The organism is Shinella sp. WSC3-e (assembly GCF_945994535.1).
In the GTDB taxonomy this organism is placed as follows: domain Bacteria; phylum Pseudomonadota; class Alphaproteobacteria; order Rhizobiales; family Rhizobiaceae; genus Shinella; species Shinella yambaruensis.
Genome location: NZ_OZ000530.1, coordinates 2,129,358 through 2,185,219, shown reverse-complemented (window position 1 = coordinate 2,185,219; position 55,862 = coordinate 2,129,358). Strand labels below are relative to the sequence as shown.

Annotated in this window: 52 protein-coding genes and 1 riboswitch (2 of these 53 cut by a window edge); of the genes, 18 read left to right on the top strand and 34 right to left on the bottom strand. The window is 66.4% G+C overall.

Annotation, left to right across the window (positions count from 1 at the left end; genetic code table 11):
* Positions 1-569: the 3' end of a trimethylamine methyltransferase family protein gene (locus AABF56_RS10820; RefSeq protein WP_272805917.1), read on the top strand. The gene continues 970 nt to the left of window position 1, outside the view; 569 of the gene's 1,539 nt are visible here — the last part of the coding sequence; its start codon lies off the left edge, out of view; its stop codon occupies positions 567-569.
* Between the two features lie 17 nt (positions 570-586).
* On the opposite strand, the gene AABF56_RS10815 is transcribed toward AABF56_RS10820, so the two are convergent.
* Entirely contained in the window at positions 587-1,030 is a 444-nt protein-coding gene (locus tag AABF56_RS10815) for an Lrp/AsnC family transcriptional regulator (protein ID WP_272805916.1), read from the bottom strand.
* 109 nt (positions 1,031-1,139) lie between these two features.
* Here AABF56_RS10815 and AABF56_RS10810 point away from each other — a divergent pair, with 109 nt between their 5' ends.
* The gene (locus tag AABF56_RS10810) at positions 1,140-1,724 is read left to right on the top strand and encodes an isochorismatase family protein (RefSeq protein ID WP_272805915.1); all 585 of its coding nucleotides are present in this window, start codon (positions 1,140-1,142) and stop codon (positions 1,722-1,724) included.
* 72 nt (positions 1,725-1,796) lie between these two features.
* Here the strand turns inward: AABF56_RS10810 and AABF56_RS10805 are convergent, their stop codons facing one another.
* From AABF56_RS10805 to AABF56_RS10755, 11 genes are all read right to left on the bottom strand, one after another.
* Positions 1,797-2,312, bottom strand: coding sequence for a hypothetical protein (locus tag AABF56_RS10805; RefSeq protein WP_272805914.1), 516 nt, complete (start codon positions 2,310-2,312; stop codon positions 1,797-1,799).
* A gap of 58 nt (positions 2,313-2,370) precedes the next feature.
* Positions 2,371-3,480 carry an ABC transporter substrate-binding protein gene (locus AABF56_RS10800; RefSeq protein WP_272805913.1) on the bottom strand — a complete coding sequence of 370 codons (1,110 nt, stop codon included), beginning with the start codon at positions 3,478-3,480 and terminating at the stop codon, positions 2,371-2,373.
* Positions 3,477-4,139, bottom strand: a complete 663-nt coding sequence (gene fhuF, locus AABF56_RS10795) for a siderophore-iron reductase FhuF (RefSeq protein WP_272807488.1) — start codon at positions 4,137-4,139, stop codon at positions 3,477-3,479. The genes AABF56_RS10800 and fhuF overlap by 4 nt, the downstream gene beginning before the upstream one ends.
* Positions 4,140-4,239: 100 nt before the next feature.
* Entirely contained in the window at positions 4,240-6,414 is a 2,175-nt protein-coding gene (locus tag AABF56_RS10790; protein WP_244766862.1) for a TonB-dependent siderophore receptor, read from the bottom strand.
* 142 nt (positions 6,415-6,556) lie between these two features.
* Positions 6,557-6,730 (bottom strand): DUF1328 domain-containing protein, encoded by a 174-nt coding sequence (locus AABF56_RS10785; protein WP_244766861.1) that lies wholly within the window; start codon positions 6,728-6,730, stop codon positions 6,557-6,559.
* A 376-nt stretch (positions 6,731-7,106) separates the two neighbouring features.
* Positions 7,107-8,534, bottom strand: a complete 1,428-nt coding sequence (locus tag AABF56_RS10780) for a gamma-aminobutyraldehyde dehydrogenase (protein WP_272805912.1) — start codon at positions 8,532-8,534, stop codon at positions 7,107-7,109.
* A 114-nt stretch (positions 8,535-8,648) separates the two neighbouring features.
* Entirely contained in the window at positions 8,649-9,464 is an 816-nt protein-coding gene (locus AABF56_RS10775; protein ID WP_272805911.1) for an ABC transporter permease, read from the bottom strand.
* Positions 9,454-10,404 (bottom strand): ABC transporter permease, encoded by a 951-nt coding sequence (locus AABF56_RS10770; protein ID WP_272805910.1) that lies wholly within the window; start codon positions 10,402-10,404, stop codon positions 9,454-9,456. The genes AABF56_RS10775 and AABF56_RS10770 overlap by 11 nt, the downstream gene beginning before the upstream one ends.
* Positions 10,401-11,396 (bottom strand): ABC transporter ATP-binding protein, encoded by a 996-nt coding sequence (locus AABF56_RS10765; protein ID WP_272805909.1) that lies wholly within the window; start codon positions 11,394-11,396, stop codon positions 10,401-10,403. The genes AABF56_RS10770 and AABF56_RS10765 overlap by 4 nt, the downstream gene beginning before the upstream one ends.
* Before the next feature lie 250 nt (positions 11,397-11,646).
* Positions 11,647-12,807 (bottom strand): ABC transporter substrate-binding protein, encoded by a 1,161-nt coding sequence (locus tag AABF56_RS10760; RefSeq protein ID WP_272805908.1) that lies wholly within the window; start codon positions 12,805-12,807, stop codon positions 11,647-11,649.
* An 885-nt stretch (positions 12,808-13,692) separates the two neighbouring features.
* Positions 13,693-14,601, bottom strand: coding sequence for a LysR family transcriptional regulator (locus AABF56_RS10755; protein ID WP_133032813.1), 909 nt, complete (start codon positions 14,599-14,601; stop codon positions 13,693-13,695).
* 210 nt (positions 14,602-14,811) lie between these two features.
* On the opposite strand from AABF56_RS10755, the gene AABF56_RS10750 reads away from it, so the two are divergent.
* Genes AABF56_RS10750 through AABF56_RS10740 form a run of 3 tightly spaced genes read left to right on the top strand, consistent with a single transcriptional unit; the run spans position 14,812 to position 16,486 of the window.
* Positions 14,812-15,723 carry an alpha/beta hydrolase gene (locus AABF56_RS10750; protein ID WP_272805907.1) on the top strand — a complete coding sequence of 304 codons (912 nt, stop codon included), beginning with the start codon at positions 14,812-14,814 and terminating at the stop codon, positions 15,721-15,723.
* Positions 15,720-16,136, top strand: a complete 417-nt coding sequence (locus tag AABF56_RS10745; protein WP_272805906.1) for an ACT domain-containing protein — start codon at positions 15,720-15,722, stop codon at positions 16,134-16,136. The genes AABF56_RS10750 and AABF56_RS10745 overlap by 4 nt, the downstream gene beginning before the upstream one ends.
* A complete protein-coding gene (locus AABF56_RS10740) occupies positions 16,136-16,486 on the top strand; it encodes a PAAR domain-containing protein (RefSeq protein WP_272805905.1) in 351 nt (116 codons plus the stop codon). Before AABF56_RS10745 ends, AABF56_RS10740 begins: the two co-directional genes overlap by 1 nt.
* 148 nt (positions 16,487-16,634) lie before the next feature.
* On the opposite strand, the gene AABF56_RS10735 is transcribed toward AABF56_RS10740, so the two are convergent.
* The 9 genes from AABF56_RS10735 to AABF56_RS10695 form a co-directional block, all read right to left on the bottom strand.
* A complete protein-coding gene (locus tag AABF56_RS10735) occupies positions 16,635-18,266 on the bottom strand; it encodes an ABC transporter ATP-binding protein (RefSeq protein ID WP_272805904.1) in 1,632 nt (543 codons plus the stop codon).
* Entirely contained in the window at positions 18,259-19,086 is an 828-nt protein-coding gene (locus AABF56_RS10730) for an ABC transporter permease (protein WP_244766852.1), read from the bottom strand. The genes AABF56_RS10735 and AABF56_RS10730 overlap by 8 nt, the downstream gene beginning before the upstream one ends.
* On the bottom strand, positions 19,083-20,192 hold the full coding sequence (locus tag AABF56_RS10725; RefSeq protein WP_432343735.1) for an ABC transporter permease: 1,110 nt from the start codon (positions 20,190-20,192) through the stop codon (positions 19,083-19,085). Before AABF56_RS10725 ends, AABF56_RS10730 begins: the two co-directional genes overlap by 4 nt.
* Complete coding sequence (locus AABF56_RS10720; RefSeq protein ID WP_272805902.1) at positions 20,192-21,781, bottom strand: ABC transporter substrate-binding protein; 1,590 nt, start codon at positions 21,779-21,781, stop codon at positions 20,192-20,194. Before AABF56_RS10720 ends, AABF56_RS10725 begins: the two co-directional genes overlap by 1 nt.
* 277 nt (positions 21,782-22,058) lie before the next feature.
* Positions 22,059-22,841: a carnitinyl-CoA dehydratase gene (locus AABF56_RS10715; RefSeq protein WP_244766849.1), complete on the bottom strand. Its 783-nt coding sequence runs from the start codon at positions 22,839-22,841 to the stop codon at positions 22,059-22,061.
* Positions 22,838-24,901: an acetate--CoA ligase family protein gene (locus AABF56_RS10710; protein WP_272805901.1), complete on the bottom strand. Its 2,064-nt coding sequence runs from the start codon at positions 24,899-24,901 to the stop codon at positions 22,838-22,840. The genes AABF56_RS10715 and AABF56_RS10710 overlap by 4 nt, the downstream gene beginning before the upstream one ends.
* Positions 24,902-25,088: 187 nt before the next feature.
* Positions 25,089-26,249 carry an acyl-CoA dehydrogenase family protein gene (locus AABF56_RS10705; RefSeq protein ID WP_272805900.1) on the bottom strand — a complete coding sequence of 387 codons (1,161 nt, stop codon included), beginning with the start codon at positions 26,247-26,249 and terminating at the stop codon, positions 25,089-25,091.
* A gap of 181 nt (positions 26,250-26,430) precedes the next feature.
* Positions 26,431-27,924, bottom strand: a complete 1,494-nt coding sequence (locus tag AABF56_RS10700) for a carnitine 3-dehydrogenase (protein WP_272805899.1) — start codon at positions 27,922-27,924, stop codon at positions 26,431-26,433.
* Positions 27,925-28,115: 191 nt separating this feature from the next.
* Positions 28,116-29,030: a 3-keto-5-aminohexanoate cleavage protein gene (locus AABF56_RS10695; RefSeq protein WP_244766845.1), complete on the bottom strand. Its 915-nt coding sequence runs from the start codon at positions 29,028-29,030 to the stop codon at positions 28,116-28,118.
* 114 nt (positions 29,031-29,144) lie between these two features.
* Here AABF56_RS10695 and AABF56_RS10690 point away from each other — a divergent pair, with 114 nt between their 5' ends.
* Complete coding sequence (locus AABF56_RS10690; protein WP_064330625.1) at positions 29,145-30,119, top strand: GlxA family transcriptional regulator; 975 nt, start codon at positions 29,145-29,147, stop codon at positions 30,117-30,119.
* Here the strand turns inward: AABF56_RS10690 and AABF56_RS10685 are convergent.
* Positions 30,116-31,279: a LysR family transcriptional regulator gene (locus AABF56_RS10685; RefSeq protein WP_272805898.1), complete on the bottom strand. Its 1,164-nt coding sequence runs from the start codon at positions 31,277-31,279 to the stop codon at positions 30,116-30,118. The two genes, AABF56_RS10690 and AABF56_RS10685, sit on opposite strands and share 4 nt — an antisense overlap.
* Before the next feature lie 163 nt (positions 31,280-31,442).
* On the opposite strand from AABF56_RS10685, the gene AABF56_RS10680 reads away from it, so the two are divergent.
* The 7 genes from AABF56_RS10680 (at position 31,443) to AABF56_RS10650 (ending at position 40,369) form a co-directional block, all read left to right on the top strand.
* Positions 31,443-32,981, top strand: coding sequence for an aromatic amino acid lyase (locus AABF56_RS10680; protein WP_272805897.1), 1,539 nt, complete (start codon positions 31,443-31,445; stop codon positions 32,979-32,981).
* 12 nt (positions 32,982-32,993) lie between these two features.
* Entirely contained in the window at positions 32,994-34,373 is a 1,380-nt protein-coding gene (locus AABF56_RS10675) for a dihydroorotase (protein WP_272805896.1), read from the top strand.
* Positions 34,373-35,659, top strand: coding sequence for a Zn-dependent hydrolase (locus AABF56_RS10670; protein ID WP_272805895.1), 1,287 nt, complete (start codon positions 34,373-34,375; stop codon positions 35,657-35,659). Before AABF56_RS10675 ends, AABF56_RS10670 begins: the two co-directional genes overlap by 1 nt.
* On the top strand, positions 35,644-36,741 hold the full coding sequence (locus AABF56_RS10665; protein WP_272805894.1) for a DUF917 domain-containing protein: 1,098 nt from the start codon (positions 35,644-35,646) through the stop codon (positions 36,739-36,741). The genes AABF56_RS10670 and AABF56_RS10665 overlap by 16 nt, the downstream gene beginning before the upstream one ends.
* Positions 36,742-36,944: 203 nt before the next feature.
* The gene (locus AABF56_RS10660) at positions 36,945-38,606 is read left to right on the top strand and encodes a urocanate hydratase (protein ID WP_272805893.1); all 1,662 of its coding nucleotides are present in this window, start codon (positions 36,945-36,947) and stop codon (positions 38,604-38,606) included.
* 15 nt (positions 38,607-38,621) lie between these two features.
* Positions 38,622-39,194: a hypothetical protein gene (locus tag AABF56_RS10655; protein WP_272805892.1), complete on the top strand. Its 573-nt coding sequence runs from the start codon at positions 38,622-38,624 to the stop codon at positions 39,192-39,194.
* A 137-nt stretch (positions 39,195-39,331) separates the two neighbouring features.
* A complete protein-coding gene (locus AABF56_RS10650) occupies positions 39,332-40,369 on the top strand; it encodes a glycoside hydrolase family 25 protein (protein ID WP_272805891.1) in 1,038 nt (345 codons plus the stop codon).
* A gap of 34 nt (positions 40,370-40,403) precedes the next feature.
* On the opposite strand, the gene AABF56_RS10645 is transcribed toward AABF56_RS10650, so the two are convergent.
* Entirely contained in the window at positions 40,404-41,003 is a 600-nt protein-coding gene (locus AABF56_RS10645; RefSeq protein WP_272805890.1) for a YdeI/OmpD-associated family protein, read from the bottom strand.
* A 167-nt stretch (positions 41,004-41,170) separates the two neighbouring features.
* Here AABF56_RS10645 and AABF56_RS10640 point away from each other — a divergent pair, with 167 nt between their 5' ends.
* On the top strand, positions 41,171-41,893 hold the full coding sequence (locus AABF56_RS10640; protein ID WP_244766835.1) for a L,D-transpeptidase: 723 nt from the start codon (positions 41,171-41,173) through the stop codon (positions 41,891-41,893).
* A gap of 99 nt (positions 41,894-41,992) precedes the next feature.
* Here AABF56_RS10640 and AABF56_RS10635 read toward each other — a convergent pair whose 3' ends face one another.
* From AABF56_RS10635 to AABF56_RS10615, 5 genes are all read right to left on the bottom strand, one after another.
* The gene (locus AABF56_RS10635) at positions 41,993-42,754 is read right to left on the bottom strand and encodes an SDR family NAD(P)-dependent oxidoreductase (RefSeq protein WP_272805889.1); all 762 of its coding nucleotides are present in this window, start codon (positions 42,752-42,754) and stop codon (positions 41,993-41,995) included.
* A gap of 5 nt (positions 42,755-42,759) precedes the next feature.
* A complete protein-coding gene (locus tag AABF56_RS10630; RefSeq protein ID WP_272805888.1) occupies positions 42,760-43,584 on the bottom strand; it encodes an ABC transporter permease in 825 nt (274 codons plus the stop codon).
* On the bottom strand, positions 43,584-44,450 hold the full coding sequence (locus tag AABF56_RS10625) for an ABC transporter permease (protein ID WP_272805887.1): 867 nt from the start codon (positions 44,448-44,450) through the stop codon (positions 43,584-43,586). The genes AABF56_RS10630 and AABF56_RS10625 overlap by 1 nt, the downstream gene beginning before the upstream one ends.
* 192 nt (positions 44,451-44,642) lie before the next feature.
* Positions 44,643-45,806 (bottom strand): polyamine ABC transporter substrate-binding protein, encoded by a 1,164-nt coding sequence (locus AABF56_RS10620; protein ID WP_272805886.1) that lies wholly within the window; start codon positions 45,804-45,806, stop codon positions 44,643-44,645.
* Positions 45,807-45,836: 30 nt separating this feature from the next.
* Entirely contained in the window at positions 45,837-46,916 is a 1,080-nt protein-coding gene (locus tag AABF56_RS10615) for an ABC transporter ATP-binding protein (RefSeq protein WP_272805885.1), read from the bottom strand.
* A gap of 196 nt (positions 46,917-47,112) precedes the next feature.
* Here AABF56_RS10615 and AABF56_RS10610 point away from each other — a divergent pair, with 196 nt between their 5' ends.
* Complete coding sequence (locus AABF56_RS10610; RefSeq protein WP_244766830.1) at positions 47,113-47,910, top strand: helix-turn-helix transcriptional regulator; 798 nt, start codon at positions 47,113-47,115, stop codon at positions 47,908-47,910.
* A gap of 198 nt (positions 47,911-48,108) precedes the next feature.
* On the opposite strand, the gene AABF56_RS10605 is transcribed toward AABF56_RS10610, so the two are convergent.
* The 6 genes from AABF56_RS10605 to AABF56_RS10580 form a co-directional block, all read right to left on the bottom strand.
* A complete protein-coding gene (locus AABF56_RS10605; protein WP_443021101.1) occupies positions 48,109-48,612 on the bottom strand; it encodes a 6,7-dimethyl-8-ribityllumazine synthase in 504 nt (167 codons plus the stop codon).
* A 65-nt stretch (positions 48,613-48,677) separates the two neighbouring features.
* Positions 48,678-48,827: riboswitch (FMN riboswitch) on the bottom strand.
* Between the two features lie 124 nt (positions 48,828-48,951).
* The gene (locus AABF56_RS10600; protein ID WP_272805884.1) at positions 48,952-50,013 is read right to left on the bottom strand and encodes an ABC transporter ATP-binding protein; all 1,062 of its coding nucleotides are present in this window, start codon (positions 50,011-50,013) and stop codon (positions 48,952-48,954) included.
* A 9-nt stretch (positions 50,014-50,022) separates the two neighbouring features.
* Positions 50,023-50,805, bottom strand: coding sequence for an ABC transporter permease (locus AABF56_RS10595; protein ID WP_244766828.1), 783 nt, complete (start codon positions 50,803-50,805; stop codon positions 50,023-50,025).
* Positions 50,802-51,692: an ABC transporter permease gene (locus AABF56_RS10590; protein WP_272805883.1), complete on the bottom strand. Its 891-nt coding sequence runs from the start codon at positions 51,690-51,692 to the stop codon at positions 50,802-50,804. The genes AABF56_RS10595 and AABF56_RS10590 overlap by 4 nt, the downstream gene beginning before the upstream one ends.
* An 83-nt stretch (positions 51,693-51,775) precedes the next feature.
* The gene (locus AABF56_RS10585) at positions 51,776-52,882 is read right to left on the bottom strand and encodes an ABC transporter substrate-binding protein (protein WP_244766826.1); all 1,107 of its coding nucleotides are present in this window, start codon (positions 52,880-52,882) and stop codon (positions 51,776-51,778) included.
* Between the two features lie 100 nt (positions 52,883-52,982).
* On the bottom strand, positions 52,983-53,861 hold the full coding sequence (locus tag AABF56_RS10580) for a MurR/RpiR family transcriptional regulator (RefSeq protein ID WP_398431877.1): 879 nt from the start codon (positions 53,859-53,861) through the stop codon (positions 52,983-52,985).
* A 189-nt stretch (positions 53,862-54,050) separates the two neighbouring features.
* Between AABF56_RS10580 and AABF56_RS10575 the strand changes: the two genes are divergently transcribed.
* The 3 genes from AABF56_RS10575 to AABF56_RS10565 form a co-directional block, all read left to right on the top strand.
* Complete coding sequence (locus AABF56_RS10575; RefSeq protein WP_272807486.1) at positions 54,051-54,815, top strand: N-formylglutamate amidohydrolase; 765 nt, start codon at positions 54,051-54,053, stop codon at positions 54,813-54,815.
* A gap of 133 nt (positions 54,816-54,948) precedes the next feature.
* Entirely contained in the window at positions 54,949-55,458 is a 510-nt protein-coding gene (locus tag AABF56_RS10570) for a TRAP transporter small permease subunit (protein WP_244766824.1), read from the top strand.
* Positions 55,455-55,862, top strand: partial view of a TRAP transporter large permease gene (locus tag AABF56_RS10565; RefSeq protein ID WP_272805882.1) — the beginning only. 915 nt of this gene lie beyond the right edge of the window; only the first 408 of its 1,323 coding nucleotides appear in the window; the start codon lies at positions 55,455-55,457; its stop codon lies beyond the right edge, outside the window. The genes AABF56_RS10570 and AABF56_RS10565 overlap by 4 nt, the downstream gene beginning before the upstream one ends.

Here is a 55,862-nt window from a genome sequence, read left to right as displayed (position 1 = left end):
GCGGTTCGGGCGAGCAGGCGCTGCTGACGGCGGGCTGCGCGCAGATGCACCAGTTCTACCGGCTTCCAGGCGGCGCGGCCGCGGGCATCGCCGATTCCAAGCTGCCGGACATGCAGGCCGGCTGGGAGCAGGCGATCTCCAACGTCATGGCGGGTCTGTCCGGCCTCAACATGGTCTATGAGGCGGTCGGCATGCATGCCTCGCTGCTCGGCTTCTGCCTGGAAAGCCTCGTTCTCGGCGATGATCTTCTCGGCCAGGTGCAGCGCTGCGTGCGCGGCATCGACGTCACGGAGGATTCCGTCTCGCTGGAGACCATGCGTTCCGTCTGCCTCGATGGGCCGGGCCACTATCTCGGCGACCCGCAGACCCTGTCGCTGATGCAGACGGAGTATGTCTATCCCGCCGTCGCCGACCGCACGAGCCCGAAGGAATGGGCCGAGATCGGCCGGCCGGACCTCGTGCAGAAGGCGATCGAGCGCAAGAACCGCATTCTTTCCGAAGCCGGCGGCCCGCTCTTCGATTTTACGACGGACCGGGCGGTGCGGGAGAAGTTCAAGATCTACTTCTGACGCCTTTCGGCTGAAAGTCAGCTCCGTCGATCGAAATGGGTGCGCAGCGACACATGCGTCTGCACGCTCGCGATGCCCGGCGTCGTGGCGATCTGGCGGCGCACGGTGTCGAGCTCGCCGTTCGAGGCGCATTCGACGAGCAGCATCAGGTCCGTCGGCCCGGCGAGCGACCAGCAGGTCACGACGTTCGGAATGCCGGTGAGATGCGGCACGATGTGATCGCAGTTGCGGCCCTGCTGGAAGCTGACGGCGATCAGCGCCTCGACGCCCGGCCGTTCCCGGTCGATGCCGAGCTTGACCGTATAACCCGCGATCACGCCTCTCGCCTCCAGCCGCCGGATGCGCTCGTGCACGGCGCTCCGCGACAGCCCCGCATGGCGCGCAAGCTCCACCAGGCTCTGCCGGGCATCGGCGCGGAGCGCGGCGAGCAGCAGCCTGTCCTTGTCGTCCAGTTCGTTCATCCGGAAAATCTCCCCGTTGCCGGATGAACGTCCGGCGCGCTGCCTTCTTGCTGCGCGAAACCGGACGGAAAAGCAACTATTCGTCGGCCATCGCTTCAAGGAGAGACCGATGCCGACCCTGCCGGAAAACGCCGTCCTGATCCCGATCGACATGCAGCAGGCCTTCGACGCCGCGCCCTGGCCGCGGCGCTGGAACGAAAGGCTGGACGAGAACGGCCTTGCGCTCCTTGCCGCCTGGCGGGCCGCGCGGCGGCCGATCATCCATGTGCGGCACGACAGCGTCGAGCCCGGCTCCACCCTGCGGCCGGAGGTGCCGGGCAACGCGTTCCGCCCGGGCTTTGCGCCGCGGGAAGGCGAGCCGCTGGTGACGAAGAGCGTCAACGCCGCCTTCATCGGCACGGATCTCGACCTGCGCCTGCGCCGTCTTGGGGCCGATACGGTCGTGCTGTTCGGCGTGTCCACGGATATGTGCGTGTCGACCAGCGTGCGCGTCGGGGCGAACCTCGGCTACAGGGTGGTCCTCATCGAGGACGCCTGCGACTGCTTCGACCTGCCGGACGGGGAGGGCGGGACGATCGCCGCCCGCGACGTGCACCGCGCCCATGTCGCGACGCTGCGCCACGAATTCGCGACGGTGCTGCGAACGGCAGAGATCGTGGCTGGCCTCTGGAGCAATTCCAGCAAAAGTGCGTAGCGGTTTTGCGTCCGGAATTGCGTAAACAAACAGATAGAGCGTTTTCGCGATTCGAAGAAAAGCGGAAATGCTTTAGCGGGTCGCGGCCCTCACCTCGCGCACGCCGAAATCCCATTCGGGGGCGGTGACGGGGTTGAGGTCTATGCCGGGGAAGACGGCGAAGGTGGAGAAGGGCTGGCTTTCACCCGGCAGCACGCGCAGCACGATCAGCGCGCTGTCGCGGCCGACCTCGCGGCAGGTGCCGCTGGGGCAATCGGACAGCACGACATCGAGGCGGAAGGACTGCATCGGCTGGCTGCCCTTGTTGGCGATGCGGCCGGTCACGCGAAAGCTCGTCTTCGTCTGGCCGGCGCCGGCCTGCATCTCGGATAGTTCCACCCCGTCCGCGGAGAGCGCCTGGACGGTGGCGTTCGGTGTGGCGGCGGTGCCGGAGGGCGTGCGATCCTCGACGAACCAGATGAGAAGCGCGCTTGCAAGGCCGATGGCCACCACGATGGTGAGGACGGGTTCGACCCAGCTTTGGAAGCGCCGGAAGCGCAGTGCGAGATAGAGTATGGCCGCTGCCGCGACTGCGAATGCCCAGATCATTCAGGTCCTCCTGGGCATGGTATAGCCTGCGGAAGAAGGGACCGGAAGGCCGGTCCCCTCACTTTGCCTTGAGACTGATCCAATAGGCGCCGTCGAAGGGCACGGCGGCGAAGCGCGTGTTGATTTCCTTCAGCGTCGCGTCCGGGTCGATGTCGGCGAAAATGTCGGGGCGCAGCCATTGGGCGAAGGCTTCGGCGGCGAGGATGTTCAGCGGCACGGCGTTGAAGAAATTCCACAGGCCGTGCACGCGCTCCTCCTTCACCGCCTTGAGGTTCTTGAGGAACGGGCCGGAAACGGCGCGCGCCAATGTCTCGCGTGCCTCCTCCGGCGCAACGCCGGGGCCGACCGAGAAGGTGCTGTAGGTGCCGCCCGGCGAGGCGGTTGCGATATAGACGTCGGGATCGGCCGCGACGATGAATTCCGAGCTGACGATGCCGCCCTGCGCCGGCAGGCTTTCGGCGATGTTGCGGCTGCCGGTGATGGCGATGAAGGCGCCGAGCCCGCCGGTGCCGTAGGCGTAGCAGCACTTTTCCGGGTTCGGGAAGGCATCCATCAGCACGGTCGGGCCGGGCTCCTTGTGCGCGGCCACCCGGTCGCGGATGCGCTTGACCCGTTCCTCGTAGAAATCGGCGAAGGCGTTCGCCTGCTCCTCCCGGTTCAGCACCTTGCCGAGGAGGCGCATGTTGTCCGCGGTGTTGTTCAGCGCGTCGCTGTTGAAATCGACCACGACGACGGGGACGCCGCTTCTCTCCAGATAGTCGATCGCCTGCTTGCCGAGGTCCGTGTCGGCCTGCCAGTTGGCGAGGATGGCCAGATCCGCCTGCAGCGAGAGCGCGGCCTCGAACGAGACGGTGATGCCGTCGCCGATGATCGGCACGTCCTCGATCTTCGGGAACCTGTCCTTGAAGCGGGCATAGATCTCCGGATTGTCGCCCTTCATGTCGCTCGCCCAGCCGGCCAGGATGCCGACCGGGTCGGGATGAACCAGCGAGAGCGCGACCAGGTTGAAGCCGCTGCCGAGCAGCACCGCCTTCGGTTCGGCGGGAATGGTGATCTCGCGGCCCAAGGCGTCCTTGACGGTCAGCGGATAGGCCACCTCGGCGCGGGCGGCGAGCGCGCCCAGGAGCAGGAAGGCGGCGGCGATGAAGGCGGAAAGGCGCAGGGTCATTGTTTTCTCAGCTCCGGCAGGGCGCACAGCTCGCCGCAGCCCGGAATGCCGGGCAGCATGTAGCGCAGGCAGCAGACCTTGCGGCGACAGTGGACGGCGCCCGCTTCCAGCTCGTGGCGCAGGCATCCATGGAAGGGATTGCGGCTGCCATCGGCCAGCCGCGGGCAATCGAAGAGGGGGCGGGACGGCCAGTGGTCGTCGCCCGCGGGCGGCGAACGGTCCGTCGCGTTGAAGGCATAGTCGATATAGACGGCGGCGTTGTTCCAGGCGAGTTTCGGCGCGATACCGGTCTTCTCCCTGAACAGGGCGACGACGCGGGAGAGGTGGCAGTCCACCAGCGGCGTGACGAAGTCGACGAGGTCGTCGCCCTCGCTCCAGTCGCCCTCGTGCGGCAGGCCGAAGGCGCGCGGCAGGCCGTCCTCGCCGATGGCGATGGTCATCTCCTCGACGGCGACGGGCAGCGTCATCTCGGCCCGGCGGGCCACGACATAGGGGATGGTCAGCGCGGAGAAATAGTAGAGCGACCAGAAGGAGGCGGCGGCGCGGCGATCGACGTCGCCATGGCCTGCCGCATAGCGGTCGAGCGTCTCGGCAAAACCGTTCCCGGCGAGGAAGTCGGCGAGCGGCACGGCGCCGTCGAGATCCGAAGACAGCATCATCTTCTCGCCGCACCAGGCGTGCTCACCGGTAAAGACCGCCTTCAGGCCGTCCGGCCTGAAAGCGGTCTCGCCATCGTGGGTGGACGGCGCCGTCAAGCGCTTACCAGGAATATTTCAGGCTGCCGATGACCGTGCGGCCCTGGTCTCGGTAGCAGAAGCCGGCCGAGCAGACGGCATCCTGGCGGTCGAAGAGGTTCGTCGCGTTGACCTGCAGCTTCAGGCCGGCGAAGTCCTTGTCGATGGCGGCGAAGTCGTAGTCGATCGACGCATCGACGAAGGCGCGCGCCTTGTTCTTCATGCTGTTGGCGTCGTCGCCGTAGCTTTCGCCGGTGAAGCGGACGCCCGCGCCGAAGCCGAGGCCGGCCAGCGCGCCGTCTTCCGGCATGGTGTAGTGCGCCCAGAGCGAGGCCATGTGGCGCGGCACGGAGGAGACGTCGTTGTTGACGGTGCCGGCCGGGCCGTCGATGATCTTCGCCTGGGTATAGGTATAGGAGGCGATCAGCGACAGGCCGTTGTCGAGGCTGGTGGAGGCTTCAAGCTCGACGCCGCGCGAGCGCAGCTTGCCGCGCTGGACCTGAATGTTGGCCGGGCCGGTCGGCAGGTCGACGACCTCGTAGTAGAGGCCGTTGGTCTGGTCGATGTTGAAGAGCGCGGCGGTCAGCAGCGTGTTGCTGTCGGGCAGCAGGTACTTCACGCCCACTTCCTGCTGTTCGCTCTCGGTCGGCTTGAACGGGTTGCCGGTGGCAAGGTTCACGCCGGCATTCGGCGAGAATGCCGTCGAGTAGCTGGCATAGGGGGTGATGCCCCATTCGGTTTCGTAGGTCACGCCGGCGCGCCAGGTGAAGGCGCGGTCGCTCTGGTTGATCGTGTCGAGCGCGCCGGAGGCGAGGTCCGTGTTGTCGGTGTCGGTCGAGACCCAGTCGTAGCGGCCGCCGAGCGTGAAGGTCAGCGCGTCGTAGCGGATCTGGTCCTGCAGGTAGATGCCGGTGATGAACTGGTCCTGCACGCTCTTGGTCTGGAAGCCGATCGGGTCCGTCGGGCGGCCGCGCGTCGGGTCGGTGGTGTCGAGCGGCGGCGTCACGCCGTAGCCGTTCAGCGACTTCCAGTAGATCTTGGTGAAGTCGATGCCGGTCAGGAGCGTGTGTTCCAGCGCGCCGGTCTCGAACTTCGCTTCGAGCTGGTTGTCGATCGTATAGGTGTTCATCCACTCTTCGAACGAGCCGGCGCTGCTGTCGAGCAGCGTCGGGTCGGCGGCGTTCGGCTGGTAGGCGAAGGCCCAGTCGGCGTCGATGTTGAGCCAGGAGGCGCGGGCGTTCTGGCGGAAGGTAAAGACCTCGTTCAGGCGATGCTCGAACTCGTAGCCGATGCGGCCCTGGTTCTGCACGGAATCGTTGAAGGCCGGGTTGCCGGCGAAGAAGTCGCTGACCTTGCCGGTGATCGGATCGTAGTAATAGGCCGCCGTGCCGCCCGTCTTGGTGCGGGAATATTCGCCGAGGATGGTCAGCTTGGTGTCCTCGTCCGGCTTCCAGGTGAAGGCCGGCGCGATGTAGGCGCGGTCGTCGGGAACGCCGACCTGCTCGGTATCGGCGCTGCGCAGCAGGCCGGTCAGGCGATAGTAGACCGGATCTTCCTCGTTGATCGGGCCGGAAAGGTCGAACTGGCCCTGGTAGCGGTCGTGGCTGCCATATTGCAGCTGGATCTCGCGCAGCGCCTCTTCCGTCGGGCGCTTGCTGATGAGGTTGTAGAGGCCGCCGGCGCCGGAGGCACCGTAGAGCGCGGAAGACGGGCCGCGCAGGATCGAGACGCCTTCCAGGCCATAGGGTTCCGTCTTGAACAGCGAGGAGCCGGCGCCCGGCTGGCGCAGGTTGTCGCGGAAGACGCCCGTATAGGTCACGTCGAAGCCGCGCACGGTAAACGAGTCGAAGCGCGGGTCGAAGCCGTAGCCGCCGATACGGGTGCCGGGCGTATAGGCGAGCGTGTCGAGCAGGGTCTGCGGGTTGCGGTCTTCCAGCTGCTGCTGCGTGACCGAGGAGATCGACTGCGGCGTCTGGATGAAGGGCGTGTCGACCTTGGCGCCCGTCGCGCTGCTCTTGCCGACATAGCCGTCCGCCGTGATGACGCCGCCGCTGCCGCCGTCGACGACGATGTCCTCGAGCACGGTCGCGCCGCCCGCCGTCGTCGTCCCCTGGTCCTGCGCAAGGGCGACCGAGGCGAGCGTGAGGAGGGACGTGCCGGCGAGCGCCAGGCGGAACATCGTGCGGGAGGACGTGTGCATGCAGGTGACTTTCTGAGGAAGCGGATCGATAACGTGACCGTTTTTATCAGGATTTCATCTGCTGCAACGAATTATATGACTAGAAACATCAGGATTTAGCCTGTGTTGCCGGGAAGCAACACAGGCTGTGGACGGTCTGCACTCAGAAGGCGAGACTACCGGCCATCAGTGCAAGCACAAGGAAAATCAGGAAGATGACGAGGGCGATGGCGAAGAGCACCTTGGCGATCGTCGCTGTTGCGGCGGAGACGCCGGAGAAGCCGAGAAAGCCGGCGATCAGCGAGATGACGAGAAAGATGAGTGCCCATTTCAGCATGGCGATGCCTCCGATTGTGTCGGAGTAAAGACGCGTTAGGGCTGAAAATGTTCCCGGAAGGAGCCGGCACCCGTCCGTACCCAAAAGGCGGGCACTCCTCTGCCTGCCAGGCATCTCCCCCAGAGGGCCGGGCAATCGCCTATGGGGCAGGACGATGCCGCATCCCCTTCTCCCCTGCGGGGAGAAGGTGGCCCGAAGGGTCGGATGAGGGGGTGGCTCTGACGGATCGTTTACGCCTCCGATCCTCCCCCTCATCCGCCTGCCGGCACCTTCTCCCCGCGGGGGAGAAGGGAGTCGCGGCGACGATTGCAGTCCATCTGCGATTGCCCGCCCTCGTGGGGAGCTGCCCGGCACGGTAGAGGGGGCAGCCCCATGGTCAGCCGTGGCTGACCATCACATGGCGCACGGCGGTATAATCCTCCAGCGCGTAGATCGACATGTCCTTGCCGTAGCCCGACTGCTTGACGCCGCCATGCGGCATTTCCGTCGTCAGCATGAAGTGCGTGTTGATCCAGGTGCAGCCATATTGCAGGCGGGCGGCGGCCTTCATCGCCTTGCCGATGTCCTTCGTCCAGACGGAGGAGGCGAGGCCGTAGTCGCTGTCGTTGGCCCAGGCGATGGCCTGGTCCGCCTCGGAGAAGCGGGTGACGGAGACGACGGGGCCGAACACTTCGCGGCGCACGATCTCGTCGTCCTGCGTGGCGCCGGCCACCACCGTCGGCTGGAAGAAGTAGCCGTCGTCGCTGCCGGCGCGGCCGCCCGTGGTGATCTCGATGTGCTTCACCTCGGCGGCGCGCTCGACGAAGCTTGCCACCCGGTCGCGCTGGCGCTTGGAGATCAGCGGGCCGATCTCGTTCAGCGTGTCGTCGGGGTCGTTGTACTTGATGGTGGAGACGGCGGCCGAGAGGTCGGCGACCAGCTTCTCGTAGATGCCGTCCTCGGCGTAGATGCGGCAGGCGGCCGTGCAGTCCTGGCCGGCATTGTAGTAGCCGAAGGCGCGGATGCCCGAGACGACGGCGTCCAGATCCGCATCGTCGAAGACGACGACCGGGGCCTTGCCGCCGAGTTCCAGATGGGTGCGCTTGACGGTCTTCGCCGCCGCCGCCAGCACCTTCTTGCCGGTCGCCACATCGCCGGTGATCGAGACCATGTTGATCTTCGGATGGTTGATCAGCGCATTGCCGACCGTCTCGCCGCGCCCGAGCACGATGTTGACCACGCCTTCCGGCAGGATGTCGGCCAAAAGCTTCGCCATCTTCAGCGCCGTCAGCGGCGTCTGCTCGGAAGGCTTGAAGACGACGGTGTTGCCCCCGGCAATCGCCGGCGCCAGCTTCCAGGCCATCATCATCAGCGGATAGTTCCACGGCGCGATCGAGCCGACGATGCCGATGGGATCGCGGCGCACCATCGAGGTGAAGCCGGGCAGGTATTCGGCGGCGACCGGGGCGCTCAGCGAGCGGATGGCGCCGGCGAAGAAGCGCCAGCAGTCGACGATGGCCGGCAGCTCGTCATTGCGGGCGGCGTTGATCGGCTTGCCGCAATTGAGCGCTTCGAGAGCCGCGAAGGCATCGGCGTCCTTCTCGATCGCGTCGGCGATCTTCAGGAGATAGCCGGAGCGTTCCGCGGGCGTGGTGGTCGCCCAGGAGACGAAGGCCTTTTCGGCGGCGTCGACCGCCGCGTCGATCTGCGCATGGGAGGCCTCCGGCAGGTCGACGATCTTCGCGCCGGTCTTCGGGTTCAGGATGTGCTCCTCGACCTCGGTTCCGGCTTCGAAGCGCGAGCCGATCAGCATCTGGGTGTCCATGGCGTGTTCTCCGTTGTTGAGGAGCGAATGGCGAATAGCGAGTAGCGAACAGGGGTGGCAACTTCACCGTCAGGGAACCCTATTCGCTATTCGCTACTCCCTGTTCGCTCATGTTCATTTTCCGGCGCCTGCGACCTGGTCGCCATCGCGGGTGAGGTAGTAGGCGCCGAGGATCGGCAGGAAGGTGACGAGCACCACGACCATGGCGACGACATTGGTCACCGGGCGCTGGCGCGGGCGCACCAGTTCCTCCAGCATCCAGATCGGCAGGGTCGATTGCTGGCCGGCGGTGAAGGTGGTCACGATCACCTCGTCGAAGGACAGCGCGAAGGCGAGCATGCCGCCGGCAAGCAGGGCCGTGCCGATGTTCGGCAGGATGACATAGCGGAAGGTCTGGAAGCTGTCGGCGCCGAGGTCCATCGAGGCCTCGATCAGCGAGCCCGAGACGCGGCGGAAGCGGGCGACGGCATTGTTGTAGACGACCACGACGCAGAAGGTGGCGTGGCCGAGCACGATCGTCCAGAAGGAGAAGGGGATCTCCGCGAACGAGAAGGCCGAGCGCAGCGCGATGCCGGTGATGATGCCGGGAAGGGCGATCGGCAGGATGACGAGCAGCGAGATCGTCTCCCGGCCGAAGAATTTCGTACGGGAAACGGCGGCGGCGCACAGTGTGCCGAGCACGAGGGCGACGGCGGTGGAGATGGACGCGACGCGCACGGAAAGCCCCATCGCCTCCCAGACGTCCGGCCGGTTCCAGGTGACCGCGAACCATTTGAGCGTATAGCCCGGCGGCGGGAACTGGTAGCTCTTCTCCTCCGTCGTGAAGGCGTAGAGGAAGATGAGCAGGATCGGCAGGTGCAGGAAGGCGAGGCCGAGGCCTGCGGCGATCTTGAGGCCGAGGGGAGCGGTGGTGTTTCTGTCAGAGCGCATCGAAGGCCCCCTGTCGCTTGGCCATCCACAAATAGAGGCCCATGATGACGATCGGCACGACGGAGAAGGCGGCGGCGAGCGGGATGTTGCCGGCCGTGCCCTGCTGGGCATAGACCGCCTGGCCGATGAAGAGCCGCGACGAGCCGATGATCTGCGGGATGATGTAGTCGCCCAGCGTCAGCGAGAAGGTGAAGATCGAGCCGGCGATGATGCCGGGCAGGGCGAGCGGGAAGAGCACGTGGCGGAAGGTCTGCGCCGGGTGGCCGCCGAGATCGGCGGAGGCCTCGATCAGGTTGCCGGGCACGCGCTCCAGCGCCGCCTGGATCGGCAGGATCATGAAGGGCATCCAGACATAGATGAAGACGATGAAGGTGCCGGTATAGCTGATCGACAGCGACGAGCCGCCGACCACGGGCAGCGAAAGCCACGCATCGAGCAGCCAGGAAAGGCGGAGCTTGGCGAAGGCCCAGGTGACGATGCCTTCCTTGGCGAGGATCAGCTTCCAGGCATAGACCTTGACGAGATAGCTCGACCACAGCGGCAGCATGACGCCGAGATAGAAGACGACCTTCCATTTTCCCTTGGCATAGCGCGCCGCGTAATAGGCGATCGGGAAGGCGATGGCGGCGGAGGCGAGCGTCACCAGCGCGGCCATCAGCATGGTGCGCAGGATGATGTCGAAATTCGACGGGATGAGCAGCTGCCGGTAGGTGGCGAGCGTGAACTCGTAGTTGATCAGCCCGGAAAAGTCGTCGATCGAGAAGAAGCTCTGCAGGAGAAGCGCAAAGAGCGAGCCGAGATAGATGATGCCGAGCCAGAGCAGCGGCGGCGTCAGCATCAGGAGCAGCAGGATCTTCGGGTTGCGCCAGAAGAAATCGGAAAGCCGCCCGGAGGTGCCTTCGCGGCGCGCGAGGATGGAGGTGTCGGCGACGATGCTCATCGGGCACCGTCCATCGGGTGCAGGTCCTGCGGCAGGAAGGAGAGGGTGACCGTTTCGCCGAGCGCCGGCGGGGCGATGGAGGCCGGTGTCATGGCCGCGACGCGCGCGCCCGCGGCCTCGACCGTCACGCGGTTCGCCGCGCCGAGGAAACTGGTCGCGACGACGCGGCCGGCGAAATTCTTGCGGCCCGGGCCATCCCCGAGCGTGATCGCCTCCGGCCTCAGGCTGGCATAGCTGTCGCCGAAGCCGAGGGTACGGACGAAATCCGGCGGCAGCACGTTGGACGAGCCGACGAAATCGGCGACGAAGCGCGTTTTCGGCCGCTTGTAGACCTCTTCCGGCGTGCCGAGCTGCTGGATCCTGCCATCGCTGAACACGGCGATGCGGTCGGCCATCGACAGCGCCTCGCCCTGGTCGTGGGTGACGAAGACGAAGGTGATGCCGAGCGATTTCTGCAGGGATTTCAGTTCCTCCTGCATCTGCTCGCGCAGCTTGAGGTCGAGCGCGCCGAGGGGTTCATCAAGGAGGAGCACGCGGGGCCGGTTGACCAGCGCCCGGGCGAGCGCCACGCGCTGGCGCTGGCCGCCGGAGAGCTGGCCGGGCCGGCGCGCGCCGTAGCCGGGCAGCTTCACCATGGCAAGCGCCTCCTCGGCCGCCTTCAGCCGCTCGGCCTTGCCGACGCCCTTGACCATCAGCCCGTAGGCGACGTTCTCGAGGATCGAGAGATGCGGGAAGAGGGCGTAGTCCTGGAACACCGTGTTGACGTTGCGCCGGTAGGGCGGCACGCCCTCCGCCGTCTCGCCGAAGATCTCGATATGGCCCGACGTCGGCTGCTCGAAGCCGGCCATCAGGCGCAGGCACGTCGTCTTGCCGGAGCCGGACGGTCCCAGCATCGCGAAGAATTCGCCCTCGGCGATGGCGAGATCCACGCTGTCGACGGCACGCACGGCGCCGAAATGGCGGGAGACTTGCTGGAACAGGACGGCGGTCATGGGGGACTCCGGTTTGTCTTGGGCGATGGGCGCTGTACTGCGCCGATCGCAGAAAGTGGCGTGGGAGGAAGACGGCGCGTCTATCCGATCTCCCCCCTTGACGGGGAGATGCCCGGCAGGGCAGAGGGGGGTAGTCCCGCCCGCTTCGTAACATTTGCCGCTTCGCGGCCACCCCCCTCTGTCGCCTTCGGCGACAGAGGGATCTCCCCCTCAAGGGGGGAGATCGGGGAGTATGCCGCGCCGTTTTACCTCAACGCCCGCCGATCACGCCGATATAGTCGGAGACCCAGCGGTGATACGGCACGCACTCTCCCTGGCTTTCGCACTTGGTCACCGGCGTGCGCCAGAAGCGGATCTTCTCGAAATTGTCGAAACCGTTGGTCGAGCACCCCTCGTCGGTCAGGAGCGCATTGCCCTTGCAGGCCGCCGGGACCGAGGGAACCGCGCCGAACCAGGCGGCGGCATCGCCCTGCACCTTGGCGGAAAGCGAATGTTCCATCCACATATAGGCGCAGTTCGGATGCTGGCTTTCGGCATGCAGCATGGTCGTGTCCGACCAGCCCGTCACGCCCTCTTCCGGGAAGGTCGAGGCGATCGGCTGCTTTTCCGCCTGCATCAGGTTCACCTGGAAAGGCCAGGAGCCGGAGGCGACGACGCCCTCGTTCTTGAAGTCGTCGATCTGGATCATCGCGTCGTGCCAGTAGCGGCCGACCAGCGTGCGCTGGACGCGAAGCAGGTCGAGCGCGGCCTTGTACTGGTCCTCGTTGAGTTCGTAGGGGTCCTTGATGCCGAGGTCCGGCTTGTGCGCCATCAGGTAGGTCGCGGCGTCGGCGATGTGGATCGGGCCGTCATAGGCCTGCACGCGGCCCTTGTTCGACTTGCCGTCCGGCAGCGTCATCTCCTCGAAGACGACCTTCCAGCTCGTCGGCGCCGCGTCCTTGAAGGCCTCGGTGTTGTACATCAGGACGTTGGGGCCCCACAGATAAGGCGTGCCGTAGTGCACGCCGTTCACCGTGTGCCAGGGCGCGTTCTGCAGGCGCTCGTCGACGGTCTTCCAGCTCGGGATGAGGTCGATGTTGATCGGCTGCACGCGCTTGCCCGCGACGAGGCGGAGCGAAGCGTCGCCCGAGGCGGTGACGAGGTCGAAGCCGCCCTCGTTCATCAGCGCCACCATTTCATCGGAGGTGGCGGCGGTCTTCACCGTCACCTTGCAGCTCGTCTTTTTCTCGAATTCGGTGACCCAGTCATAGTTCTTGTCCGTCTCGCCGCGCTCGATATAGCCGGCCCAGGCGACGATGGAGACTTCGCCCTCGCCGGGCCCGAGCTCCTTCAGCGGCTCCTGGGCGATGGCGGCGGTGGCGAAGGCGAGCGAAAGGGTAAGCGCGGTGCAGGAATGCAGAAGTCGCTTCATGACAGTCTCCCGGTTTGGTCCGCTTGTCTGCGGTATTGTTCCCGGATGAGAAGGTGCCGCGCTTTCGCCGCTTTCGCAAATTCATTAATCAGAATGTCGGTATCGGAAATTCCGAAAGCGGCGAGGGCGTGCCGCGTCTTGTGGATCCTCGGGTCAAGCCCGAGGATGACGAAAGAAGAGAGGATTAGGGCTGAAGCAAGGGAGCCGGATGCCGCACCGGCAAAGGGGCTGGCAACCTCTCCTCCTCTCCGTCATCCTCGGGCTTGACCCGAGGATCCACGCCCCACCGCACGTCCTCGCCGCCAAAAAACACGCCCCGCATTTTCCCCACCCCTCAACCCCGTGCCTACAATCCTCCCATCCCGCCGCGGATACACCGCAAGGCGTTGCGGCGAGGCGGGGTCGGCGCGGGGCGTGAGGGGGCGACGCACACCTTGACGCACCGGGCGCGCGGAAAATGGTCTCCCTCCGGCGAAACGGGGGAAATGGCGGGGCGTCGGACCGGACCGCCGTTTTGCCCCGATCACGTCGCCGGGCGTGCCTGTGTGGCACACAACATGGCGGCTGCACCATGCGGCGTCCGGGGGCTTCCCCGCTCGCATGGCGCAGTGGAAGACGGTGCCGACCGGCAGTCGTGGCTGCGGCACCGTGATCCTGAGGGCGTGCATGACCCCTTCTCCGGAAGGGCGCGCCACCGTTCCCACGCACCCCGCCATCGCAGAGAGGCCGAAGTCGCGGGCAAAAACCGCCGAACGGGGCGCTGGACGGTGCCGCATACAAACATTCAGTCGAGGCAGCCTCCAGCGCCACGTCCGAATGCTCCCGCAAAACCCCGGCGCGCTGGCGTGCGGGGATGAAGCCGCAGGAAGAGGTTCGATGCCGCCGCTACCGTCCCCGACCGCTCCGCAGCGCCTCCGCCAGCCCGACGAAATCTCTTGCCGCTTGCGGCAGGCTGGAGCCCTTGCGCCAGACCATGCCGACCTGGACGACGGGAAGCGCGCCCGAGACGTCGCGGCTTTCGATGCGGTCGCCTTCCAGCGACCAGGGGCGATAGACGAGGTCGGGCAGGAGCGCGATGCCGGCGCCTGTCGCGACGAGGCTGCGCACCGCCTCCACCGAGCGGGTGCGGAAGGCGACATGCGGGCGGGCGCCGAGCGCGGTCAGCAGCTTGCCGGTGTTCTCCTCGATTTCGTCGACCGTGAGCATGATCAGCGGCTCCTTGGCGATGTCGCTGACGGAGATGATGTCGGCCGAGACGAGCGGATGGCCGATCGGCAGCCAGAGGCGGTAGGGCGAGGTTTCGAGGATCTCCGCCTGCAGCGCCATGCGGTCGCGCAGGTTCGAGATGACCATGACGGCGACGTCCAGCTCGCCGCCGACCAGGAGATGTTCCAGATAGGAGCCGTTGTCCTCGATGGCGCTCACCTCGATGCCGGGAAAGGCGCGGCGATAGCGCGAGAGCAGGTCCGACAGCACGTAGCCGGCGACGAGGGAGGTGACGCCGAGATTGAGCTGGCCCTTTTCCGCCGTGCGGTTGTCGGAGAAGGAGCGGCGGGCATCCGAGACGTTCGCGAGGATCTTCGTGGCGTGGCGCAGGAACTGGTGGCCGTTGTGCGTCGTCGTGAGGCCGCGCGGATGGCGCTCGAACAGCTCGACGCCGAGGTCGGATTCGAGCTCCTTGATCGCCTCGGTGATCGAGGATTGCGAGATCGAGAGGTTTTGCGCCGCGCGCGTCACGGAACCCTGCTCCGCGACGGCGACGAAATATTGCAGTTGCCGGAAGGTGAACGCCATGGCGGCAGTTAATATGCCCGGCGCGGGCGAGGCAAGCGCCGAAAATTCCTTGGGAAAGCCGCGGACGGGACAGGCGCGCGGGGTGCGCGCTGCTATGATCCCCGCCATTTCCAGCCGGGGCAGCGTCGCTCCGGCACCGGACAATGCGACAGGACACGCCCCGGCGCCCATTCCGTCACGCCGGAACGGCGCCGGCAACGAGGAGCCGCCATGACCGAACGCCCCATGCCGACCGAGGAGGGCATCCTGGCCTTCCACAAGCGCTGCGAGGATTTTTATCCCGCCGATGCCGTCGACGCGGATATCGGGCGGCAGCGCGGCTGGTACGATGCGCTCTGCGCCGCCTTCGACGCGCCGCCGCCGGCGGGCATGATCAAGCAGGACGGTGTCATCGCGGGGCGCATCCCGGTGCGCCGTTATCGCCCGGCGGCGGTGACGAGCGCGACGCGGCTTTTCTACATCCACGGCGGCGGCTTCGTCGTCGGCTCGCTCGACAGCCATGATGCGATCTGTGCCGAGCTTTCCGAGGCCGCGGGCGCCGAACTCGTGTCCGTCGATTACCGCCTGTCGCCGGAGCATGTCTGGCCCGCCGCTTTCGACGATTGCTGGGCCGTGCTGATCGAGCTTCTCCTGGAAAGCCACCCGGTCGTGGTGGTCGGCGACAGCGCGGGCGGCAACCTTGCCGCCGGCATCGTGCTGAAGGCGCGCGACGAGGGGCTGACGGGCATTGCCGGGCAGGCGCTGGTCTATCCGGGCCTCGGCGGCGACCTTGCCTCCGGCTCCTATCTGGAGATGGCCGAGGCGCCGGGTCTTTCGACCGCCGACGTCGCCTATTACCGCGAGGTCTACAAGGCGCCGGAGGAGGCCGTGCATGCCTTCCCGTTGCGGGCGGAAAACCTTGCCGGCCTGCCGCCCGCCTTCATCACCGGCGCCCATTTCGATCCGCTGCGCGACGATGCGCGGGCCTATGCGGCGCGGCTGGCGCTTGCCGGTGTTGCGGTGGAGTTTCGCGAGGAGAAGCAGATGATCCACGCCTGGCTGCGCGCGCGATTCATGAGCGCGGGCGCGAAGGCCGGTTTTGCGGCGCTGTGCGATGCCGTGCGCCGGATGGCGCATCCATGAGCGGGATCACCGATCTCGACGCATTGCTGGCGACGATGGAGCCGGCGCTGGCGGACGGGGCCTTCGTCTATGCCTGCGTGCCGGCCGGGGATCTGGAAGGCCATCTTTCTCGCGGGCCGGTCGGTCTCTTCCGGGAGGCGGAGGGCGTGACGCTGATCCTGCCGGCCGAGGCGGCGGAAGGGCTGGCGGCAAGCCCGCCGATGCGGATGATCACGCTCACCGTGCACTCCTCGCTGGAGGCGGTGGGGCTGACGGCGGCCTTCGCGACGGCGCTGACGGGGCAGGGGATCAGCGCCAACGTGGTTGCCGGCTACCATCACGACCATATATTCGTGCCGGAGCGGGATGGCGAACGGGCATTGGAAACGTTGCGTGCGCTGTCGCGTGCGGTGCGTGAAAAGGGAGACAGATGATGAAATCTTTGCGGTTTGCGGTTGCCTTTCTGGGCTTCGCTCTCGGGGCGGCGGGGCCGTCCGTTTCCGTGGCCGAGGATGCGCCCCAGCCCATTCCATCCTGCGCCATGTCCGGTTCGAAGAGCGTCTTCATCGGCGGTGCGCCGGCGCTGCGCCTCTCCGACGTGGTGAACTGCCCGCCGGAACTCTACGAGATCGTGCCGAGCATCATGATCGAGGGCCAGCCCATGGTGAAATTCCGCACGGGCGTCGGCGAGAAGGGCAATTGCACCGCGCGTGGCGAGGAGACGGTGATGGCCGAAGGCGAATCGGCCAGCCGGCTGGGGGATGTGGCCTGCACGCAGAATTGAGTGGAGCTATGCAGTTCATGGAGCTGTCTTGTTTTGCTAAACCTCGCTCCATTCTCCATCGTCATCCTCGGGTCAAGCCCGAGGATGACGATGGAGAATGGAGCGAGCTCTCAAAAGTCAGACGGGCGGCCTTGGCCGCCCGCTTCCGTCAGTTGCCGGCGCTTTCCATGCGGCGTGTCGTCAGCACCTTCTCCAGCCAGCCGATCTCCATTTCGGGGACCGATTTCAAAAGCAGGTCGGTGTAGTCGTCGAAGGGCGGCGAGAGCACCTTCGATTTCGGGCCGAAGCGCACGAGGCGGCCGCGGTGCATCACGGCCACCGAATCGGCAATCGCGCGGACGATGGCGATGTCGTGGGTGATGAACATGTAGGAGACGTGGGTCTCGTCCTGGAGTTTCAGGAGAAGCTTCAGGATGCCTTCGGCCACCAGCGGGTCGAGCGCGGAGGTCGGCTCGTCGCAGAGGATGAGCTCCGGCTGGGCCGCCAGCGCCCGTGCGATGGCGACGCGCTGCTTCTGGCCGCCGGAGAGCTCCGCCGGATAACGGTCGGCGAAGCGGCCGCCCATCTCGATCTGCTCCAGCAGTTCCTTCACCCGCTCGGTCTTCCTCGCCCCGCGAAGGCCGTAGTAGAAGGTGAGCGGCCGGCCGATGATGTCGCGCACCGTCTGGCGCGGGTTCATCGCGGTGTCGGCCATCTGGTAGATCATCTGGATGCGGCGGAGCTGGTCGTTCGTCCGGCCCTTCAGCGCCCGCGGCAGAGGCGTGCCGTCGAAGCTGATCGTGCCCTCCTGCGGCGGCAGCAGGCCGGTGATGACGCGGGCGAGGGTGGACTTGCCGGAACCGGATTCGCCGACGACCGCCAGCGTCTGGCCCTTCGGCAGGTGCAGCGAGACGTTCTGCAGCACCTTGAAGCCGTTGGAATAGCCGGCGGTGATGTTGTCGACCTTGAGGAGCGTGTCCGACTGGTCGGGCGCCTCCTCGCGCTTGGTGCCGCGCACGTTGACCAGCGCCCGGGTATAGTCCTGCGTCGGCGTCTCGATGATCTGCTTCACCGAGCCGTATTCCACCATCTTGCCGTGCCGGAGCACGAGGATGTCGTCCGTGATCTGCGCGACGACGGCAAGGTCGTGGGTGATGTAGAGCGCGGCGGTGTGGGTCTCCTCGATGGCGTGCTTGATAGCGGCGAGCACGTCGATCTGCGTCGTCACGTCGAGCGCGGTGGTCGGCTCGTCGAAGACGATGAGTTCAGGGTTCGGGCAGAGCGCCATGGCGGTCATGGCGCGCTGGAGCTGGCCGCCCGAGACCTGGTGCGGATAGCGCTGGCCGAAGGTTTCCGGGTTCGGCAGGCCGAGCACCTTGAAGAGGTAGAGCGCGCGCTTTTCCGCCTCCGCACGGCTCATGACGCCGTGCTTCAGCGAGGCCTCGATCACCTGCTCGCCGAGCCGGTGGGCGGGGTTGAAAGCCGCTGCCGCGGATTGCGCGACGTAGCAGACCTTGCAGCCGCGCACCTTGCGGATGCCGGCCGGGCCGAGCTTCAACAGGTCTTCGCCGTTGAGCTTGACCTCGCCGCCGGTGATGCGGACCCCGCCGCGACCATAGGCGAGCGCGGTGAGGCCGATGGTCGATTTGCCGGCGCCCGATTCGCCGATGAGGCCGAGCACCTTGCCCTTTTGCACGTCGAAGTTCACGCCTTCGACGAGCGTCACGGTCTTCGGCGGTTCGCCCGGCGGATAGCTGGTCGCCTCGATCTTGAGGTTGCGGACGGAAAGAAGATCAGGCATCGCCGCGCCCTCCCTTGAGGCTGGAGGTTCGTTTCATCAGCCAGTCGACGACGAGGTTGACGCAGATGGCGAGCCCGGCGATCGCGCCGCCCGGAATGAGGGCTGCGGAAATGCCGAAGATGATGCCGTCCTTGTTGTCCTTCACCATGCCGCCCCAATCCGCCGCCGGCGGCTGGATGCCGAGGCCGAGGAACGAGAGGGTGGAGAGGAAGAGGATCGAGAAGGCGAAGCGCAGGCCGAATTCGGCGAGCAGCGGCGAGAGCGTGTTCGGCAGGATCTCCCGGAAGATGATCCAGCCCGTGCCTTCGCCGCGCAGCCTTGCCGCCTCCACGAATTCCATGACCGCCACATCGAGCGCGACGGCACGGCCGATGCGGTAGACGCGGGTACTGTCGAGGACCGCCATCACGAGGATGAGGATCCAGAGCTGCTGCGGCAGGACGGCGAGCACGACGAGGGCGAAGATCAGCGTCGGGATCGCCATCATCAGGTCGTTGAAGCGCGAGAAGGCCTGGTCGACGAACCCGCCCGTCACCGCCGCCGTGAAGGAGAGCAGCATGCCGAGCGAGAAGGAGAGCACGGTCGCCGCCAGCGCCACGAAGATCGTGGTGCGCGCGCCGAAGATCAGCCGCGAGAAGAGGTCGCGGCCGAGATTGTCGGTGCCGAGCAGATGGTCGCCGCCCATCGGCTGCCAGACGGCGCCGACGATCTGGCTTTCGCCATAGGGGGCGATGAGCGGGGCGAAGAGGGCGCAGAAGACGGCGAGCAGGATGCCCAGGATGCCGACCCATGCGCTGATGGGGATGGTGGAAAGTCTCATCTCGGATGCCTCAATCTCGGGTTCGCGACGATCGCGAGGATGTCGGCGAACATGTTGAGGAAGATGTAGAAGGCGGCGAAGATCAGGCCGCAGGCCTGCACGACGGGCATGTCGCGCACCGTCACGGCGTCGACCATGTACTGGCCCATGCCGGGATAGACGAAGACCACCTCGACGACGACGACGCCGACCACGAGATAGGCGAGGTTGAGCGCGATGACGTTGATGACCGGCGCGACGGCGTTCGGCGCCGCGTGCTTGGCGATGATGCGCAGGCTCGAAAGCCCCTTCAGCTCCGCCGTCTCGACATAGGCCGAGGACATGACGTTGAGGATCGCCGCCCGCGTCATGCGCATCATGTGGGCGAGCACGACGAGGACGAGGGTGGCGGTCGGCAGGGCGATGGCCGACAGGCGCTGGCCGATCGTCATCGAATCGTAGACCGTCGCCGGGAAGGTCGCGACGCCCATCTGCACGGCGAAGAACAGGATCAGCAGGTAGCCGACGAAGAATTCCGGCAGCGAGATCGCCGCCAGCGAGATGACGTTGATGATCTTGTCGGGCATGCGGTTGCGGTATTGCACCGCGAGCATGCCGAGGCCGACCGCGAGCGGCACCGAGATGATCGCCGCGAAGAAGGCGAGGAACAGCGAATTGCCGAGGCGCTTGCCGATCTGCTCGCTGACCGAGTTCTTGGACGCCCAGGAATTGCCGAAATCGCCCTGGATCGCGCCGCCGAGCCACTTGAAGTAGCGTGTGGTGGCCGGCTGGTCGAGGCCGAGGTCCTTGCGGATGTTCTCGATGGCCTGGGGCGTTGCGGACTGGCCGAGATAGGTTGTCGCGAAATCGCCCGGCAAGGCTTCCACGCCCCCGAAGATCATCAGGGACACGGCGAAGAGCAAGGCCACGCTGAGCGCGAGGCGTTGCAGGATGAGCGCAACCAGGGGGCTGCTCTTGCTGAGTTTCGCCCAGAACGAAGGCGTGCCTTCGTCGACGGGGGCTCCAGTGGACGCAACCGACCCGGCAACGCCGGCAGACTGCGGGGCTTCGCCCGCAGCCGCCGTTGCTGTCAGCTCCGGACCGTGCGCCGGTCCGTTGCCGGTCATCAGGCGTCGAGCCACACGCGGGTTGCGACATATCCGTTCGACATGTCGTTGCCGATGTCGTGGACGTAGCCCTTCACGTTCTTGCCGCAGGCGTTCACGAAGTCGTTGAACATCGGCAGGATCAGGCCGCCCTCGTCACGCACCATCATGGCCATGGTGCGGTACATGTCCTTGCGCTTGGCCTCGTCGAGTTCCGAGCGGGCCTCGAGCAGCAGCTTGTCGAAGTCCTCGCGCAGGAAGCGGGTGTCGTTCCAGTCCGCCGTCGAGAGATAGGCGGTGGAATACATCTGGTCCTGCGTCGGGCGGCCGCCCCAGTAGGAGGTGGAGAAGGGCTGGACGTTCCAGACGTTCGACCAGTAGCCGTCGCCGGGCTCGCGCTTCACCTCGATCTCGATGCCGGCCTTCTTGGCGCTTTCCTGGTAGAGGACCGCGGCATCGACGGCGCCCGGGAAGGCGACGTCCGACGTGCGCAGGAGGACCGAGCCGCTGTGACCGGACTTCTTGTAGTGGAAGGACGCCTTGTCCGGGTCGTAGGCGCGCTGCTCGATGCCTTCGGGGAAGAGGGCATAGGTCTCGTTGATCGGGAAGTCGTTGCCGACCTTGCCGTAGCCGCCGAGCACCTTCTCCAGCATGGTCTCGCGGTCCATCGCATATTTCAGCGCCAGGCGCAGATCGACATTGTCGAACGGCGCCGTGTTGCAATGCATGATGAAGACGTAGTGCCCGCGGCCGGAGGTGGAGAGGATTTCCACGGTCGGCGCGCGCTTCAGGAGATCGACCGTCTTCGGATCGACGCGGTTGATATAGTGCACCTGGCCGGAGGAGAGCGCGGCGATGCGGGCCGTCGCGTCGTTCATCGCGATCATCTCGATCGTGTCGACGAAGCCGCGGTCCTGGCGCCAGTCGTCCGTGTTGCGCTCGAAGGTGGCGCGCACGCCCGCCTCGAAGCTCGTCACCTTGTAGGGGCCGGTGCCGATCATGGCGTTCGGATCGTCGAGGCCGCCGTTCGGCTGGATGACGAGATGGTAGTCGGTGAGCAGCAGCGGCAGGTCGGCGTTGCCTTCTGTCAGCACCAGCACCAGCTTGTCGCCGTCGGCCTTGATTTCCTTGATCGACTTCATGACGCCGAGCGCGCCCGATTCCGACTTCTCGTCGGTGTGGCGCTGCAGCGTCTTGATGACGTCATCGACGGTCAATTCCTTGCCGTCATGGAATTTCACGCCCTTGCGGATGTTGAACGTCCAGGTCGAGGCGTCGGCGGAAGGTTCCCAGGATTCGGCGAGCGCCGGCACGGGCTGGCCGGTCAGCGGCTCGGATTCGACGAGCATGTCGCCCCAGTTCCGGCCGACGACGAACATGAACTGGGAGAGCGCCTTGGCCGGATCCTTGGAGTCCGTCGCGGCGGCGCCTTCCAGGCCCAGTTTCAGATTGCCGCCGCGCTTGGGTTCCTGCGCCCTGGCCGCGGTGTCGAAGAGGGTGCCGGCGGCGGCGAGCGTGATGCCGAACGCGGCGGCGCGGCCCATGAACTCGCGGCGGTTCATCCTGCCGAGCGTGACCTGGCTGGTGAGATATTTGGTGTAATCAGTCATTCCCCTGTTCCCTTTCGCTGGCCCATTTGTGGGCATTTGTCGTTATGATTGGCAGGATTTCTGTTTTTGTCCTCAAAGGCAACCTTGCAACCGGCTTTTTATGGCGGTGGCAACGCATTTCCGTCTCCCGAAAGCCTCCTCTTTCTGCCGTGGATGCGGCGCTTTGTTCATAAGCTACCCACGCAGAAGCCGCGTGTAACGTCCTAAATTATCTATTCCTGCCACAAGCTGAGCTTATGGAAGAATGCGGATCGCGCCCGATGCAGGGGCGCTTCTCCTATCGCCCCTTCCAGACGGGATCGCGCTTTTCCGCGAAGGCGCGGGCGCCTTCGAGCTGGTCCTCGCTGGAATAGAGGATATCGACCGTCCGGAATTGCCGGCGGGTGATCTTGTTCATCGTCGCCTGGAAGGTCTCGCCCTCGGCGGCGCGCACCACTTCCTTGATCGCGGCATAGACGAGCGGCGGGCCGCTTTCGAGCAGGCGCGCGAGCTCCCAGGCCCGGTCCAGAAGCTTTTCCGCGGGCAGGATCTCGTTCACGAAACCCCAGCGATGCGCCTCCTGAACGTCCAGCCAGCGACCGGTCAGAAGCATGTCCATGGCGATGTGGTAGGGGATGCGCTTCGGCAGCTTGATCGAGGCGGCGTCGGCCACCGTGCCGGAGCGGATTTCCGGCAGGGCGAAGGTCGCGTGCTCGGCCGCGAGGATGAGGTCGGTGGAGAGCGCGATTTCAAGCCCGCCGCCGCAGCAGATGCCGTTGACGGCGGCGATGATCGGCTTGTTGAGGTCGCGCAGTTCCTGCATGCCGCCGAAACCGCCGACGCCATAGTCGCCATCGACCGCGTCGCCCGCGGCGGCGGCCTTCAGGTCCCATCCTGGACAGAAGAATTTTTCTCCCGCGCCGGTGACGATGGCGACCCGCAGGCTCTCGTCGTCGCGAAAGTCGGCGAAAATCTTTCCCATGATGCGGCTGGTCGCAAGGTCGATGGCGTTCGCCTTTGGGCGATCGATCGTCACTTCCAGGATGCCGCCCTCGCGGCGCTGTCTTATCGGTCCGGTCATGGGTTTTTCCTCAGACGGATCAGCGCATCGGCCGCGACGACACCGTCGCATTCCGGCAGCACCATTATTGGATTAATGTCCAGTTCTTCGATTATTGAAGCGTTTGAAACGACATAGGATGCCGCTGATGCGACGGCGGCGACAAGGGCGTCGATATCGCCCTTCGGCGCGCCGCGATAGCCGCCGAGCAGTTTTGCGATCTTCAGGCCGGAGATCGCCTCGCGGATCGTCCTTTCGTCCGTCGGCAGGGTCAGGATCGCGGAATCTTCAAGCAATTCGACGAGGATGCCGCCCGCGCCGATCGTCAGAACGGGGCCGGCGACCGGATCGCGCATGGCGCCGACGATGAGCTCGGCGACCGGTTTGCCCACCATCTTCTCGACGAGGAAGCCGGCGGCGACGCCGGCCATGGCGTTCGCGGCCTCCAGCACCGCCTCGCGGTTCGCGAGATTGAGCTTCACCGCCCCCGCCTCGGTCTTGTGCGCGACGCCAAGGCCCTTGAGCACGACCGGGAAGCCGAGCTCTTCGGCGGCGTCGGCGGCCGTGTCCGCCGTCTCGGCGACAAGACCCTCCGGCACCGGCAGGCCATGGGCGGCAAGCGCCTGCTTGGCCTCATGCTCGGTGAGGGTGACGGGCTCGCCTTCGCCGGCCGGCGCCTTGAGGAGCGGCCGAGACTGAGGCCCGGCCCAGGCTTCGCCGATGCCGGCGGCGGCGTCGGCGGCGGCAAGTGCCTCCTCAATGCCGTAGAAGGGCACGACGCCGTTCCGCATCAGCATCTCGGCCGTTTCCTCCGGCATGTTCTCGCCCATGCTGGCGACGATGCCGGCATTCGCGCCCGCGGCTTTCGAGGCGTCGATGACGGCGTGGCAGGTGGTGACCCAGTCGGCCGCATCGCAGCGGTCGAGGCGGGGGAAATCGAGCACGACGAGGTTCAGGCCGTAGCCGCCCCGCATCATCGTCGTGAAGGCGGCAGTCTGCTTCTCGCGGTTGCCCCAGACGAAGGTGTGGTAGTCGAGCGGGTTGGAGATGGTCACCATCTGGCCGAGCGTTTCGCGCAGCGGCTGGCGCTGGAAATCTTCGAGCGCGCGATAGTTCACCTTTCGCTTCACCCCGGCATCGGCCATCAGCGAGGCTTCGCCCCCCGAGCAGCTCATCGAGGAGATGTCGTGGTTCGGCAGGGGGCCGGCGACATGCAGCAGCTTCAGCGTTTCCAGAAGCTCCGGCAGCGTCTCGACGCGGCCGATGCCGAGACGGGCGAGGAGGGCCGAGGAGACCGCGTCGTTGCCGGCGAGGGAGGCGGTGTGCGAGACGGTGGCGAGCTGCGCCTGTTCCGACTTGCCGACCTTCAGCGTGACGACCGGCTTCTTCAGGTCGCGGGCGCGCTGGCCGAGGCGTTCCAGCGCTTCGAGGCTGTCGAAGCCCTCGATATGCAAGCCGACGGCGGTGACGCGCGGGTCTTCGAGGACCGCGCAGGCGAGATCGGCAAGGCCGGTCTGGGCCTGGTTGCCGGCGGTCAGGATATAGGCGAGCGGCAGGCCACGCTGCTGCATGGAAATGTTGCAGGCGATGTTGGACGACTGGGTGAGGACGGCGACGCCCTTGTCGATGCGCAGCATGCCGTGCTGGTCGGGCCAGAGCAGCGCGCCGTCCAGCATGTTGATGAAGCCGTAGCAGTTCGGCCCGAGGATCGGCATGCTACCTGCGGCCGCAACCAGCGCCTTCTGCAGGTCGTCGCCATCGGCAAGCTCGCTGACGGCCTCGCGGAAACCGGAGGCGTAGCAGACGGCCCCGCCCGCGCGGCGGGCCGCAAGGTCGCGGATGATGCCGATGGTCAGCTCGCGGTTGACGCCGACGAAGGAGGCGTCCGGCGCGCCGGGCAGGTCGGCGACCGAGCGGTAGCATTTGCGGCCGAGGATCTCCTCCTCGCGCGGATGCACCGGCCAGATTTCGCCGGAAAAGCCCATCTTGTCGCACTGGTAGATGACGCGGCGGGCTTCCTTGCCGCCGAAGACGGCGATGGACCTAGGGCGGATGAGGCGGTCGAGGGGGCGGGGAGTCATGCGTGGAGCTTTCCGGGTGTTGCCTTGCCCCTCATCCGCCCTGCCGGGCACCTTCTCCCCGTCAGGACGGGGAGAAGGGGATATGCCGGGCCGTTTTCCCGTTTCAAGGCATGGCGTTTGGCACATTCCCTCTCCCCGCTTGCGGGGAGAGGGCTAGGGTGAGGGGCAAATCCGGGATTCGCCATGCTCACGCCCCCAGCGGCCGGAGCAGGTCGCGGCTGATGATGTGCCGCTGGATTTCCGACGTGCCGTCCCAGATGCGCTCGACGCGGGCATCGCGCCAGAAGCGGGCGAGCGGCAGGTCGTCCATCAGGCCCATGCCGCCGAAGATCTGGATCGCCTCGTCGGTGACGCGGGCGAGCATTTCCGTGGCGTAGACCTTTGCCGAGGCGATCTCGCGGTTCGACGGCAGGCCCTGGTCGAGCCGCCAGGCGGCCGACAGCGTCAGGAGGTCGGCGGCATCGATCTCGGTGATCATGTCGGCGAGCTTGAAGGAGACGCCCTGGTTCGCGCCGATCGGCTTGCCGAACTGCTTGCGCTCGGCGGCGTAGTTGAGGGCGTAGTCGAAGGCGCGGCGGGCGCGGCCGACCGAGGTGGCGGCGACGGTGAGGCGCGTCGCGTAGAGCCAGTCGTTGGCGATGTCGAAACCCTTGTGCACCTCGCCGAGGATCTGGGCGGAGGGCAGGCGGCATTCGTCGAAATTGAGGATGCAGTTCTTGTAGCCGCGGTGCGAGACCGAATTGTAGCCGTCGCGGATCTCGAAGCCGGGCGTGCCGCGGTCGACGAGGAAGCAGGTGATCAGCTTCTTCCTGCCGCGCGGCGTGTCCTCCTCGCCGGTGGCGATGAAGACGATGACGAAATCGGCGATGTTGGCGTGGCTGATGAAGTGTTTCGTGCCGTTGACGATCCAGTCGTCGCCGTCCTTGCGGGCAAAGCACTTCATGCCGCGCACGTCCGAGCCGGCATCCGGCTCGGTCATGGCGAGGGCGTCGAATTTCTCGCCGCTGACGGCGGGCAGCAGGTATTTTTCGCGCTGCTCGTCGTTGCAGGCCATCAGGATGCCGGAGGGGCGGCCGAAGAACACGGTCAGCGCCATGGAGCCGCGGCCGAGCTCGCGCTCGACGAGCGTGAAGGAGGTGTGGTCGAGGCCGGCGCCGCCCACTTCCTCCGGCATGTTGCAGCCGAAGAAGCCGATCTCCTTGCACTTGCGGGCGATCTCCCGGCCGAGCTCCGGCGGCACATGGCCGGTGCGCTCGACCTCGTTTTCGTGCGGATAGATTTCCGTTTCGACGAAGGCGCGGACCGTATCCACGATCATCTGCTGTTCGTCGGTCAATGCGAAGTTCATGGAAAAGTCCTCCCCATACTCTTTTCGTGAGAGGTGCCATTTGTGGCCACCCCCCTCTGCCCTGCCGGGCATCTCCCCCTCAAGGGGGGAGATTGATTGTGGCACCGCCTTGCCCCTTGCCGATCTCCCCCCTTGAGGGGGAGATGCCCGGCAGGGCAGAGGGGGGTGGCGGCTCGCGTCGTCAGTTCTTTCTTTGCCCGACGCTGCGGCCTGCGCCGTCCGGCTTCGGCAACCCGGTATGGGCTTCGGCGATCGGCGCGATCTTCGCCAGTACCTCGGCGGGCGCGTCGACGCTCCTGCCGGCTTTCGAATCGACATGCAGCACCATCTGCTCGGCCGTCGCGATGACGTCGCCCGTCGCCGCGTCGTGGATGCGGGTGAAGTAGTGCATGCGCTTGTTGTCGAAGGAGAGCAGCTGCAGCGTCGTGTAGAGCGCCTGGCCGAGCTTGGCCTCGCCGAGATGGCGGATATGGGTCTCCACCGTGTAGTAGCTGTGGCCGGCCTCGACATAGGCGAAGTCGACGCCGACCAGCCGCAGCAGCGCGTCGGTCGTGTCGCCGAAGAGCTGGAGATAGCGGTGCTCCGTCATGTGGCCGTTGTAGTCGACCCAGGCGGCGTTGACCCTGGTGTCGACGAGGCGCAGCGGTTCGCTTGCGGACACCTCGACCTTCGCCTTGCCGGCCTTGGCCCAGAGATGCGCCTCGAACTCGGCGAGCAGCTTGCCCGAACCCCAGCCACGGCCTTCGTCGCCCGCCTTCAGCGCGTGCATGATGCCGACGAGATTCTGGTCGCGGATGCGTTCCAGCTCGCGGATGCCGCGCGCGCCGGACTGGGCGTCCGACTGGCCGGCGATCTTTTCGACGAGCGCGTCGTCGAGGTCGACGACGTCGGTCAGCTTCGTCCAGGGCCAGGAGAGGCAGGGGCCGAACTGGGCGAGGAAGTGGCGCATGCCCGCTTCGCCGCCGGCGATGCGGTAGGTCTCGAACATGCCCATCTGCGCCCAGCGCATGCCGAACGAATAGCGGATCACGTCGTCGAGCGTCTCGGTGTCGCAGATGTCGTCCTTGATGAGCCAGAGGCCCTCGCGCCAGACGGCTTCCAGCAGGCGGTCGCCGACGAAGGCCTCGATCTCCTTGTTGATGATCACGCCCTTCATGCCGATCGGCGCGAGCTTGGCCTTGGCGTCTTCCAAGACGGCGCGCGACGTCTTCTGGCCGCCGACGAGTTCGGCGAGCGGCAGCAGGTAGACGGGATTGTAGGGATGCGCGACGAACAGGCGTTCGGGATGCTTCATGTCGCGCTGGAGGTCTGTCGGCATCAGGCCCGACGTGGAGGAGCCGATGAGGGCGTCGGGCTTTGCCGCCGCGTCGATCTTCGTCAGCACGCCGCGCTTCAGCTCCAGCCGCTCGGGCACGCTTTCCTGAATCCAGTCAGCGTCTTGCACGGCTTCTTCCAGGCTCTTGCAGAAGGTGATCTTCCCCTTCGGCGGCAGCGGGGCCATGGTGAGCATGCCATAGGCGCGCTCGGCATTGGCCATCACCTCGCCGATGATGCGTTCGGCTTCCGGATGCGGATCGAAGATGTTCACGTCGATGCCGGCCAGCGCGAAGCGGGCGACCCATGCGCCGCCGATGACGCCGCCGCCGACACAGGCTGCCTTGGTGATGGTGGTCATGCTGTGCGTTCCCTCATGTTCTTTTCCGTGTGCGCGGTTTGTTGCCCCTCATCCGGCTGCCGCCACCTTCTCCCCGCGAGCGAGGAGAAGGGATATGCCGCGCCGTTTTCCTCCGTCCCGAACGTCCGGTCTGGCAGGTCCCCTCTCCCTGCTTGCGGGGAGAGGGCTAGGGTGAGGGGCAACCCGGTCCGTCAGCCCCGCGGTGCCCGCTTCGTAAGCTTCAGCTTCTCGCGCACGTCGGCCGGGCCGATGACCCGGGCTCCCATGCTCTCGATGATGTTGACGGCCTTGTCGACGAGCTGCGCATTGGTGGCGAGCTGGCCCTTGCCGACATAGAGGTTGTCCTCCAGGCCGACGCGGACATTGCCGCCGGCAAGCACCGCCGCGGCCGGATAGGCCATGGCGTTGCGGCCGATGGAGAAGGCCGAGAAGGTCCAGTTCGAGGGCACGTTGTTGACCATCGCCATGAAGGTGTTGAGGTCGTCGGGCGCGCCCCACGGAATGCCCATGCAGAGCTGGATGAGCACCGGATCCTCGATGACGCCTTCCTCGACGAGCTGCTTGGCGAACCAGAGATGGCCGGTGTCGAAGGCCTCGATCTCCGGGCGCACGCCGAGATCGGTCATCATCCGGCCCATGGCGCGCAGCATGGACGGCGTGTTGGTCATCACGTAGTCGCCGAGCGAGAAGTTCATCGTGCCGCAATCGAGCGTACAGATTTCCGGCAGGCATTCGGCGACGTGGGAGACGCGCTCCGTCGCGCCGGCCATGTCGGTGCCGTTGGGATTGAGCGGCAGCGGCTGCTCGGTGTTGCCGAAGATCATGTCGCCGCCCATGCCGGCGGTGAGGTTCAGCACCACGTCGACTTCCGCGTCGCGGATGCGCTCGGTCACCTCGCGGTAGAGGTCGTTGCGGCGGCTCGGCGCGCCGGTTTCCGGATCGCGCACATGGCAGTGCACGACGGCGGCGCCGGCCTTGGCGGCCTCGATCGCCGATTCGGCGATCTCTCTCGGCGAGCGCGGCACATGGGGGGATTTGCCGGCGGTGTCGCCGGAGCCGGTGACGGCGCAGGTGATGAAAACGTCGCGGTTCATCGCTAGGGGCATTGTCGTTCTCCCAGTATTCTCGTTGAAGCCATTACGAGCCAAGAGAAGGCGCAGTGCTTTCACTTTTCGGATCCATCCTTGACAATTCGGGAGACGGAGCCGCAGGATTGCCGCATGCTGGATCCCTCCTCCGAAACGCTCGACATCGATATTCTCGTCCTGCCCGAGACGAACCTCATCCTCGTCGCCTCGGTCATCGAGCCCCTGCGCGCCGCCAACCGCATCTCCGGCCAGGACCTTTACCGCTGGCGGATTTTCTCGCCCGACGGCCTGCCGGTCGAAACGCGCAGCCGCATCCCCGTGCCGGTGGACGGTCCGTTCCGGCCGGAGCGGGAGACCCAGCCGCTTTTCGTGCTGTCGAGCTATCAATGGCAGATGAGTGCGACGCCTTTGTTGCGCCGCCAGCTCTCGCAGACCGCCCGCCACCGCATCGCCATGGCCGGCATCGAATCGGGCAGCTGGCTGCTTGCCGAGGCGAGCCTGCTCGACGGCCACTCCGTGACGATCCATTGGGAGGACATGGAGGAATTCGCCTCCGCCTATCCGCAGATCGACGTCGAGCGGCAGCGCTACGTCATCGACGGCAAGCGCATCACCACCGGCGGCTCGCTGCCGACGCTCGACCTGATGCTGGAGATCATCCGCCGCCGGCAGGGCTATTCGCTGGCGCTCGAAGTCTCGCGGCTCTTCATCTACGAGCACGAGCGCACCGGCGGCCTGTTGCAGGTGCCGGCGCTCGGCAACATGCGCGTCGCCGACCAGCGCGTCAGCCAGGCGGTGCGGCTGATGGAGGAGACGGTGGACGCGCCGCTCACCCTGACGCGGCTTGCAAAGCGCGTCGGCGTCAGCGCGCGCCATCTCCAGGACCTGTTCCAGGAGACGATGGGCGTCGCGCCGCACCAGCACTATCTCGCGCTCCGCCTCAACGCCGCCCGCCGCAAGGTCATCGAGACGAGGGCCGAGTTCGCCGATATCGCGGCGCTCACCGGCTTCAACTCCTCCTCCGCCTTCTCGCGCAGCTACCGGGCGCATTATCACGAGAGCCCGACGGAGACCCGTCGCCGGCTGAGGGCCGGGGCGAAGGGCTAGGTTTTCGTCAGAAGCGCGAGCATCGTCTCGGCGGCCTTGCGGGAAAGCGCGTCGCGCGGCCAGACGAGGCTCAGCGATTGCTGGTAGGCGTCATCGAGCGGCAGCAGCGCCGGCGGCGGCTTGATGTTGGCGACGGAGTGCTCCGGCAGCACCGAGAGATGGCCGTGGCCGAGCACGAGGTTGATGATGACGGGGATCGAATCCACCTCGACCAGCGTCAGGCGGGTGCGCTCGGCGGGGGAAAGCGTCGCTTCGAGGAAGCGGTCGGTCATCTGCCGCAGGCCGCTGCGCGGGCTCGGCACGGCGATCGGGTACTGGCATAGCAGCGTGGCGAAATCCTGCTTCTCGGCGCTGTCCAGCCTGCGCGGGCCGGCAAGCGCCAGCCGGGAGCGGCCGATCAGGCTGCCTTCGAATTCGGCGGGGTAGCGGTCGGTGTCGAGCAGGATCAGGTCGAAGCGGCGGTTTTTCAGGCCCGAGACCAGTTCGTCCGCCGTGGTGGAGGAGAGGAAGAGCGGCTGGCGGGGCCGCGCCGCGCGCCACGCCACGGCGAGGCGGGCGAGCATGGCGGCGATCTCGCTTTCATGGCCGAAGGGGATGATCGCGCCGAGCCGCCAGGTGGCGGCGCTGCGGCGGAACCGTTCGGCCGATGCGGTGGAGAGGGACTCCCAGGCCGCGCCGATGCGTTCTGCGAGCGCCAGCGCTTCCAGGCCCGCGGGCGTGCAGGTGATGCCCGTCGCCGAACGCGCGAGGAGCTTGCAGCCGATCGCCGCCTCCAGATGGCTGAGCTGGCGGGTGAGCTGCGGCTGGCCGAGGCCGAGGGACTTGGCGGCGCTGTTGATGCTGCCGGCGCGGGCCGTCGCGGAAAAGCGGGAAAGGGCGGCGAGCGAGACGGCCGGCCTCGTTTCCCCGCCTTTGCCGAGGGCGGCGAGCGCGGCGGCCGCTTCGGCGATTTCGGCAAAGCGCGGCAGGCGGGCCTCGGCGTCGAGCGTCGGCACGAGCGCCTGCCCGTCGCGGCGCACCAGCGGCACCGACAGCACGGCCTCCATCCGGCGCAGCGCCGCGCTGGCGCTGGAGGCGGGGCGTCCTTCCGCGGCCGCCGCCCTGCGGATGCCGCGTTCTTCGAGAATGCTGTGCACAAGGCGAAGCGTGGATAGATCCACGGGCGGCTCCTTCGGGTTTTCCGTCTGTACGGTTCATAGCATGAACCGTACGGATTTTGGGATATGGGTTCGGGCCGCGTTCCGCATAACATCCGCATTCGGTTTTACGCATTCCGGACAGGCGCTTTTGCCGGAATTGCCGTTCGAGACAGGCTTTTTGAAAATGCTCGCTTCCGCCGACACGCTCTATCTGACCGGCCAGCCGCTCGATTTCGCGACGCTGGAGGCGATCGGCACGGCTGCGCGTCGGCCGGTGGCCTGCGAGATCGGCATGGGGCGTGTCGGCACGTCGCGCCGCGTCATCACCGATCGCCTCGCCACGGGCCTGCCGATCTACGGCGCGAATACCGGCGTCGGCTCGATGAAGGACAAGCTCTGGACGGCCGACGACCTCATCGAGTTCAACAACAGCCTGGTGAGGGCCCACCATTTCGGCACCGGCGAGCCCTTCACGCTGCCGATCGTGCGCAAGGCAATGGGCATTCGCGTCAACACGGCGCTCGGCGGCTATTCCGGCTGCAGCCCGGAGCTGATCGACGCCCTGCTCGGGCTGCTCGAACGGGATGTCGTGCCCGTCGTGCGCCGGCATGGCTCGATGGGGTGCGCCGATATCGGCCTGATGGGCCAGATCGCGTCGGTCCTGACCGGCGAGGGCGAGGCGTGGTACGGCGGCGAACGCCTGCCGGCCCTGGAGGCGCTGAAGCGCGCCGGCCTCCAACCCTATCGCATGCAGCCGCGCGATGCGCTGGCCGCCCTCAGCGTCAATGCCATCTCGCATGCCGCGGCGGCCAATGTGGTGCGCGAGGCGGCGATGGCGATCCGCAACCTCATGGTGACGGGCGTTCTCTCCTCGCTGGCGCTCGGCGCCTCGGCCGATCCCTGGCGCGTGGCGGCAAGGCTCTCGGCCCATGGCGAGGCACTTGCCGGCACCTGGTTCGAGGCGCAGGCCGCCTCCGGCCATTGGCCGAAACCGTCGGCGATCCACGATCCGCTCAGCCTGCGCATGACCGCGCAGGTCTTCGGCGCCTGCCTCGATACGCTGATGAACGCCGCCGAGCGCATCGTCGAGGCGACGGCGCAGTCCGACGACAATCCGGTCGTGCTCGACAACCACGTCATGGCCTCCGGCGGCTCGCTGCCGCTCTCGACGACGCTCTATGTCGAGGCGGCGCAGACGGGGTTCGCCCATCTTGCGCGCAACGTGCTGAACCGCTGCGTGCTGCTCGCCAACGGCGTGCGCCGCAACCTGCCGGTCAACCTCGTGGCGCCCGGCGAGACGGCGACGGGCTTCGGGCCGCTGCTGAAGCTCGCGGTGGAGCTCTACATGCGCATCCAGTCGCTGGCGGTGCCGATCTCGGCGCAGTCCATCGTCGTCGCCGGCGGGCTGGAGGAGGAGGCGACCTTCCTGCCGCTGATCGTCGAGCGCATGGAGAGCCAGGTGCGGGACCTCCGCCAGCTCGCCGCCCTCGAAGCCATGCTCTCCGCCCAGGCGATCGACCTTGCCGGCGACAATGTCGCCGGCGTCGTCGCCATCGCCTACCAGCGCACGCGGGCGATCAGCCCGTTCTACCGCAAGGACCGGCCGCTTTCCGCCGAGATCGAGGCGCTCGACCGCGATCTTGCCAGCCCCGAGGCGCTTGCCGCCTTCGTCGAGGCCGCGCCCATGGCGCAATTCGACGCCTTCTTCGCCCTCAAGCCCTGACGGAGACAGACCATGGCCGATTTCGATCTCGTCCTGAAAGGCACCGTGGTCCTGGCGGATCGCATCGTCGACGGCGGCCATGTCGCCGTGCGTGACGGCAAGGTGGCGCATGTCGGCCAGGGGGCCATGCCGGCGGCGAGGGAGCGGCACGACCTTTCGGGCGCGCTGATCCTGCCCGGCGCGATCGACGCGCAGGTGCATTCGCTGTCGCAGAAGAACCAGGAGGATTTCATCTGGTCGACGCGTTCGGCGGCGGCGGGCGGCGTCACCACCATCGTCGACATGCCCTATGACGAGGGCAACCTCGTGTGCTCGGCCGAGGCCGTGCGGCGCAAGGTGGACCATGCCGGGCCGCAGGCGCGCGTCGATTTCGCGCTCTACGGCACGGTCGATCCGCAGGAGGGGCCGGCGCGGATCGGGGAAATGGTCGAGGCGGGTGTCGCGGCCTTCAAGTTCTCCACCTTCGGCACGGACCCGAAGCGCTTTCCGCGCATCCCGGCGGCGCTGCTGGAGGATTGCTTCCGCGCCATCGCCCCGACCGGTCTGACGGCCGGCGTGCACAACGAGGACGACGAGGCGGTGCGCGCCGCGATCGCCAGGGTGAAGGCGGCCGGCATCACGGACTACCGCGCCCATGGCCTGTCGCGCCCGCCGCTGACGGAACTCATCGCCTCCAACCAGATCTACGAGACCGGCGCGGCAACCGGCTGCCCGGCCCATGTGGTGCATTGCTCGCTCGGCCGGGGCTACGAGATCGCCAGCGCCTATCGCGCGCAGGGGTTTCGGGCGACCATCGAGTGCTGCATCCACTATCTCACGCTCGATGAGGAGAACGACGTCGCCCGGCTCGGCGGCAAGGCGAAGATCAACCCGCCGATCCGCCCGCGCGCCGAGGTCGAAAAGCTCTGGCGGCACGTCGCCGCGGGCAATGTGACGCTCGTCTCCACCGACCATGTGAGCTGGTCGGAGGACCGCAAGACCAATCCGGACATGCTGGCCAACGCTTCCGGCGTGCCGGGGCTGGAGGTCATGGTGCCGCTCTTCGTCAAGGGCGCGCTGGAGCGCGGCATTCCGCTGACGCGGGCGGCCGAGCTGATGGCGCTGAACCCCGCCCGGCATTTCCGGCTCGATCATGTGAAGGGCGCGCTCGAAGCCGGCAAGGACGCGGACATCGCCGTGCTGACGCCCGAGCCCTATAGCTATGACGCGGCGGCGAGCGGCCACAACGTCGTCGGCTGGTCGCCCTATAACGGCATCCGCCTGCCGTGGCGCGTCTCGGCGACCTGGCTGCGCGGCAAGCTCGCCTTCGACGGCAAACGGGTGCTCGCCGAACCCGGGTCCGGCGCCTTCGTGCGCCCGTTGCCGACGCTCGTTTCCGCAGGTGGCCGCTGATGGCGGCGCCGCGAACCAATCTGCCGGTCGATCCCGCCCGCATAGAGGATGTGATCGACGGGCTTGCCCGGCTCACCGAGCCCGGCCGGCCCTACACACGGCGTGCCTTTACCGCTCTGTTCCCGGCGGGGCGGGATTTTCTTGACCAGAGGTTTCGGGCGGCCGGGCTCGAAACGCGCATCGACGCCGCGGGCAATCTCATCGCCCGCCGGCCGGGCAGGAAACCGGGCCTCGGCACGATCATGCTCGGCTCCCATTCCGACACGGTGCCGGATGGCGGGCGTTACGACGGCATCGCCGGCGTGGCGGTGGCGCTGGAAGTCGCCCGCGCCCTTGCGTACCAGGGGATCGAACTCGACCATGACCTGGAGGTCGTCGATTTCCTTGCCGAGGAAGTGTCGATCTTCGGCGTCTCCTGCATCGGCAGCCGCGGCATGGCCGGCGTCCTGCCGGCGGACTGGCTGGCGTGCGAGAGCGGCGGCCTGACGCTGGAGCAGGGCATTCGCGATATCGGCGGCGATCCGGCGCGCCTGCAGGCGCAGGCCCGCAAGGACATCGCGGCCTTCCTCGAACTGCATATCGAGCAGGGGCCGGTGCTGGAAACGGAGAAACTGGATATCGGCGTGGTGACGGCGATCGCCGGCATCACGCGCATCGAGATCATCGTCGAGGGCCGGGCGGACCATGCCGGCACGACGCCGATGGGCGCGCGCGCCGATGCGCTTGCGGCCGCCGCGCGGCTGGTAACGGGCATCGAGGCGCTGGCGAAGTCGCTCTCGGAAGGGCCGGGGCATTTCACGGCGACCGTCGGCGAATTCTCCATCGCGCCGAACGCGGCCAATGTCGTGCCGTCGCGCGCGCGCCTGTTGATCGACGCGCGGGCCGAGCACCGCACCACGATGGATGTTTTTGCCGCCTCCGTCGAGCAGATGGCGGAGCAGCTCGCACGGGAGACCGGCACGCTCATCGCGCCGCCGCGCCGCCTCTCCGACAACATGCCGACGCCCGGCGATCCGCTGCTGCTCGATGTGCTGGATGCGGCCTGCGAGATGGCCGGCGCAAGCCATCGCCGCATGGCCTCCGGCGCCGGGCATGACACGGCCTTCCTGGCGAAGGTGACGCGGGCGGCGATGATCTTCGTGCCGTGCCTTGGCGGGCGCAGCCATGCGCCGGAGGAGTTCGCCGAGACGGACGATATCGCGCTCGGCGCGGCGGTGCTTTTTAACGCGGTGATTCAACTGGATAAGACATTGAGTCAGGAGGACGCCCGATGGGCCGGATCTTAAAGGAAAAAGACGTCGAGGCGGCGGTCAAGGGCGGCTCGGTCTATGCAGCCGGCGGCGGCGGCTGGGCGGACCATGGCCGCATGCTCGGCTATGCCGCCGTCTCGATCGGCAAGCCGGAGCTGGTCTCCATCGATGAATTGTCCGATGACGACTGGGTGGCGACCGCCGCCGCCATCGGCGCGCCGGCCTCCACCACGCCCTGGGAAATGCGCGGCGTCGACTATGTGAAGGCGGTGGAGCTTCTGCAGGACGCGCTCGGCGAGAAGGTCGCGGCGCTGATGGTCGGGCAGAACGGCAAGTCCTCGACGCTCAACGGCTGGCTGCCCGCGGCGATCCTCGGCACGAAGGTGCTCGACGCCGTCGGCGACATGCGGGCGCATCCGACCGGGGACATGGGGTCGATCGGCATGGCAGGCTCGCCCGAGCAGATGATCCAGACCGCCGTCGGGGGAAACCGCGACGAGAACCGCTATATCGAGCTCGTCGTGCGCGGCGCGACCGCGAAGGTCTCGCCGATCCTGCGCACGGCCTCCGACATGTCCGGCGGCTTCATCGCCTCCTGCCGCAATCCCTTGCGCGCCTCCTATGTGCGCAGGAACGCGGCGCTCGGCGGCATCTCGCTGGCCCTGGAGCTCGGCGAGGCGATCATCGCCGCCGAGGGCAAGGGCGGTGCGGCGATCATCGACGCCATCGTCAGGACGACGGGCGGCTCGATCCTGTCCGAGGGTGTCATCACGGACAAGTCGGTGGTCTACACGAAGGAAGCCTTCGACATCGGCACGGTGACGGTCGGCAGGGGGGACGATGCCTCCGTGCTGCATGTGATGAACGAATACATGGCGGTGGAATCGGCGGGCGGAAAGCGCCTCGCCACGTACCCCGACGTCATCACCACGCTCTCGCCCGAGGGCGAGCCGCTCAGCGTCGGCCAGCTTGAGGCCGGCATGACGGTGTTCGTCTTGCACGTGCCGAAGACGATCATCCCGCTCGCCTCCAGCGTGCTCGATCCGACCGTCTATCCGTCGGTGGAGAAGGCGATGGGGATCGAGCTGGCGCGGTATGCGCTGGAGACGACGGTTTAAGCGGACGGGTGCGGCTGCACCCCCCTCTGCCCTGCCGGGCATCTCCCCCACAAGGGGGAAGATTGGAGAGGCAACGTCTAGCCTCACGCTGCCGTTGCAAATGAAGAGATGCCATCGCGTCCAGCCGATCTCTCCCCTCGTGGGGGAGATGCCCGGCAGGGCAGAGGGGGGTGAACCTCCCCATGAACGCTGAGGAGACGACCATGCCCAAGCCCAATCCGCGCCATCCGAACTATCCGATCCCGAGCGGCGATGTTTTGCGCGCCAGGGGCTGGCGGCAGGAGGGGCTTTTGCGGCTTCTCGAGAACGTTCTGTCGGTCGGCGAGGATCCGGACAATCTCATCGTCTATGCCGCGCTCGGCAAGGCGGCGCGCAACTGGGCGGCGCACAGGGCCATCGTCAAGGCGCTAACGGAGATGGACGAGGACCAGACGCTGGTCATCCAGTCCGGCAAGCCGGTCGGCCTGCTGAAGACCCATGCCAAGGCGCCGCTCGTCATCATGGCGAACTGCAACATCGTCGGGCAATGGGCGAAGGCCGAGGTATTCTACGAGCTCCAGCGCAAGGGGCTGATCTGCTGGGGTGGGCTGACGGCCGGGGCCTGGCAGTATATCGGCAGTCAGGGCGTCATCCAGGGCACCTACGAGATCTTCATGCGCATCGCGGAGAAGCGCTTCGGCGGCAGCCTCGCCGGCCGCTTCATCCTGACGGCCGGCCTCGGCGGCATGGGCGGCGCGCAGCCGCTCGCCGGCCGCATGGCGGGGGCGGCCATCCTCTGCGTCGATATCGATCCGGCGCGCGCGGCGGCGCGCAAGGCCGTCGGCTATCTGGAGCATGTCGCGCCGGACCTCGATACGGCGCTCAGGATGATCGACGAAGCCGTGAAGGAGAAGCGCGCGACTTCGATCGGGCTCGTCGGCAATGCGGCGGAAATCTATCCGGAGATCGCCCGGCGCGGCATCGTGCCCGACATCGTCACCGACCAGACCTCGGCGCACGATCTCGTCTACGGCTATGTGCCGAAGGGCATGAGCCTCGACCAGGTGCGGGGCCTGCGCGACGACGGGCAGGGGCAGTTGATGGCGGCAAGCCGCGCCTCCATCGTCGAGCATGTCTCGGCCATGCTGGAATTCCAGAGGCAGGGCGCCGAGGTGTTCGATAACGGCAACCTGATCCGCACGCAGGCGCGGGAAGGGGGCGTCGCCGATGCCTTCGACATCCCGATCTTCACCGAGGCCTATCTGCGGCCGCTCTTCGCGCGGGCCATCGGGCCGTTCCGCTGGATGGCGCTGTCCGGCGCGGAGAGCGACATCGCGCGGATCGACGATCTCGTCCTGGAGATGTTCCCGGACAACGGGATCGTCACCAACTGGATCCGGCTGGCGCGGGACAACGTGCCCTTCGAGGGCCTGCCGGCGCGCATCGCCTGGCTCGGCCACGGCGAGCGCACGGCGCTGGCGCTGGCGGTCAACCGGCTGGTGGCGGCCGGCGAACTGAAGGGGCCGGTCGCCTTTTCGCGCGACCATCTCGATGCCGGGGCCATGGCGCACCCGAACATCATGACCGAGCGCATGAAGGACGGCTCGGACGCCATTGCCGACTGGCCGCTGCTCGACGCCATGCTGCTCTCCTCCTCCATGGCCGATCTCGTCGTCATCCATTCGGGCGGCGGCGGTTATGCGGGCTATATGACGAGCTGCGGCGTGACGCTCGTCGCCGACGGCACGGCGGACGGTGCGGAACGGCTGGAACACGCCTTGACGAACGACACGTCGCTCGGCGTCATCCGCTATGCCGATGCCGGTTATGACGAATCGCTCGACGAGATCGCGAAGAAGGGCATCGGCTACGTGACGGTGGGTTGATGCCGGCGAGGGGCGATGCTGTTCAAGGCGGACATGCTTGAAAGGATCGGCAGGGGCGAGGTGACGCTCGCCTTCCGCCGCTGGTCGAGGCCGACAGTGCGCGCCGGCGGCACGCTGCGCACCGCCGTGGGTGTGCTCGCTATCGACAGTGTCGCGGCCGTGGATATTCACACCGTTCCCGACGCGGATGTGCGGGCGGCCGGTTATGCCGCACGGGCCGACCTGCTTGGCGACCTCCGGCCGGAGGGGCAGCTTTACCGGATCGCCTTCCATGTCGCGGGCAAGGACCCGCGGGAAAGCCTGCGTGAAAACGATACGGTTGGTCCGTCCGATATCGCCGCGCTGGACGCCCGGCTGGACGCGCTCGACCGTGCGGTACCGTGGACACGCGCGGTGCTTGCCATGATCGCGGAAAGGGACCGGCGCACCGCCGCGGAGATGGCCGAACGGCTCGGCGTGGAAAAGCTGGCGCTCAAGCGGAAGATCCGGCAGCTCAAGGAACTGGGGCTGACGGAGAGCCTTGCCGTCGGCTACCGGCTTTCGCCGCGCGGACACGCATTTGTGAAGGGCAGCCGGCGGGGATCGTGATGCGGGCGGGGCTAACTCCCTGAAATGTCGCGATGGCCGTAAACGTTGCATTTAATATTTCGCGGTAATCTTCCGTTAGTAATTCCGTCCATGTGTCGAAAGGGCGGGGCTTCGGTTTGTTTTGCGTGCGGGTGCCTATGCGTCTTTCGGTCCTTACAACGGTCCTCCTTGCCTGTGCCGCCATGACGGGGTGTGCGTCGAGCTCCAACCCCGTGTCGGCGCTCGCCATCAAGCCGTCCTCGGAGACCACCGCCTCGGTTTCGAAGGCGAGCGGCCCCGTGCCGGAGGTCGCCGTCGGCGAGAGCAAGGTGACGGCGGACGGCGCGGAGATGCTCGCCTGGGCCGGCCCGGCGGCGGGGACCCACGTCTTCGAGAGCGTCACCCAGCAATCGGCCATTCCCGCCGAACGGCCGGCGGAGGCCGTGACGGCCGAGGAACCCGCATCCGAAGGCGGCTCGCGGAAACGCTCCCGCGTCTACAGCCAGCAGTTCCGCGACGCCCATCCGATCAATTTCGGCAAGCGTGCGCCCAAGCATTATCAGGTGCACGGCGTCGACGTTTCGCGCTGGCAGGGCGATATCGACTGGGTGAAGCTGCGCATGCAGGGCGCCAACTTCGCCTTCATCAAGGCGACGGATGGCGGCGACCATCTCGATCCGATGTTCCAGAAGAACTGGCGCAAGGCCAAGGAAGCCGGCATCAAGCGCGGCGCCTACCACTTCTTCTACTGGTGCCGCGTCGCAAGCTCGCAGGCCGAATGGTTCATCCGCAACGTGCCGAAGGATCCCGATGCGCTGCCGCCGGTCATCGATGCGGAATACAACGGTGAATCGCGCTGCAAGAAGCGTCTCACGCGCGCTCAGTACGTCGAGAAGATCCGCGTCTTCTCCGAGATGCTGGAACGCCACTACGGCAAGCGGCCGATCATCTATACGGCGCCGGATTTCTATGAGGACAATCTTTCGGGCGAGCTGACGAACCATCCGTTCTGGCTGCGCTCCGTCGCCGCGCACCCGTCCAAGCGCTATCCGAACCGCCGCTGGGTGTTCTGGCAGTATTCCGGCTCGGGCCTGTCGCACGGCGTCACCGGCAAGATCGACCTCAACGTCTTCTACGGCAGCGTGAACGACTGGCACAACTGGCTTGCCGGCCAGCGCTCGGCCAGCCGCGACTGATTGTCGACGACGGCAGGCGGATGAGCCGGACGATCTACCTCCGTTTCTGCGGATAGATCGTCTCGCCGCGCTTCAGCATCTCCACGAAGGTCTCGATCTTCCGCCTGCGGCCGGCCTCGGTCTTCATCGTGTGGACGCGGAAGGCGAGGGCGAAGCGGTTCTGCTCGGTGAGCCTGCCGAGCATCGCCCTTGCCGCCGGCTCGGCGTCGATCGCGGCCTGCAGGTCCGGCGGGATCTTCATGTCCTTGCCGCTGCCATAGGCCTTGTCCCAGCGGCCGTCCGCCTTGGCGGCCTCCACATGTTTAAGGCCGTGTTCGGTCATCCGCCCGTCCTTAATCAGCCGGCCCACCGTCTCGACGTTCTTCCTGCTCCACACGCTCTTCCTGCCCCGCGGGCAGTAGCGCTGGAAAAAGCTCTTCTCGTCGAGCCCCTTGCGGATGCCGTCGATCCAGCCCCAGCAGAGCACAACCTCGATCGCCTCCTCGGGATCGATGGAGGCAAGGCCGGAGGCGCGCTTGTGGATCTTGATCCAGACCTCGGGCGCCGTGGCGTGGTTTTCCGCCAGCCAGCGATGGAACGCTTCCTGTCCGGGAAATTCGCGGACATGGGCAGGGTCGATTTCCACAGGCGCCATCGTGTTTCCCCCGTTTTCCGGTGAGCCGTGTCCTTCGTGCACTGGCCGCCCGGCCGGGCAGGCACTAATGCCGAAGAAGTGATCCCGATGTTTCTTGCCAGCCCGCCCGCGGTTTGGCTAGCCATCTGACAAACCTCCCTTTTCTTCCCAAGGAGATCGTAAAGAGAATGCCTACGGTGTGCACATTGTCGCGCAGAGCGTTTTTCATGGGCGCCGCCGCGACGCTTGCAGGATGCGCAACCACGGAAACGTCGGTCAGGAATGCCCCGGTTCCGCAGAAGGTCAGCTATCCGATCGTGCCGGCGAGCGACGAGGAGCTCGCCGCGCGCTACGCCGCCGTCGAGGATGGCGGCCATCTCATCCCTGCCATTCCCTACCGGGAAATCGATCCGAAATATTATCGCCAGCGCGTGAAGGACCCGACCGGCGAGACGCCGGGCACGGTGGTCGTCGATACGCCCGGCCGCTTCCTCTATGTGGTGGAGCCGGGCGGCACGGCGATGCGCTACGGCGTCGGCATCGGCCGCGAGGGCTTCGCCTGGGAAGGCGAAGGCATCATCCACTGGCGCCAGCCCTGGCCGCGCTGGAAGGTGCCGGCCGACATGATCGCGCGCACGCCGAGCCTTGCCAGGTATTCCGTCGAGAACGGCGGCATGGAGCCAGGCATCAAGAACCCGCTCGGCGCGCGGGCGCTCTACATCTTCCAGAACGGCAAGGACACGCTCTACCGCCTGCACGGCTCGCCGGAATGGAAATCGATCGGCAAGGCGACGTCGTCCGGCTGCGTGCGGCTGATCAACCAGGATGTGCTCGACCTCTACAAGCGCGTGCCCTATCACGCCCGCATCGTCGTGCATCAGGGACCGATGGGCGCGGCCGTCGGCGCTTAGAGCATTTCCAGCCGGAGCGAGATCGCTTCGGTGTCGGATAATGCGGGAAAAACAAGAATCTAGAGCATTTCCGGCGAACCGGAGTTCGCCGGAAATGCTCTAGGTCACGGTCTCGCCGCCGTCGACCACGAGAATCTGGCCGGTCATGTAGCTTGACCGGTCGGAGACGAGGAAGAGGATCGGCTCGGCGATCTCCTCGACATCCGCCCAGCGGCCCATCGGCACCTTTTCCCTTATATAGCCTTCGATCGCCTCGCGTCCGCCCATCTGGCTGATGAAAGGGGCGTTGAAGGGCGTGTCCACCCAGCCCGGGCAGAGCGCGTTGACGCGGATGCCGTGGCGGGCATAGTCGCCGGCCATCTGCCTGGTCATGGCGATGACGGCGTGTTTCGTCGTCGTATAGGCGATCATCTCGCGGTCGTAGAGCACGCCGGAGGAGGAGGCCGTGTTGAGGATGACGCCCTTGCCCTGCGCCCTCATGGCCGGCATGACGAGGCGGGCGGCGATCAGGTGCGCGCGCACGTTGAGGTTCCAGGAGAGGTCGAGCCCGTCGAGCGGCACGCTCTCCAGATCGCCGGCGACCTGCGCGCCGGCATGGTTGTGCAGGATGTCGACGCGGCCGTGGCGCGACAGCACGGACGCGACCGCCATCTTCAGCTCCACGTCGTCGGTGACGTCGACGATGACCGCCTCGGCCTTGCCGCCGTCGGCACGGATGAAATCGACGGTCTCGGCCGCGCGCGCCTCGTCGCGGTCGGCGACGCAGACGGTGGCGCCCTCGCGCGCCATGATGCGCGCACCGGCCCGGCCGATGCCGGAGCCCGCTCCGGTGACGATGGCGACGCGGTTCTTCAGGATCATCGGTCTTACTCTCCGGCAGGCGATTTTCGGGTTTTCTCCCGCATCAGCAGGCGGGCGATGAGGATCAGGAGCAGCGAGGCGACCAGCACCATCGTCGCGATGGCGTTCACCTCCGGCGTCACGCCGCGGCGGATCGAGGCGAAGACGTAGATCGGCAGCGTCGTCTTGGAGCCCGCGACGAAGAAGGCCACGATGAAATCGTCGAAGGAGAAGGTGAAGGCGAGGAGGAACCCGGCGAGCACCGAGGGCAGGATCTGCGGCAGCACGATGTCGCGGAAGGTGGTGAGCGGCGTCGCGTAGAGATCGGCCGAGGCCTCGACGATGTCGCGCCCGAGCGTCGCGATGCGCGCCTTCACGATCATGGTGACGAGCGCCATGGTGAAGAGGCCGTGCGCGGCGATGATCGAGCCGTAGCCGAGGCCGAGCTGCGGCGGTTTTTCGCCGGGCCAGATGGCGGCGATCGCCGGGTTGATCGCGCCGAAGACGGCGACGAGGGCGACGAGCGTCGCGATGCCGATGACGACGCCCGGCACGACGATGGCGGCGGCGAGCAGGCCGTCGAAGACCGCGCGGGCGCGGCTGCCCAGCCGTTCGAGGCCGAGCGCGGCCATGGTGCCGAAGACGGCGGCGAGCGTGGCGCTGACGAGGGCGATGATCAGGCTGTTCTGCAAGGCCGTGATGAGGAACGGATTGGCGAGCGCCTTGCCGTACCATTCGACGGAAAATCCGGTGAACTCGCTCGCATTGCGTCCCGCATTGAAGGAGAACAGCACGACGAGCGCGATCGGCGCGTAGAGGAAGAGATAGACGGCGGTGATCAGCGCGCGCATCAGACGAGGTCCACCTGTCTCGTGCCGGAAATCCTCCAGGCGATGCGCATGGCGACCATCAGCACCACCACGACGACGGCGACCAGCGTGACGGCGATGGCCGAGCCGAAGGGCCAGTTGCGCGATTGCAGGAAGAGATCGACCAGCGCGTTGCCGATGAAGAAGACCTTGCCGCCGCCGAGGAGCTGCGGGATGAGATATTCGCCGAGAAGCAGGATGGTGACGAGCGCGACGCCCGTCATGACGCCCGGCAGCGACAGCGGCAGGGTGACGGAAAAGAAGGTCGACAGGGGTTTTGCGCCGAGGTCGGCGGAGGCTTCGAGCAGGCGCCGGTCGAGCTTTTCGAGGCTGACATAGATCGGCATGATCATCAGCGGCAGGTAGCCGTAGACGATGCCGAGCAGTACGGCGCCGGGCGTGTTGAGCAGGCGCACGTCGGCAATGCCGATCATGTCGAGCAGATTGGGAATGCCGCGCGAGCCGAGGATGTACATCCAGGCATAAGTGCGCACGAGCAGGCTCGTCCAGAACGGCACGACGACCAGCGAGACGAGCAGCAGCCGGTGGCGCGGGCTCGCCTTGACGGCGAGGTAATAGGCCGTCGGATAGGCGACGAGGAGGCAGAGGAAGGCGCCGGCGGGCGCAAGCATGAGGGTGTTCCAGTAGGCGGCGGAGCGGGCCGGCAGGTTGGCATATTGCGCGAAGGTGAACGCCGCCTGGTAGCCGCCTGCCGGTCCGCGCTCGCCGACGGAGAAGACCAGCATGGCGATGAAGGGCAGCACGAGGAAGACGAACAGCCAGGCGGAGGTCGGCGCCAGCAGCGCCGCCGTCACCAGCCGTCTTTTCGTCGTCATCGTCAGGGGCATTGCGGTTGATCCTGTTGCAACATGCGAGGGTCGCCCCTCATCCGGCCTGCCGGCCACCTTCTCCCCGCAGGCGGGGAGAAGGAAATGTGTGGCTGCGTCCCGTTCCCTCTCGAAGGGAATGATGCGGGCGCCGCATACCCTTCGCCCCGCCTGCGGGGAGAAGGTGGCGGCAGCCGGATGAGGGGCTTTCCGCTACGCCGACTTGAACCGCGCCATCAGCTCCGCCCGGGCCGGGTCCGTCAGCGTCACGGCGGCGCCGAATTCGAGCGGGGTCAGGGCGGCCTCGTCGGGATAGACGATCCTGTTGCCGGTGATTTCGGCCGGCAGCAGCGAGAGCACGCGGCTGTCCGTCGTCGGCGCGCCGTTGGCGATGTGCTCCTTCACCGCGTTCTGCGGGTCCATCAGGAAGTTGAGCAGGGCGTAGCCGGCCGGCTTGTTGGTGGCGCTTGTCGGCACCGCGTAGAAATCCGACCAGATCTCGCCGCCGTCCGAGCCGAGCGCGAACTGGATTTCCGGGATGTCGCGGTTGAGCTGCGCGCCGTCGTTCGTCCAGCACATGGTCATCCAGGCGTCGGAGGCGCGCATGGAGGGCTGGTAGTCGCTGTTGATGGCGTAGAGGTGCGGCTTGACCCTGATCAGCAGTTCCTCGGCCTTGGCCAGCTCCTCGGGCTTGACCGAATTGAAGGAGAAGCCGAGCGAGACGAGGGCGTTGCCGATCGTGGTGAGCTGGTAGTCGTGCACCATGGCGCGGCCGTCCGCCTCGGTCATGGCGACCTCGAAGAACTCCTTCCAGCTCGTCACCTTCGACTTCACCTTGTCGGCATTGACGGCGATGCCCGTCGTGCCCCAGTTCTTCGGCAGGGCATAGACCTTGCCGTCGACCGTGCCCTCGTTGGTGAAGCGGGTGTTCTGGGTGCCGGGGTCGAAGTTCGGCACCTTGGCAAGGTCGAGCGGGTCGATCAGGCCGAGGCCGGCATAGGTGGAGATCGTGTAGTTGGTGGGCACGAAGAGGTCCCAGCCGGTGCCGCCGGCCTGGAGCTTGGCCAGCATCTCCTCGTTCGAGCCAAAGACGTTGACCTCGACGGCGACGCCCGTCGCGGCGGTGAAGGCCTCGAAGGTCGCCGGGTCGTGGTAGTTCGGCCAGGTGGCGAGCGACATGGCGGAGCCGAGGTCTTCCTGCGCGTGCGCCTCGCCGGTGAAGAGGCCGGGCTGGCGCGCCAGCACGGCGGCGGCAAGGCCGAGGCCGGTGACGGCGAGGAAGTGGCGGCGCGTCACGGAGCCGCGTTTCAGCCGCATGAACTCGTCCGTCAGTTCCCGAGCGCTGATCGGGGCATTCTCTCTGAACCATTTCGACATAATGCTGTTCCCCTGTTGGGCCTGTTTCCCTCAGGCCGGAAAGATATGCGTCTGGCCGGGATCGAAGCTTATGGCGACCCGTTCGCCCGGCGCGACGAGGTCGTTTTGCGATTGGCTGTGGCGTTCGGCGGTGACGAGCAGGTCGCCGAGCCCGTCGACGGCGACGGAATATTCGGCGGCCGAGCCGAGGAAGATGCGATGCGTGACCGTGCCTTCCAGCGTGGTCGCGCCGGCCGCGCCGCGCGAAAGGCGGATCGCCTCGGGGCGAAGCGCGACCGTGACCGCGCCCGGCGCAAGATCGGCGCGCGCGGCGGGCAGGGCCGCGCCATTGCCGAGGCGCACGGTGCCGCCGGTTTCCAGCGTGCCGGCAAAACGGTTCGTCTTGCCGACGAAATCGGCCACGAAGAGATCGGCGGGCCGGTCGTAGACCTCCTGCGGCGTCGCGAGCTGGCGGATGCGGCCGGCGCTCATCACGCAGACGAGGTCGCTCATCGACAGCGCCTCCTCCTGGTCGTGCGTGACGAGCACGAAGGTAATGCCGAGATCGCGCTGCAGCGTCTGCAACTCGATCTGCATGGCGGTGCGCAGCTTCTTGTCGAGCGCGGCGAGCGGCTCGTCGAGCAGCAGCACGGAGGGCTTGTTGACGAGCGCGCGGGCGAGCGCCACGCGCTGCTGCTGGCCGCCGGACATCTCATGGATGCGGCGCCCGGCGAAACCGGTGAGGCGCACCATCTCCAGCGCCTCGCCGACACGGCGGGCGATCTCCGCCGCCGGCAGCTTCGGGCGCAGCTGCCTCAGCCCGTAGGCGACGTTCCTCTCCACGTCGAAATGCGGGAAGAGGGCATAGTGCTGGAAGACCATGTTGACCGGGCGGCGATAGGCCGGAACGCCGTTGGCGACCTTTCCGGCGATCAGCACCTCGCCCTCGCTCGGCTGCTCGAAGCCGCCGATCATGCGAAGACAGGTGGTCTTGCCGCAGCCGGACGGACCGAGAAGCGCGACGAAGGCACCCTTCGGCACGGAAAGATTGATGTCGGAGACCGCGGTCACCGCGCCATAGCGCTTGGTCACCGAACGGAACTCGATGTCGTTCGTTGGGGCGGATGTCACGTCTGTTCCCTGCGGTTGTTGGTCTCTTGGCGATCTCTGCCGCCTTGGCCACCGTCGAGGGGGATGCTAGTCAGCGGCCGATGGGTGGTATATACCCCGAGAGAGGTATTTTATCCGTAAATCGGCTGTGGAAGGAGTATATCCGGCGGCAGTCCATTCCGGCTGCCGCGGGGGAAATCGGGGGAGCAGCGGCGCCATGCGGGTCGATTTCACGGCACTTTTTCGCACCCTGGCCGACTGGGCCGGCGCGCCGGAGAGCTCCGACCGGCAGACCGGAGAGACCCTGCTTGCGATGATGCGGGCGCTGGTGCGCTTCGACGACATCGTCATCTTCGCCTATCACGAGAAGGCGCGGCCGATCGACCTCTTCAGCACCTTCGATGCGGACGACCACCACGTCTTCGTGACGCTCTACCAGGCCGGACCCTACCTGCTCGATCCGTTCTACCGCACGACGCGCGCCGGCCGCGCCGGCGTCTTCCGCATGCGGGAGCTGGCGCCGGACCGGTTCTTCTCCAGCGAATATTTCCGCACCTATTATTCGCAGACCCGGCTTGCCGAGGAGATCGGTTTCTTCGTGCCGGTGGACGACGGCGTGACGGTGGTGGTCTCGCTGATGCGGCGCGAGAAGACCGGCGTCTTCCCCGCGCCGGAATTCGCCCTGCTCAGCGATGCAGAACCCTTCGTCGCCGCCGTGGTGCGGCGCGCCTGGAGCGGGCTTGCCGGGCGCTTCGCGGAGACGGGCCAGGGGCGGGGGCGGCGGAGCGAGCCCTTGAGCGCGGCCGACAGGGTGTGGCGCAAGCTGAACCTGACGGACCGCGAGGCCTCGATCATCGAGCTCGTCCTGCAGGGACACTCGTCGGAATCGATCGGCCTGAAGCTCGACATCTCCACCGGCACGGTGAAGGTCCATCGCCGCAACGTCTACCGCAAGCTCGGCATCTCCTCGCAGATCCAGCTGCTGTCGATCTATCTGAAGAACCTTCAGGGGTAGGCGGGGCGGCCGGTGCGTCGTTAGCGAAGGCGGGACCACTCTCCTTCTTCCTCCGTCATCCTCGGGCTTGACCCGAGGATGACGGAGGAGAGGGAGGTGCAAGGGAAAAGCCCGGCATCGCTGCCGGGCTGCGTCAAGTCTTTTCAAAGGCTTGCGGGCCTATCCTGACGGATCGATTTCGCGTCTTCAAATCGTGATTCAAGCGACCGTCGCCAGCGCGACCTGCGCCCGCGCGTCGATGATCTGGCGGGCGGCGTTGGCGGCTTCCCTGCCCTTGATGACGAAATGGTCGCGGAAGAAGGCGATGTGGGCGTCCGATTCCTGGAAATTGTGCGGCGTCAGCACGGCCGAGAGCACCGGCACGCCAGTGTCGAGGCCGACGCGCACGATGGCGTCCACCACGGTGCCGGCGACGAAATCGTGGCGGTAGATGCCGCCGTCGACGACGAGGGCGACGCCGAGAATGGCGGAATAGCGGCCGGTGCGGGCGAGAAGCTGGGCATGCAGCGGGATTTCGAGGGCGCCGGGCACATCGATGATGTCGACCTCTTCGGCGCGGCCGCCGAGCGCGGTCCATTCGGCGACGAAGGAATCGACCGCCTGGTCGACGATGCCGGCGTGCCAGCGGGCACGGATGACGGCGATGCGGGCGGCGGGGGTGGCATTCACATTCATGTCGAGGCCTTTCAAGGGTTGAGCCATTTTGCAACGGTCCCCTTGGGCGAACACGCAGGACGCGACCCCGCCGCTGCGGGCGGGTGGCTCCTGCTTGCTCTCTTCCATCCGGACTGTGACCGTCGGCTCCGGCATCGCACCGGATCTGCTGACCCTTGCCTTTGGGGCAAGGCGCTCGCGGGCTCCGGGTTTTCACGCCCGATACCGCCGGTGGGGAGTTTCACCCCGCCCTGAGAACGATGGGAGACTAGCCGGCGAAAGCCCGCAGATCAAATCCGCGGGCGACGCAAAAGACGCAATTCACGACAGATTTTTCCAAAGCACGGCCGAAACCTGGAAAACCGCTTCGCGGCCGTGCCTGCACGCTCAGTCGCGGATGACCAGGAGATCGCCGGCCGTGAAGCGCAGCGTGACCGTCTCGCCGACCGTCGGCGGCACGAGGCCGGGGCTGTTGAACATGTCGAAGGAGATGATGCTGTCGCCGACCTTCATGCGGGTGCGGATGACCGAGCCGAGGAAGTTCGAGGAGACGACCTCGCCCGTCAGCGCCGTGTCGCCCCTGGCGTCGGGGGCGGTCGAGCCGGCTTCCGGGCGCAGCGCCAGCGAGACGGTGTCGCCGGCCTTCGCATTGCCGAGCGGCTCGCGCAGCGTCACGCCCTGATCGCCGATCGAGACGCGGTTGGCGGCAGGATCGACGACCTTCGCCTCGATGAGGTTCAGCGTACCGACGAAGTTGGCGACGAAACGGGTGGCGGGACGGTTGTAGATGTCCGCGGGCTTGCCGATCTGGTCCGCCTTGCCGGCGTTCATCACGACGATGCGGTCGGAGATCGACAGGGCCTCTTCCTGGTCGTGGGTGACGAAGACCGTGGTGATGCCGAGCTGCTGCTGGATCTGCCGGATTTCCTCGCGCAGCGACACGCGGATCTTGGCGTCGAGGGCGGAGAGCGGTTCGTCGAGCAGGAGGACCTGGGGCTTGGGCGCGAGTGCCCGGGCGAGCGCCACGCGCTGCTGCTGGCCGCCGGACATCTGGTAGGGGTAGCGGTCGGCGAGGTGGTCGAGCTTGATGAGGCCGAGCATCTCCTTGACGCGCGCGTCGATCTCGGCCTTCGGCCGGCCGGCGACCTTGAGGCCGAAGGCGACGTTTTCGGCAACGTTCATGTTCGGGAAGAGGGCGTAGGCCTGGAACACCATGCCGATATTGCGCTGGTTGGGGCGCAGGTTCTGCTGGCTCTTGCCGTCGATGGTGATCGCGCCGCCCGAGGGCGTCTCGAAGCCGGCGATCATGCGCAGCACGGTGGTCTTGCCGCAGCCCGACGGGCCGAGGAACGAGATGAACTCGCCCTTTTCGATCGACATGTTGAAATCCTTGACCACCTGGACGGGGCCGAAGGACTTCTGAAGGCTGGTGAGGGTGAGAAAGCTCATGGAAAGTCCTTAAGTCGCGCTCTGCGCGCCCTTCTGGAAACGGGAAACAAGCTGGATCAGGCCGAGGCAGCCCCAGGTCAGCGCGAAGGACATGACCGCAAGCGCGGCCGGCTCGTAGGCGCGGTTGGCGCCGAGCAGCTGCATGTAGGGACCGAAGGCCGGACGGTTGAGCAGGGCGGCCATGGTGAACTCGCCGATGACGATGGCGAAGGTGAGGAACGCGCCCGACAGCACCGCGACCAGCACGTTCGGCAGGATGATCCTGGCGAGGATCGTCGTCCAGCCGGCACCGAGGCTCTGAGCCGCTTCCGTCAGCGTCGCGATGTCGATGGAACGCAGGCCCGTATCGACGGAGCGGTACATGTAGGGCAGCGCCAGCGTCGCATAGCCGAACATCAGAAGGATGTTCGTGCCGGTGATCGAGCCGGTCAGCGGCAGCCAGCTCGAGGTGTTGTAGAGCCGGATATAGCCGAAGACGATGACGATGGCCGGGATGACCAGCGGCAGCAGCGTGACGAATTCGATATAGGGACGAAGGCCCGGCAGCTTCAGCCGCACCCAGTAGGCGGTCGGCACGACGAGCAGCACGCCGAAGACGATGGTCGCGAGCGCCATCAGGATCGAATAGGTGAAGGTCGCCTGGAAGCGCGGATCGCCGAGCACGACGGCATAGGCATCCAGCGAATAGACGCCACGGCGCATCTTCAGGGAGAAGTTGGTCATGCCGAGCAGCGGCAGGATGAAATAGAGCATTCCGAAGATGAGGGCGCCCCAGGCCCAGAACTTTCTCATTTCAGCCACCTTTCGCTGCGGGCGCGCAGCCAGATGTAGATCGTGTTGGCGATGCCCGTCACGACGATCATGCCGAAGGCGAGCGCATAGCCGAGATGCGGGTTGCCCAAGACGTCGCCGCGGATCTGCGCGAAGAGCAGGATCGGCACGATGGAGAGCGAGGAACCGGTGAGCGCGATGGCGGTGGCGACGGCCCCGAAGGCGTTCGCGAAGAGCAGCGCCAGCGTGCCGAGGAAGGAGGGCAGCAGGATCGGGAAGGCGACCATGCGCCAGTACTGCGCGTTCGTCGCGCCGAGGATCTGCGCCGCTTCCCGCCATTCGCGCTTCAGGCCGTCGAGCGCGGGCGTGATGATGAGGATCATCAGCGGGATCTGGAAGAACAGATAGGTGATCGTCAGGCCCCAGAAGGACAGGATGTTGAAGCCGAGCGCGCGCAGGTCGATGCCGAGCTGCGACTTCAGGAACACCGTCAGGAGGCCGACGGGGCCGAGTGTGGCAAGGAAGGCGAAGGCGAGCGGCACGCCGGCGAAGTTGGAGGCGACGCCGGAAAAGGTCAGGAGCGGGCCGCGGATCCATTTCGGCAGGCCGCCGAGCACCACGGCGGATGCGACGGAAAAGCCGATCAGGCAGCCGAGCAGGGCGGAGGCGATGGAGATCTTGATCGATATCCAGTAGGCCGAGAGGATGGAGGTGGTGAACAGGCCCCGGATATTGTCGAGCGTGAAGCTTCCGTCCGGCGTCTGGAAGGCGCCGACGACGATGCGCATCGTCGGCATGATCAGGAACAACAGGACGAAGATCGCGAACGGCGCCGCGCCGAGCCAGTGCAGCGGGAGGCGGAAGGGCGCCCGCGCGGGGGGCGGTGCTGCTGAGCTGTCTGATGACATTAAGTTGGCCTCATGGGGTTGCCGTCATTGGCATACCGCAATCGTCGCCCCGGCGACGGGCCGGGGCGACGGGGATGCTGTCGTTACTGCACGTTCGCGCCGACGACCGAGTCCCAGGCGCCGGTCACGGCGGCGTTGTTGGCGTCCACTTCCTCGAGCGTCGGGAAGTAGGCCTTCTCATAGGATTCGGCCGGCGGCAGCGCGTCGATCAGGTCCTGCGGGATCTTGCCGGCCTTGACCATGGCGTTGAAGCGTGCCGGATGGCAATAGCCCTTCAGCCAGCCGAGCTGGCCCTCGTCGGAATAGAGGTGCTCCATCCACAGCTTGGCGGCGTTCGGATGCGGCGCATAGGCCGAGATCGCCTGGACGTAGACGCCGGCAAGGACGCCCTTTTCCGGAACGACGACTTCCGTCGGCGGGTTGCCGTTGAGGGTCTTGGCCCAGCCGAGCGCGTTGTAGTCCCAGGCGATGATGATCGGGGTGGAGCCCTGCGCCAGCGTGCCGGACTTGCCGATGACCGGAACGAAGTTGCCGGCCTTGTTCATTTCGGCAAAGTAGGCAAGGCCCGCTTCGCCGGCTTCCTTGCCGGCCTTCGCATCCTTGCCGAGGCCGGCGGCCAGAACGCCGAGGATGGCCTGGTTGGAGGCGCGCGGATCGCCGGCAAGCGCGACCTGTCCGGAATATTCCGGCTTCAGCAGGTCGGCCCAGTCCTTCGGCGTGTTCTCGACGAGGTCCTTGTTCACGAAGAAGGACATCACGCCGTAGTAGTCGCCGTACCAGTAGCCTTCCGGATCCTTGATGGTGTCCGGGATCTCGTCCCAGGTGGAGACCTTGTAGGGCTGCAGCAGGCCTTCGGCCTTTGCCGACGGACCGAAGGACAGGCCGACGTCGATCACGTCGGGCGACTGCGGGCCCTTGTTGTCCTTGTTGGCCTTGATGGCTTCGATCTCGTCGGCCGAGCCGGCATCCGGGTTCAGTTCGTTGACCTGGATTTCCGGGTACTTGGCCTTGAAGGAGGCGATGACCTCGCCATAGCCGCACCAGTCGTGCGGCAGCGCGATCGTCGTCAGCATGCCTTCCTTCTTGGCGGCCTCGATGAGCTCGGCGCTCGGCTCGGCGAAGGCGAGCGAGGGAACGGCGATCGCCAGCGCGGTGGAGAGCGAAAGCAGACGTTTCGTATGTGACATCACGGGTGTTCTCCTTTTGTGAGTCAGTCAACTTCGGCGAAGCTGATACTGGCGGCAGATGAAGCTTATGTGACAGTTTTATTTCGTTTTTTTCGGATGTCGATCAGGGCTTTCCGGGAACCTCCGGTTTTGGTTTGCGAAACAGCCGGCTGGCCTCGAAGAGGCCCTCCAGCGTCTTCATTCGGCCGCTGGTTTCCTCCCAGCCCGAACTCTGGACGGCCTCGATCAGCGCCTCCACGATGAACAGCGTCACGACGGACGAGTCCCAGGCCGACGGCGCCTCGATGTGCACGCGAAAGACCTTCGCCGCGACCTTGGCGACGGGCGAGGCCCACTGGTCGGTAAAGAGCACGATCTCGACGCCGCGCTCGCGGGCGACGCGGCCGAGCGTCTCCATCTCCTGCTCGTAGCGGCGGATATCGAAGATCACGAGCACGTCGCCGGCCTTCATGTTCAGGACGTAGTGCGGCCAGGAGCTGGGATTGGCGGCGATCTGCGTGACGTTCGGGCGGATGACCTGGAGATGGGTGAAGAGGTAGTCGGCCAGCGCCTTCGTGATGCGCCCGCCGATGATATAGATGCTGCGCTGGCGGTCGGCGAGGAGGGCGCTGGCGCTGTCGAAGTCGGCGGTCTCCACCTGCGAGAGCGTCTGGCGCAGGTTGGTCATGATCGCGTCGGCGAAGCGGTTGAGGATATGCGTGCCGGGCGCCCTGGCCGCCCAGCGGTCGTGCTTGCTGATCGGGCTCGACAGGGTGGCTTCCAGCTCATGGTGCAGGCGGGCCTGGAAATCCGGGAAGCCGCGAAATCCCAGCTTCTGCACCATGCGGGCGACCGTGGGCGTCGACACGCCGGCGTTTTCCGCCACCGTCGTGATGCTGCCGAGGCCGGAGACGGGATAGTTGTCGAGCAATGACGTGGCCAGCTGCTTTTCGGCGCGCGTCAACGCGTCGAAATGGGCACTGATCACATCCGACACCGTCATGGATGCTTGGTTGAGTGTCAAATTGTTCCCCTGCGCTCCGGTCTTCGCCGGAGTTCGGGAAATTAAACATCGCTGTCACAATTCGAGTCAAATGTTTTTTTGAAGAGATTTTTTCACTACCCCGTTGACAGCGGCAGGGCTGTGAAGAATTCTCTTCATAAACGATAAGAGCCGGTCGAGGGGATCAGGCTGATGGGAATTCTGACTGGAGAGGAGGGCGACCCCGTCGCCCTGGAGAATGGTGTTGCCCGCGGTCCGGTCGTCCTGGTCTGCGAGCATGCATCCCGGCTGCTGCCGAAGGCGCTCGGCACGCTCGGCCTTACCGAGGAAGCGCTCGAAAGCCATATCGCCTGGGATCCGGGCGCGCTCGCCGTCTCGCGCCTCATGGCACAAAGCCTTGACGCGACACTGGTTTTCCAGCGGTTCTCCCGCCTTGTCTACGATTGCAACCGTCCGCCGGAATCGCCGGCCGCCATGCCGGAAAAGAGCGAGGTCTTCGCCGTTCCGGGCAATGCCGGGCTCGACCAGGCGGCGCGCGATGCCCGCACGCAAGCGCTCTACCTGCCGTTCCGCGACAGGCTGTCCGGCCTTGTGAAGAGCCGGATCGCTGAGGGCAGGGCGCCGGTCATCGTCACCATGCACAGTTTCACGCCGGTCTATTTCGGCAAGCCGCGCGCCGTCGAGATCGGCATCCTGCACGATGCCGACACGCGCCTTGCCGATGCCATGCTGGCGGCGGCCGGCAGCGCCGGGCCCTTCGACATCCGCCGCAACGAACCGTATGGACCGGAGGACGGGGTGACGCATACGCTGAGGGAGCACGGCCTTGCCAACGGCCTTGCCAATGTGATGATCGAGGTCCGCAACGACCTCGTGAAGGACGAAGCCGGCCAAAGGGTCGTGGCCGATTATCTGGCGGGACTGCTCAAGAAGAGCCTTCCCGCAATCCAATAACAAAGACCCGGGGAACGACATCCGTGGAGACGGAGAAGAACACAAACAGGAGAGGCCAAGCGGATGCTTGCTTTGTCATATCGGAGGCCCGGCCCGACTGAGATTGCCGTCGTCCGGAACGGGGGCAGGGGCCATGCCTGATTTCATCAAGACCTATGTTCGCTTTGTCGACACGTTCAACCGGCGTGTCGGCCTTTTCGCGATGTACCTGATCTTCGCGATGTTCGCGATTCTGCTGTATTCCTCCGTCTCGAAGGCCTTCCACCTGCCGGCGAACTGGACGCTGGAATCGGCGCAGTTCACCATGGCGGCCTACTACATGCTCGGCGGCGCCTTCGCCATGCAGACCGGCGACCATGTGCGGATGGACCTGTTCTACGGCACCTGGTCGGCGAAGAAGCGGGCGGCCTTCGACACCGTCACGGCGATCGCGCTGATCGTCTTCCTCGGCTTCATGCTCTATGGCGGCATCACCAGCACGACCTATGCCATCCAGTTCAAGGAAAAGAGTTTTACCGCCTGGGCGCCCTATATGGCGCCGATCAAGATCGTCATGACCTTCGGTGTCGTGATGATGCTCGCGCAGGCCACCGCTTCGCTCTTCAAGGATATCGCCGAGTTGCGGGGAAGGCCCATCGCATGAGCTACGAATTCATCGCAATCACGATGTTCGCCGGCATGATGGTGCTGCTGCTCACCGGGCAGCGGGTCTTTGCCGTCATCGGTTTCGTCGGCGTCGTCGCGGCCTTCCTGCTATGGGGCACGGGCGGCTCCGAAATGGGCTTCGCCTCGGTGATGAAGCTCGTCAAATGGTATCCGATGCTGACGGTGCCGATGTTCGTCTTCATGGGCTACATGCTGTCGGAATCGGGCATCGCCGAGGACATGTACAAGGCGATCCACGTCTGGATGGGGCCGATCAACGGCGGCCTGGCGCTCGGCACGGTCGGCCTCATGGTCGTCATCTCCGCCATGAACGGCCTTTCGGTCGCCGGCATGGCGATCGGCGCCACCATCGCGCTGCCGGAGCTGCTGCGCCGCGGCTAT

Excerpts from the sequence above, each read along its gene's own strand:
- AABF56_RS10805 (WP_272805914.1), bottom strand. The coding sequence starts at position 2,312 with ATGATCTGGGCATTCGCAGTCGCGGCAGCGGCCATACTCTATCTCGCA.
- AABF56_RS10815 (WP_272805916.1), bottom strand. The coding sequence starts at position 1,030 with ATGAACGAACTGGACGACAAGGACAGGCTGCTGCTCGCCGCGCTCCGC.
- AABF56_RS10775 (WP_272805911.1), bottom strand. The coding sequence starts at position 9,464 with ATGCGCTCTGACAGAAACACCACCGCTCCCCTCGGCCTCAAGATCGCC.
- AABF56_RS10720 (WP_272805902.1), bottom strand. The coding sequence starts at position 21,781 with ATGACTGATTACACCAAATATCTCACCAGCCAGGTCACGCTCGGCAGG.
- AABF56_RS10745 (WP_272805906.1), top strand. The coding sequence starts at position 15,720 with ATGAGCGGGATCACCGATCTCGACGCATTGCTGGCGACGATGGAGCCG.
- AABF56_RS10680 (WP_272805897.1), top strand. The coding sequence starts at position 31,443 with ATGCTCGCTTCCGCCGACACGCTCTATCTGACCGGCCAGCCGCTCGAT.
- AABF56_RS10735 (WP_272805904.1), bottom strand. The coding sequence starts at position 18,266 with ATGCCTGATCTTCTTTCCGTCCGCAACCTCAAGATCGAGGCGACCAGC.
- AABF56_RS10725 (WP_432343735.1), bottom strand. The coding sequence starts at position 20,192 with ATGACCGGCAACGGACCGGCGCACGGTCCGGAGCTGACAGCAACGGCG.
- AABF56_RS10755 (WP_133032813.1), bottom strand. The coding sequence starts at position 14,601 with ATGGCGTTCACCTTCCGGCAACTGCAATATTTCGTCGCCGTCGCGGAG.
- AABF56_RS10600 (WP_272805884.1), bottom strand. The coding sequence starts at position 50,013 with ATGAGCTTTCTCACCCTCACCAGCCTTCAGAAGTCCTTCGGCCCCGTC.
- AABF56_RS10620 (WP_272805886.1), bottom strand. The coding sequence starts at position 45,806 with ATGTCGAAATGGTTCAGAGAGAATGCCCCGATCAGCGCTCGGGAACTG.
- AABF56_RS10645 (WP_272805890.1), bottom strand. The coding sequence starts at position 41,003 with ATGGCGCCTGTGGAAATCGACCCTGCCCATGTCCGCGAATTTCCCGGA.
- AABF56_RS10590 (WP_272805883.1), bottom strand. The coding sequence starts at position 51,692 with ATGTCATCAGACAGCTCAGCAGCACCGCCCCCCGCGCGGGCGCCCTTC.
- AABF56_RS10695 (WP_244766845.1), bottom strand. The coding sequence starts at position 29,030 with ATGCCCCTAGCGATGAACCGCGACGTTTTCATCACCTGCGCCGTCACC.
- AABF56_RS10750 (WP_272805907.1), top strand. The coding sequence starts at position 14,812 with ATGACCGAACGCCCCATGCCGACCGAGGAGGGCATCCTGGCCTTCCAC.
- AABF56_RS10580 (WP_398431877.1), bottom strand. The coding sequence starts at position 53,861 with ATGACGGTGTCGGATGTGATCAGTGCCCATTTCGACGCGTTGACGCGC.
- AABF56_RS10595 (WP_244766828.1), bottom strand. The coding sequence starts at position 50,805 with ATGAGAAAGTTCTGGGCCTGGGGCGCCCTCATCTTCGGAATGCTCTAT.
- AABF56_RS10765 (WP_272805909.1), bottom strand. The coding sequence starts at position 11,396 with ATGACCGCCGTCCTGTTCCAGCAAGTCTCCCGCCATTTCGGCGCCGTG.
- AABF56_RS10715 (WP_244766849.1), bottom strand. The coding sequence starts at position 22,841 with ATGACCGGACCGATAAGACAGCGCCGCGAGGGCGGCATCCTGGAAGTG.
- AABF56_RS10570 (WP_244766824.1), top strand. The coding sequence starts at position 54,949 with ATGCCTGATTTCATCAAGACCTATGTTCGCTTTGTCGACACGTTCAAC.
- AABF56_RS10700 (WP_272805899.1), bottom strand. The coding sequence starts at position 27,924 with ATGACCACCATCACCAAGGCAGCCTGTGTCGGCGGCGGCGTCATCGGC.
- AABF56_RS10800 (WP_272805913.1), bottom strand. The coding sequence starts at position 3,480 with ATGACCCTGCGCCTTTCCGCCTTCATCGCCGCCGCCTTCCTGCTCCTG.
- AABF56_RS10690 (WP_064330625.1), top strand. The coding sequence starts at position 29,145 with ATGCTGGATCCCTCCTCCGAAACGCTCGACATCGATATTCTCGTCCTG.
- AABF56_RS10760 (WP_272805908.1), bottom strand. The coding sequence starts at position 12,807 with ATGAAGCGACTTCTGCATTCCTGCACCGCGCTTACCCTTTCGCTCGCC.
- AABF56_RS10670 (WP_272805895.1), top strand. The coding sequence starts at position 34,373 with ATGGCGGCGCCGCGAACCAATCTGCCGGTCGATCCCGCCCGCATAGAG.
- AABF56_RS10635 (WP_272805889.1), bottom strand. The coding sequence starts at position 42,754 with ATGATCCTGAAGAACCGCGTCGCCATCGTCACCGGAGCGGGCTCCGGC.
- AABF56_RS10650 (WP_272805891.1), top strand. The coding sequence starts at position 39,332 with ATGCGTCTTTCGGTCCTTACAACGGTCCTCCTTGCCTGTGCCGCCATG.
- AABF56_RS10810 (WP_272805915.1), top strand. The coding sequence starts at position 1,140 with ATGCCGACCCTGCCGGAAAACGCCGTCCTGATCCCGATCGACATGCAG.
- AABF56_RS10705 (WP_272805900.1), bottom strand. The coding sequence starts at position 26,249 with ATGAACTTCGCATTGACCGACGAACAGCAGATGATCGTGGATACGGTC.
- AABF56_RS10740 (WP_272805905.1), top strand. The coding sequence starts at position 16,136 with ATGAAATCTTTGCGGTTTGCGGTTGCCTTTCTGGGCTTCGCTCTCGGG.
- AABF56_RS10605 (WP_443021101.1), bottom strand. The coding sequence starts at position 48,612 with ATGGCTCAACCCTTGAAAGGCCTCGACATGAATGTGAATGCCACCCCC.
- AABF56_RS10640 (WP_244766835.1), top strand. The coding sequence starts at position 41,171 with ATGCCTACGGTGTGCACATTGTCGCGCAGAGCGTTTTTCATGGGCGCC.
- AABF56_RS10710 (WP_272805901.1), bottom strand. The coding sequence starts at position 24,901 with ATGACTCCCCGCCCCCTCGACCGCCTCATCCGCCCTAGGTCCATCGCC.
- fhuF (WP_272807488.1), bottom strand. The coding sequence starts at position 4,139 with ATGATGCTGTCTTCGGATCTCGACGGCGCCGTGCCGCTCGCCGACTTC.
- AABF56_RS10665 (WP_272805894.1), top strand. The coding sequence starts at position 35,644 with ATGGGCCGGATCTTAAAGGAAAAAGACGTCGAGGCGGCGGTCAAGGGC.
- AABF56_RS10770 (WP_272805910.1), bottom strand. The coding sequence starts at position 10,404 with ATGAGCATCGTCGCCGACACCTCCATCCTCGCGCGCCGCGAAGGCACC.
- AABF56_RS10630 (WP_272805888.1), bottom strand. The coding sequence starts at position 43,584 with ATGCGCGCGCTGATCACCGCCGTCTATCTCTTCCTCTACGCGCCGATC.
- AABF56_RS10625 (WP_272805887.1), bottom strand. The coding sequence starts at position 44,450 with ATGCCCCTGACGATGACGACGAAAAGACGGCTGGTGACGGCGGCGCTG.
- AABF56_RS10660 (WP_272805893.1), top strand. The coding sequence starts at position 36,945 with ATGCCCAAGCCCAATCCGCGCCATCCGAACTATCCGATCCCGAGCGGC.
- AABF56_RS10785 (WP_244766861.1), bottom strand. The coding sequence starts at position 6,730 with ATGCTGAAATGGGCACTCATCTTTCTCGTCATCTCGCTGATCGCCGGC.
- AABF56_RS10730 (WP_244766852.1), bottom strand. The coding sequence starts at position 19,086 with ATGAGACTTTCCACCATCCCCATCAGCGCATGGGTCGGCATCCTGGGC.
- AABF56_RS10655 (WP_272805892.1), top strand. The coding sequence starts at position 38,622 with ATGCTGTTCAAGGCGGACATGCTTGAAAGGATCGGCAGGGGCGAGGTG.
- AABF56_RS10610 (WP_244766830.1), top strand. The coding sequence starts at position 47,113 with ATGCGGGTCGATTTCACGGCACTTTTTCGCACCCTGGCCGACTGGGCC.
- AABF56_RS10790 (WP_244766862.1), bottom strand. The coding sequence starts at position 6,414 with ATGCACACGTCCTCCCGCACGATGTTCCGCCTGGCGCTCGCCGGCACG.
- AABF56_RS10780 (WP_272805912.1), bottom strand. The coding sequence starts at position 8,534 with ATGGACACCCAGATGCTGATCGGCTCGCGCTTCGAAGCCGGAACCGAG.
- AABF56_RS10675 (WP_272805896.1), top strand. The coding sequence starts at position 32,994 with ATGGCCGATTTCGATCTCGTCCTGAAAGGCACCGTGGTCCTGGCGGAT.